Raw genomic sequence first — 57412 nt, 5'->3', positions numbered from 1 at the left:
CGCCATCTGCAGCAACGTCTCCGAGCGGGCGAACGCCGAGGTGCGCACCGACTCCGGCACGTCCCGCTGGATCAGCGCGTCCAGCGCCAGCTTGGCCAGCGCCTGCGCGAACCCGGCGACCGCCGCGAGACAGGCCACGAGGAAGGCCCCGAAGAACACCGCGGCCACGATCGCCGTGCCCAGCACCACCGCGACGACGGTCACGATGATGATCTCCGGGGCGCGTGATCTCAGCCATGCCCCCACCGCCGTGCCCAGCGCGTTGCCCGCACCGGCCGCGACCCCGACTATCCCCAGGGAGACCGCCGCGCTCTCGCCGGTCAGCGGGTGCTCGCGCAGCAGGAAGGCGAGGAAGAAGATCAGGAAGCCGGTCAGGCAGCGCAGCGCCGCGTTGGCGCCGAGCGCGTGCGTCACGGCCGGCCCCACCGTGCGCAGGCCCGGCCGCCTGGCCTGCTTGCGTTCCCGTCCGTGCAAGTGCCGGTCGTCGGCCGCGAGCAGTGCCACGTCCTCGCCCCTGGCCGAGTCCACCGTGGGCGGCAGCGAGAACGACAGCGCCGTACCCGCCACGAAGATCACGAAGGCGCCGTAGAGCGGCCAGGGGTCGCCGATCCGGTGCAGGCCCGCCGCCACGGGCGCGGCGACGCCGGTGGCCAGCAGCCCGGCCAGGGTCACCCGGGAGTTGGCCTTCACGAGCGAGAACCGGGGCGGCAGCAGCCGCGGCACGACCGCGCTGCGCACCACCCCGTACGCCTTGGACGCCACCAGCACGCCCAGCGCGGCCGGATACAGCTCCAGGCTCCCGCTCGCCACCGCGCCCGAGATCACCAGCGCGAGCAGCGCCCGGGCCAGCATGGCCCCCGCCATCGCGGCGCGCCGCCCGTGCGGCAGCCGGTCCAGGAGGGGGCCGATGACGGGGGCGAGAACGGTGAAGGGCGCCATGGTGATCGCGAGGTACAGCGCGACCCGCCCCCGCGCCTCGTCGGTGGGCACGGAGAAGAACACCGTGGACGCCAGCGCCACGGTGACCATCACGTCCCCCGCGCCGTTCACGGCGTGCAACTCGATCAGCTTGCCCAGCCCCGACTCGCCCGCGCCGTGCGCGTGCGTGGCCCTGCGGATGCCGCGCGCGGTACCGGTCACCGGAAAGTGCAGGGCACGCCCGACAGACCGGACGGCACCGCCGACCCGGCTCGCGCCGCCACCCCGAACCCCACGTTTGTCCGCGGTCGCCACGTGGTTCATAGTGCCCCGAGAAGGCCCCGGATAGTGCGGATCCGGCACGTATGGCGGCGAACCGTGCGATGATCCGGTGCCTTCCCGGCCGGTGGCGACGGGTGGGCGGGTCGGAAAGAATGCCGCGGAGGGGTAACGAATCCCGTTCGGTGTAGCGTGCGTATCTCAGCCATAACGCAGAATGGATGGCAGAGGTGCGCCCGAGCGCGCGGAAGCAGACGTCGATGCGGTCCCCAGGTCCGCTCCGTCGGCCAACCCGCCGGAGGCAGCCGCACTCGACGAGACGGCGTAGGAGAGAAGCGATACCTGTGAGCGCAGCGACCACGCGAAGCCGCACCCCCGACCGTCTGTGCGCCGAGGCGATCGACCTCGCCCGGGCCGCCGCAGAGGAGGCGGCCGCACCCGGCGTGGTCGGCGAGCACACCGGCCTCGTGTCGGAGGGCGACCGCGTCGTCACGCACTTCTTCGAGTGCAAGGAACTGGGCTACCGGGGCTGGCGCTGGGCGGTGACGGTGGCCCGGGCCTCCCGCGCCAAGGTCGTCACGCTGGACGAGGTGGTCCTGCTGCCCGGCCCGGACGCCCTGCTCGCCCCCGAGTGGGTGCCGTGGAGCGAGCGTCTGCGCCCCGGTGACCTCGGGCCCGGCGATCTGCTCCCCACCGACCAGGACGACCTGCGCCTGGAGCCGGGCTACACCGGGGAGGACCAGCCGGCACCCACCTCGGCGGTGTCCGAGGAGATGGCGGAACTCGCGGAGGCCGAGGACGCCGACGTCACCCCGGGCACCCCCGCCGCCCAGCCCACGACCCCCTCCCGCGGCTCGATCGCCTCGGTGGCGGAGGAACTGGGCATGCGCCGGGCCCGGGTGCTGTCCCGCTACGGCCTGCACAGCGCGGCGGACCGCTGGGAGGAGTCGTTCGGCCCGAAGACGGCCATGGCCCAGGCAGCCCCGGCCACCTGTGTGAGCTGCGGCTTCCTGAACCCCATCGGCGGCTCCCTCGGCCAGGCCTTCGGCGTGTGCGCGAACGAGTTCTCCCCGGCCGACGGCCGGATCGTCTCCCTCTCCTACGGCTGCGGCGGCCACTCGGAGGCGGCGGTCATGCCGAAGCCCCCGCAGCCGGCCCCGCCGGTCATCGACGAGACCCGGGTCGAGCCCTTCCCGCTCCGCCCGGCCCGCGACTCCGGCTCGGTCCCGGAGGCCGACGACGAGGCGAGCGCCGAACTCGGCCACTCGTAACTCCGGACGTCCTCACCGGCGGCCCCCCGGTCCACACCCGCGGGCCGGGGCCGCCGCCCCGCACGAAGAGCAGCAGCCCCCCTCCCGTGTCCGGGCTCGGCCGGCCGTCCCCGCGGCCTCGGCCGACCGGCTCGGGTGGGTCGTGCCCGCGCCTTTGGTCAACCGGGGCGGGTGGGGTGCACCCGGGTGTGGTCGGCGGGGCGACCCGGCCGGGTCCGTGCGGTGCCACCGGCGGGCCCCGGTGGGCCGGGCTCCGTGGTCGCTCCGTCGTCGGTCCGCTCCCCTTGCGCGCTGTACCGTCGTCCTCACGTCGTAGAGGAGAGTCAACGTGAGCAAGTTCGTGCGGCCGGCGGCCGAAGGGGCCGATCCGTTCGGAACGGCCCGTCTGCGCCGTGGTGTCCTCGACGCCTGGGCCACCAGCCCCGCCCGGTTCCGCGAGGACGCCAACGCCGAGGAGGACCTGGTCCTGGGCGGCTACCGGGACCGGCTGGTGGTCGAGCTGGCGCAGAACGCCGCCGACGCCGCCGCCCGCGCCAAGGCCCCCGGCCGGCTGCGCCTCACCCTCCGCGACGGCGTGCTGGTCGCGGCCAACACCGGTGCGCCCCTGGACGCGGCCGGCGTCGAGTCGCTCTCCACCCTGCGGGCCTCCGCCAAGCGGGACCCCGACGCCACCCACGGTGCCGTCGGCCGGTTCGGCGTCGGCTTCGCCGCCGTCCTCGCGGTGACGGACGAGCCCGCCGTCGTGGGCCGGCACGGCGGAGTGCGCTGGTCCCTCGCCGAGGCCCGCGAGCTGGCCGCCGGGACCGCCCGGCACAGCCCCGGCCTCGGTGACGAGATCCGCCGCCGGGACGGCCATGTGCCGCTGCTCCGGCTGCCGTTCGCCGCCGAGGGCTCCGCCCCGGACCCGTACGACACCGCGGTCATCCTGCCCCTGCGCGACGCCGCCGCCGCCGATCTCGCCGAGCGGCTGCTGAACGCCGTCGACGACGCGCTGCTCCTCGCCCTGCCGGGCCTGGAGGAGGTCGTCGTGGAGGTCGGCGGCGACACCCCCCGCACCCTGCGCCGCCGTACCGAGGGCGCCGTCACCGTCGTGGAGGACTCACGGGACGGCACCACCCGCTGGCGCACCGGATCCGCCCACGGACCGCTCACCCCGGACCTGCTCGCGGACCGGCCGGTGGAGGAACGGCTGCGCCCGCACTGGTCGGTGACCTGGGCCGTGCCGGAGGACGAGGCGGGACGCCCGGTGCGGCCCCGTACGACCCCCGTCGTGCACGCCCCCACCCCCAGCGACGAACCCCTCGGGGTCCCCGCGCTGCTCATCGCCTCCTTCCCGCTCGACACCACCCGGCGGCACGCCGCCCCCGGGCCGCTCACCGACTTCCTGGTGCAGCGCGCGGCCGACGGGTACACCGAACTGCTCGCCGGCTGGCGGCCCGTGACGGACGGGATCATCGACCTCGTGCCCGGCCCGCTGGGCAAGGGCGAGCTGGACGGCGCGCTGCGGCAGGCGATCCTGGAGCGGTTGCCGCGCACCGCCTTCCTGCCGCCCGCCGTCGCGGGCGAGGGCGGCGAGGACGAACTGCCCGAGGCCATCCGGCCCCGGGACGCGGAGGTCGTGGAGGGCGCCGGCGCCGACACCGTACGGGTGCTCGCCGAGGTGCTGCCCACCCTGCTGCCCGCCGGTCTGGAAAGGCGTGTCGAGCTGCGCACCCTCGGGGTCGCCCGGCTGCCGCTCGCCGACGCCGTCGACCGGCTCGCCGGCCTGGAGAAGGACCCCGACTGGTGGTGGCGGCTCTACGACAGCCTCGCCGGGACCGACCCCGACCGGCTGTCCGGACTGCCGGTGCCGCTCGCGGACGGCCGGACCACCATCGGCCCCCGCCAGGTGCTGCTGCCCACCCCGGACGGCGCCCGCGTCGACCCGGACGTGCTCGGCCGGCTCGGGCTGAAGGTCGCCCACGAGGACGCGGCGCACCCGCTCCTGGAGAAGCTGGGCGCGCTGCCCGCGAGCCCGCGCGCGGTGCTCACCACCCCGCAGGTCCGTGCGGCCGTGGCCGCCTCCCTGGACGAGGACGGCGGGATCGGCTGGGAGGAGGAGGCCCCGGACGCCGAGGAACTGGCCGACACCGTCCTCGCGCTCGTCCGGGACGCCGCGCTGGAACCCGGCGACGAGCCCTGGCTGGGCGCCCTCGCGCTGCCCGACGAGGACGGCGAGCTCGCCCCCGCCGGTGAACTGGTCTTCCCCGGCAGCCCCTTCGCCCGTGTGATCCGCGAGGGCGAACTGGCCGCCGTGGACCAGGACCTGGCCGAGAAGTGGGGAGAGCAGCCGCTGACCGCGTGCGGGGTGCTCGCCGGCTTCGCGCTGGTGCGCGCCACCGACGTCGTCCTCGACCCCGACGAACTGGAGCCCCGCGAGGGCGACTTCGCCGAACCGGACGACGCCGGGCTGCTGGACGCCGTCGACGTGTGGTGCGAGGACATCCTCGACCGCTTCCCCGACAGCCCCGTGCCGCCGGTCGCCACCGAACTCGTCGCCGTCCGCGACCTCGACCTGGTCGACGACGACCACTGGCCCGAGGCGCTCTCCCTGCTCGCCAGGCCCCCGCTGCGGGACGCCCTCACCCAGCCCGTGCGCATCCTGCTGCCCGACGGGACGCACGAGGTGGTCCGCCCGTACACGGCGTGGTGGCTGCGCGGGCACCCCGTGCTGGACGGCCGTCGCCCGGCGGGCCTGCTCGCGGCCGGCGGGGATCCGGTGCTGCGCGGTCTGTACGACGAGGCCGACGCCACCGGGTTCGAGGACGAGCAGGTGCTGCGGGCGCTGGGCGTGCGGACCTCCGTCGCCGCGCTGCTGGACGAGCCCGGCGGCGCCGCCGAACTCCTCGACCGGCTCGCCGATCCGGAGCGACGGGTCTCCCCGGCCCAACTGCACGCCCTGTACGGCGCCCTGGCGGAGCTGGACCCCGACCAGGTGACCCTGCCGGACGAGCTGCGGGCCGTGGCCGACGGGCGGGTGGAGGTGGTGGACGCCGCCGATGCCGTGGTGGTGGACTCGCCCGATCTGCTGCCGTTCACCTCCGGGGTGCCGCTGCTGCCCGTACGGCCCGCCCGGGCCGCCGAGCTGGCCGAGCTGTTCCAGGTGCGGCGGCTCAGCGAGTCCGTCACCGGCGAGGTGCACTCCGAGGGCACCGAGCACGACGTACCGGACCCGGTGCGGGTGCTGCTCGGACCGCGCACGCCCGCGACGTACGTCGAGCACGACGAACTGGTCGTGGACGGCGTCGAGATCGACTGGCGGCTGACCGACGACGGGCTGCTGCACGCCGCCACCCTGGAGGGCGTCGCCGCGGGGCTGGCGTGGGCGGCGGGACAGTGGCCGCGCCGCTTCGAGGTGGCGGCCCTGCTGGAGGACCCGTCCCGGACGCAGGAGCTGGCCCGGGACCGCTGGTTCGACTGAGGGTGACCTGGTCACGTACGGGTGTTCCACTCGTGAAGTTCATGGGAACACCCGTACAACCACCAGCCCCTGTCACCGGTCTGATCACGCGAGTCGACTGACTCCACGATCGATTGGACCCCGGGTCCACATTTCTCCGACAGGGGAACTCATGAAGCTTCGCGCCACCGTGGCCGCCGTCTCCGGCGCCCTGGCCCTTTCCGCCTTCGTCGTGCCGGCCGCGCACGCCGACGGCTCCGCGTCGCCGTCCAAGGCCGACGTCCTGAAGATCCTCAAGGCCGCTCACCCCGCCTCCTTTGGCCGGACCGCGTTCGCCGCCACGGGCGGGGACGACGCGCCGTACCCGATGGACGTCGCCTTCTCCAACGTCAAGCTCGCCGGCGCGGTCAAGGTCGGCACGACCAACCACGTGGCCACCACGGTCACCTACACGCTGACCCACGGCGCGGACGTCGACATCACCGCCGCGGACTTCCTCACGGGGCCCTACATCTACAAGGGCTCGTTCGCCACGCCGGACAACCTGCTCATGGGCGACTACCCCGCCACCTGCAAGGCCACCTCGTCGACCACCGCCAGCTGCAAGGGCGACATCGACGTCTACCCGGCCGAGGGCGACCTCCTGAACTCCGACGCCGGCACCTGGCACGGTGCGGCCCTCGCCATCGCGTACAACGGCCAGGACCCGACCAGCAAGGACTTCGACATCACCAAGGTCGGCCTCGCCGACCAGGGCGGCTTCGGCACCACCAACGTCCAGCGCTACTCCAAGCTGACGGTCAACGCCTCGCCGGAGCCGGTGCGGAAGGGCGCCACCGTCACCGTGACGGGCAAGCTCTCGCGCGCCAACTGGGAGGACAACAAGTACCACGGCTACACCGGCCAGGCGGTCAGGCTCCAGTTCCGCAAGAAGGGCTCCAGCACCTACACCACGCTGAAGACCATCACGTCGGACTCGACGGGCAACCTGAAGACGACGACCAAGGCCACGGTCGACGGCTACTTCCGCTACTCCTTCGCGGGCACCACGACCACCCCGGCGGTCAGCGCCGCGGGTGACTACGTCGACGTGAAGTAGTGGCACCGTTCCGGTCCCGGACGCGTACGCGCCCGGGGCCGGAACGTTTCCTCTCACTTGCGCCAAGGGGAAGCAATCCAGCCACAAAATCTGGCCGGAACATGTTCTCGCCGTACAACCAGCCCCGGGTGTCACGGATCTGATCGCGTGAGTCGACCGACTCCACGATCACTTCTCCCTCCAGGGGAACGCATGCGCATACGTGCCACCGTGGCCGCCGTCACCGGCGCCCTGGCCCTCACCGCCCTCGCAGTCCCGGCCGCGCAGGCCGCCGCCGACTCGGGCACGCCGTACACGCTGAACGTCAGCTTCTCGAAGGTCTCGATCGCCGGTGCGATCAAGGTCGGCACCACCAACGAGGTCAGCACCAAGTACACGTACACGCTGACGCACGGCGCCGACGTGGACATCACCGCGAAGGACTTCTACACCGACGCCTTCCTCTACAAGGGCTCCTACAGCGACTCGTCCCCCGAGCTGCTCGGCGACAACCCGGCGAGCTGCACCGCCACCTCCGCGACGACGGCCACCTGCACGGGCACGGTCGACATCTACCCGGCCGACGGCGACCTGAAGAACGCGATGTCCGGCGGCTGGAACGTGGCCGCCGAGGCCGTCGCCTTCAACGGCCAGAACCAGACCAGCCCCGACCTGAGCAAGGTGGGCTACAAGGACCAGTCCGGCCTCGGCACGAGCCTGGTGCAGCGCTACTCCAAGCTCACGGCCGACGCGGGCCCCGAGCCGATCGCCAAGGGCAAGACCCTGACGGTGACGGGCAAGCTGTCCCGGGCCAACTGGGAGGACCACCAGTACCACGGCTACACGGGCCAGCCGGTCGAGCTGCAGTTCCGCAAGGCGGGCAGCACCACGTACACCACCGTCAAGACGGTGGACACCGACTCGTCCGGCAACCTGAGGACCACGGTCACCGCCACCTCCGACGGCTACTGGCGCTTCAGCTTCGCGGGCACCTCGACCACCCCGGCCGTCAGCGCCACGGGCGACTACGTGGACGTGCGGTAGCCGTCCCCCGGTCGGTCATCCCCTAGTCGGGGAAGCTAGTCGGGGAAGCGGCGGTCGACCCACTTCCACAGGAACTCCAGGGCGGCCGCCGCCACCACCGCCACGCCGACGGCGGTCCACGGCATGGCGACGCCCACGAGCTTCAGCGCGAAGAAGCCCTGCAGGGTGGGTACGGCCAGCACGAGCAGGAACGCGACGCCCATCGCGGCCACCAGCGTCACCCGCCACCAGGTGTACGGGCGGGCGATGATCGCCAGGACCCACATGGAGACCAGGAACAGCGTCAGGGTGGCCGCGCTGGTCTCCGCGGCCAGCTCGCCGGGACCCGCGTAGTACCCGCGGGCCAGCAGATAGGTCACGAAGGTCGCCGCCCCGGCCACCACACCGCCCGGCACCGAGTAGCGCATGACCCTGCGGACGAAGTGCGGTTTCGCCCGCTCCTTGTTGGGGGCCAGGGCCAGGAAGAACGCCGGGACGCCGATGGTGAGGGTGGACAGCAGGGTCAGGTGCCGGGGCAGGAACGGGTACTCGACCTGCCAGCACACCACCAGCACCGCCAGCAGCACCGAGTAGACGGTCTTCACCAGGAACAGGGTCGCCACGCGCGTGATGTTGCCGATCACCCGGCGGCCCTCGCCGACCACGGACGGCAGGCTCGCGAAGCTGTTGTCCAGCAGCACGATCTGCGCCACCGCCCGCGTCGCCTCCGAGCCCGAGCCCATCGCCACCCCGATGTCGGCGTCCTTCAGGGCGAGCACGTCGTTCACCCCGTCACCGGTCATCGCCACGGTGTGCCCGTGCGACTGCAGCGCGCCCACCATGTCCCGCTTCTGCTGCGGGCTGACCCGGCCGAAGACCGTGCCCGCGTCCAGCGCGTCCGCCATGCCGGCCGGCTCGGCGGGCAGGTGCCGCGCGTCCACCGCCGTGCCTTCGAGGCCCAGCTTGGCGGCGACCGCGCCGACCGACACCGCGTTGTCACCGGAGATGACCTTGGCCCGTACGTTCTGCTCCGCGAAGTAGCGCAGGGTGTCGCCCGCGTCCGGCCGCAGCCGCTGCTCCAGGACGACCAGGGCGGTGGGGCGGGCGCCCTTGGCGGAGGCGGGGTCGTCCAGGTCGCGGCTCGCCCGGGCCAGCAGCAGGACCCGGAGTCCCTGCTCGTTGAGGCGCTCGGTTTCGGCCAGGACCGGATCGTCGGGGCCGAGCAGCACGTCGGGGGCGCCCAGCAGCCAGCTGCTGGTCTCGCCGTCGCCCTCGCTGAACGCGGCCCCGCTGTACTTGCGCGCCGAGGAGAACGGGAGCGACTCGACGCAGCGCCACTCCTCGTTGTCGGGGTAGGCGTCGATGATCGCCTGGAGGGAGGCGTTGGGCCGGGGGTCGGACTCGCCGAGCGCGCCCAGCACCTTGCGCACGTATGTCTCGTCGGCGCCGTCCAGCGGCCTGAGGGCGGTGACGTCCATACCGCCCTCGGTGAGCGTGCCGGTCTTGTCCAGGCAGACGGTGTCGACGCGGGCGAGGCCCTCGATGGCCGGGAGCTCCTGCACGAGGCACTGCTTGCGGCCCAGCCGGATGACCCCTATCGCGAAGGCGACGGAGGTGAGGAGCACCAGCCCCTCCGGGACCATCGGGACGATGCCGCCGACCGTGCGCGCCACGGCGTCCTTGAAGTCGTTGTTCTTGACCACGAGCTGGGTGACGACCAGGCCGATCGCGGCCGGGACCATCATCCAGGTGACGTACTTGAGGATCGTGGAGATGCCGCTGCGCAGCTCCGAGTGGACCAGCGTGAAGCGGGAGGCGTCCTCGGCGAGCTTGGCCGCGTAGGCGTCCCGGCCGACCCTGGCCGCCTTGAAGGCGCCCGCGCCGGCGACGACGAAGCTGCCGGACATGACCGGATCGCCGGGGCGTTTGACCACGGGGTCCGCCTCACCGGTGAGCAGCGACTCGTCGATCTCCAGCCCGTCGGCCTCGGCGCACACCCCGTCCACGACGACCTTGTCGCCGGGGCCGATCTCCATGAGGTCGTCCAGCACGATCTCGTTCGTGGGCACCTCGGTGGCGACGCCGTCCCGCCGCACCGTCGGCCGGACCTCCCCGATCACCGCCAGCGAGTCGAGGGTCTGCTTCGCCCGCCACTCCTGGACGATGCCGATGCCGGTGTTGGCGAGGATCACGAAGCCGAAGAGGCTGTCCTGGATCGGCGCGACGAACAGCATGATCAGCCAGAGCACGCCGATGATGGCGTTGAACCGGGTGAACACGTTGCCCCGGACGATCTCGCCCAGCGACCGGCTGCTGCGCACGGGTACGTCGTTGACCTGCCCACGCGCGATGCGGTCCGCGACCTCGGCACGGGTCAGCCCGGTCGCGGGGAGGGCAGGCAGGGCCACCGGATGCACAGGATCGAGTTCGGCACCCGCGTCGATGTGCGTCATGTATTCGACGGTACGTGGGGTTCGTCCACCCGCCCACCCGACTTCCGCCGGGGCCCGGCCCGCCCGCGGGGCCGTTCAGCTCTGTCCGGCCGACGCCGTTCTCGGCTCGGCCGCCGCCCGCTTGATAGCCGCGTCCCGCCTGCGCACGTACCAGATGCCGATCAGCCCGAGACCGCCCCCGGCCAGGCAGGTCCACAGCCACCACAGGTGGCCGTGGTCGTCGAACCAGCCGTAGAAGGGCAGCTGGACGAGGAAGAGCACGAACCACACGATCGTGCCGCCGGTGACGGTGGCGACCACGGGTCCCTCCAGGGGCTCGGGCGCCTCGTGCTCGGGGATCCACTTGGTCATGGAGGACAGCTTACGAGGCGATCAGGTCTACGCGCGGAGATAGCGATCTAGAACTCATACGTTCATACTGAAGCCGTTTGTCTTTGACCACTTCTGCTCGTATGAAACTCCAACGGGGCTCGGGGGACCCCCGTCGGTGATGAGGTCCTCCATGCCCACCTCGGCACCCGCCAAGGCGCCCACCCCCGAGAAGCCGGGCGGCTCGCCCGCCGGCGGCGCACTCGACCGCTACTTCAGGATCTCCGAGCGCGGCAGCTCCGTGCCCCGGGAGATCCGCGGTGGTCTCGCCACCTTCTTTGCGATGGCGTACATCATCGTGCTGAATCCGATCATTCTCGGCAGCGCGAAGGACATGTACGGGCACCACCTGAACAACGGCCAGTTGGTGACGGCGACCGCGCTGACGGCCGCCTTCACCACGCTCCTGATGGGCGTCATCGGCAACGTGCCGATCGCCCTCGCCGCCGGCCTCGGCGTGAACTCCGTCGTCGCCCTCCAGCTGGCGCCCCGCATGTCCTGGCCGGACGCCATGGGCATGGTCGTGCTGGCCGGCTTCGTGGTCATGCTGCTGGTGGCCACCGGTCTGCGTGAGCGTGTGATGAACGCGGTGCCGTTCGGTCTGCGCAAGGCGATCTCGATCGGTATCGGCCTGTTCATCATGCTGATCGGCCTGGTCGACGCGGGTTTCGTCACCCGTATGCCGGACGCCGCCCAGACCACCGTCCCGCTCCAGCTGGGCACGGGCGGTCACCTGGTCGGCTGGCCGGTGCTGATCTTCATCCTGGGCACGCTGCTGACCTTCGCGCTGCTCGTCCGCAAGGTGCCGGGCGCGATCCTGATCTCGATCGTCGGCATGACCGTCCTCGCGATGATCATCAACTCGGTCGCCAAGGTCACGACCTGGGGCCTGACCGTCCCGAAGTGGCCGGGCAACCCGGTCGCCACCCCCGACTTCGGCCTGGTCGGCAAGGTCAGCCTCTTCGGCGGCTTCTCCAAGGTCGGCGTGCTGACCGGCATCCTCTTCGTCTTCACGGTCCTGCTGTCGTGCTTCTTCGACGCGATGGGCACGATCATGGGCATCAGCGACGAGGCCAAGCTGACCGACGCGCAGGGCTACATGCCGGGCATCAACAAGGTCCTCTTCGTCGACGGCCTCGCGGTCGCGGCGGGCGGCGCCAGCTCCTCCTCGGCCACGACCGCGTTCGTGGAGTCCACCGCGGGTGTCGGTGAGGGCGCCCGTACGGGCCTCGCGAACGTCGTCACCGGCGCGCTGTTCGCGGTGGCGCTGTTCCTCACCCCGGTCGCGACGATGGTGCCGTCCCAGGCGGCCACCCCGGCGCTGGTCGTGGTCGGCTTCCTGATCCTCTCGAACTCCGTCAAGGAGATCGACTGGGCCGACTACACCATCGCGATCCCGGCCTTCGTGACGATGCTGATGATGCCGTTCACGTACTCGATCACCAACGGCATCGGCATGGGCTTCATCACCTTCACGATCATGCGCCTGGTCGCCGGCCGGGGCCGGGAGATCCCGGTGCCGATGTACGTCGTCTCGGCGGTCTTCGTCTTCTACTACCTGATGCCGGCCCTCGGCCTCACCTGAGCCCTCAGGTGACCCCGTAGAACCTCTCCGTCTCGTCGACCGCGGCCTGGAACCGTTCGTCGAAGTCGTCCCGAATGAGCGTGCGGACCACATAGTCCTGCACGCTCATTCCCCTTCTGGCCGCATGGTGCCGGAGCCTTTCGAGCAGCTCCCCGTCCATCCGCAGGCTGAGCACAGTGGTCCCCATGCCTACGAGGGTCGCCACATCCGGCCGTGCCGTGCGTCACTTTCCGGAATCGACTCACTCGTTCGGGTGATCGTCGGGCGCAGTGGCGGGTATCACGGGTAAAAAGGCGTGTCGTGGTGGTCTTTAGCGAGAGTAATGAGTTAAGCTAAAGAACATGCCGGACCTCACCCATGGCGACGACGCTGCCGCCGTGAACTCCCTCCGCTCCGCAGTGATGCGGTTGTCCCGTCGGCTGAAGCACCAGCGGGTCGACGAGTCGCTGAGCCCCACCGAGATGTCGGTGCTCGGCACCCTCGCCCGCTGCGGCTCCGCCACGCCGGGCGAACTGGCCCGCAAGGAGCACGTCCAGCCGCCGTCGATGACCCGCATCGTCGCGCTGCTCGAAGCCAAGGGCCTGGTCCGGCTGGAGCCGCATCCCGAGGACCGGCGCCAGAAGGTCGTCACCCAGACCGAGCAGGCCGAAGTGATGCTCGAGGAGAGCCGCCGCAAGCGCAACGCGTTCCTGGCGGGCCTCGTCGAGGGCCTCGACGAGGACGAGTGGGCCAAACTGCGCGCCGCCGCCCCCGTGCTGGAGAAGCTTGCACACCTGTAAGACCGCTATCGAGGAGGCGACCCTTTGAGTACGGGATCCGGAGCAGCTTCCGCCCCCGCACCGACCACCCCCACCACCCCCGTTTCCACCCGGTCCTCGATGTTCAGCTCGCTGAGGGTCAGGAACTACCGGCTCTTCTTCCTCGGCCAGGTCGTCTCGAACACCGGCACGTGGATGCAGCGCATAGCCCAGGACTGGCTCGTACTGAGCCTCACCGGCTCGTCCGCGGCCGTCGGTATCACCACGGCCCTGCAGTTCCTGCCGATGCTCCTGTTCGGCCTCTACGGCGGTGTGCTCGTCGACCGTCTGCCCAAGCGCCCGACGCTGCTGGTCACCCAGACGTCGATGGCCGCCACGGGTCTCGCGCTCGCCTTCCTGACCCTCTCCGGACACGTCCAGGTCTGGCACGTCTACGTCGCCGCCTTCGCCGTCGGACTGGCCACGGTGGTCGACAACCCGGCCCGGCAGTCCTTCGTCTCGGAGATGGTCGGACCCGAGCAGCTGCAGAACGCGGTCAGCCTGAACTCCGCGAACTTCCAGTCCGCCCGTCTGGTCGGCCCCGCCGTGGCCGGCATCATGATCACCGGGGTGGGCACCGGCTGGGCGTTCCTCGCCAACGGGCTGTCCTTCGCGGCGCCCGTCGCCGGTCTGCTCCTGATGCGCGCCCGCGAGCTGCACGTGGTCGAGCGCGCGCCGCGCGGCAAGGGGCAGCTGCGCGAGGGCCTGCGGTACGTGGCGGGGCGGCCGGAGCTGATCTGGCCGATCGTGCTCGTCGGCTTCATCGGCACCTTCGGGTTCAACTTCCCGGTGTGGCTGTCGGCCTTCGCGGGCGGCGTCTTCCACGCCGGTGCCGGGGCCTACAGCCTCTTCAACACCCTGATGGCCGTCGGCTCCCTGTGCGGGGCGCTGCTGGCCGCCCGGCGCGGCACGGCCCGGCAGCGCGTCCTGATCGCCGCCGCGCTGGCCTTCGGCACGCTGGAGGTGGTGGCCGCCCTGGTTCCGCAGTACTGGCTGTTCGCGCTGCTCATGGTCCCGATCGGGATCTGCGGCCTGACGGTGAACGTCACCGCGAACACCAGCGTGCAGATGGCCACCGACCCGGCCATGCGCGGCCGGGTGATGGCCCTGTTCATGATGGTGTTCACCGGCGGCACGCCGCTGGGCGCGCCGGTCATCGGCTGGATCACCGACACCTACGGCGCCCGGATCGGCTTCGCGCTCGGCGGCCTCGTCTCCGCCGCGGCGGCCGGCGCGATCGGCCTGGTCCTGGTCCGCATCGGCGGCCTGAGGCTGTCCCTGGGCTGGCACCACGGCCACCCGCAGGTCCGCTTCGTGACCCGGGAGCGCGAGGAGCTGGCGACGGCGGCGTGAGCGCCGCCGGCCGGAGGGTCCCTAGCGGACCCTCCGGGCCAGCACCTGCCCCGGCCACCGGTCCTCGCCGACGGTGAAGGCCTCCGCGCGGGTGAAGCCGTTGCGCTCGTAGTACTCGACCAGCTTGCCGTCCGAGCCCGCGTAGCAGTCCACGCGCAGCAGGGAGATCCCGGCCCGCCGGGTCTCCTCGGCCGCGTGCGCGAGCAGCGCGGCACCGGCACCCAGGCCCCGGAAGCGGCTGTCGGCGGCCAGGAGATGGATGTACCGCTCGGGCTCCCCGGCGGGCTCCAGATAGGGTCCGGGCCCCTCGGCGAGGGTGAGGGTGGCCGCGGGCGTGCCGTCCACCTCGGCGAAGAACGGTATGCCCTCGGTGGCGTACCGGCGCACCAGCTCCACGCCCCGTGCGTTCGCCGACCACGGCTCGGTGCCCCACTGCCCGGTGCGGCCCTGTGAGACCAGCCACTCCACGGCGCTGTCGAGCATGGCGAGGATCAGCGGTGCGTCCTGGGGGCCGCCTCGGCGGATGGTGATCGTCATGCGCTCATCATGGCGGCACCCGTCTGGGAAGGTGAAGGCATGAGACTCTTCGCCGCCGTGCTGCCGCCGGACGCGGTCGCCGGTGAACTCGCCGCCGAACTGGCCCTGTTGAGGCAGCTGCCGGGTGCCGACGGCCTGCGCTGGACCGGCCGCCCCGGCTGGCACTTCACCCTGGCCTTCTACGGCGAGGTCGCCGACGACCTCGTACCCGGCCTGTCGGACCGCCTGGCCCGCGCGGCCCACCGGTCGGCCCCCTTCGAGCTGGCCCTGAGCGGCGGCGGGCAGTTCGGCCGCGGCAAGGCGCTGTGGACCGGGGCGTCGGGCGACGTGGAGGCCCTGCGGCTGCTGGCCGACCGGGCGGAGTCGGCGGCCAGGAAGGCCGGCGTGCCGATGGGCGAGCACCGCCGCTACAAGGCCCATCTGACGGTGGCCCGCAGCCGGGACACGCTCGACGTGCGGCCGTACGTCGCCGGCCTCGGGGAGTTCACCAGCAGCACCTGGACGGTGAGCGAGCTGGCGCTGGTGCGCAGCAACCTGCCGAGGTCCGGGGTGCCGGGGGAGCAGCCCCGCTACGAGGCGGTGGGCCGCTGGCCGTTTGGCGGCGTTGGTTAGGCTCGTTGGTGTGGACCCGAAAACCCGGAACCGGATCATGGCCGGTGTGCTTGTGCTGATGTTCGTCGTGGTGGCCCTGGGAGCGGCCGTCAAGTAGCGGTCGCCCCGGCCGCCCCAGGGGCGGGGAAGCGCGCGCCGCCGGGCGGCCGTGGGCCGTCCCGCGGCCGGCCGCGCGGTTCCCCGCGCTCCTGGCGGCTGCCCTCGGAGGGCTACCAGGCGAAGGCCTCCGGCGACGGCCCGGGGCCGGGGAAGATCTCGTCCAGGCCGGTCAGCACGTCCTCGCCCAGCTCCAGCTCGACCGCCCTGATCGCCGACCCGAGCTGCTCGGCGGTGCGCGGGCCGACGATCGGTCCGGTCACGCCGGGCCGGGTCAGCAGCCAGGCGAGGGCCGCCTCGCCGGGCTCCAGACCGTGCTTGTCGAGCAGGTCCTCGTAGGCCTGGATCTGCGCGCGGGCGGCGGGGTCGGCCAGGGTGTCGGCGGCCCGGCCGGAGGCGCGGCGCCCGCCCTGGACCTCCTTCCTGATCACTCCGCCGAGCAGGCCGCCGTGCAGCGGCGACCAGGGGATGACCCCGAGGCCGTACTCCCGGGCGGCCGGGACGACCTCCATCTCCGCGCGGCGCTCGGCGAGGTTGTACAGGCACTGCTCGCTGACGAGCCCGATGGTGCCGCCGCGGCGGGCGGCGGTCTCGTTGGCCTGGGCGATCTTGTACCCGGGGAAGTTGGAGGAGCCGACGTACAGGATCTTGCCCTGCTGGACGAGTACGTCGACGGCCTGCCAGATCTCCTCGAAGGGAGTGTTCCGGTCGATGTGGTGGAACTGGTAGACGTCGATGTGGTCCGTCCGGAGCCGCTTCAGGCTGGCGTCCACCGCCCGCCGGATGTTGACGGCGGAGAGCTTGTCGTGGTTCGGCCAGGCGTCGCCGTCGGCGGCCATGTTGCCGTAGACCTTGGTGGCGAGGACGACCTTGTCGCGCCGGTCCGCGCCCTTGGCGAACCAGTTGCCGATGATGCTCTCGGTGCGGCCCTTGTTCTCGCCCCAGCCGTACACGTTGGCGGTGTCGAAGAAGTTGATGCCCGCGTCCAGCGCCGCGTCCATGATCGCGTGGCTGTCCGCCTCGTCGGTCTGCGGTCCGAAGTTCATGGTGCCGAGGACGAGCCGGCTTACCTTGAGTCCCGTGCGTCCGAGCTGCGTGTACCTCATGGTCCCCCAGCCAACGTCTTGGAGTGCGCTCCAGGCAAGGTCCTAGTCGCGGGGGAAGTCGTCGCTTCGGAGGGTGAGGCGCAAGGGGGTGGTGGTCATGTCGACGTCGGTTCCGTAGTCCACCCGCAGTTCGCATGTGCAGTCGCCCTTTTTGGGCTCGGTGTACACGTGGCATCGGCCCTGGTAGGGCCCGGGGAAGTCGATGCGGACGTCCGAGAGAACGAGGGCGGCCCGGCCGAGGCGGTCCTCGAGCGCCCAGAGGATGTGGCGGATGGTCTGCCAGTGGATGTCTCGCTGCGGCGTCATGCAGACGCTGCCCCCGACGATCTCGAGCTTGTATCCCTCGGGGACGGGCATGCGCTCGAGTCGCTCGAACCACTGGTCCAGGAACTCGGCGTTCTCGTCGGCCATCTTGATCTCGATCCTGTCCTCCAGGACGGTCATCGTGGCGCTGCTCCCCGGCTGCTCCGTCGACGAGTGCAGCCGCGCGGTACAACGATACGCACCGTGACCGGGGTGCGCCGGAAACCGGTCAGGCCGGTCCGGCCGCGTACGCGTGTCCGACTCCCCACGCCTCCCACATCGCCCCCGCGAAGGCCTCCGCGATCCGGTGCTCGCCGCTCGCGTTGGGATGCGTGCCGTCGTAGGTGTCGGCGTGGATGTCGTACGCCTTCGGCGGCGAGGCCAGCAGGATCGGCGAGCGGGGCTCGTCCAGGTCGGCGGCCGCCTTGGCGAGCAGGACGTTGAACCGGTCGACCTGCTCGGCGAAGGAAGGGTCCGCCGCGGCCCGGATGTTCGGGATCACCGGAAGCAGCACCATCCGGATCCGCGGGTGCGCCTCCCGGGCGGCCGCCACGAACGCCCGTACGTTGTCCGCCGTCTGCTCGGCGTTGGTGTAGAAGCCCAGGTCGATCAGGCCGAGGGAGACGAGCAGGACGTCAGCCCGGCTCTCCCGTACCGCGCCGCCGATCAGCGGGGCCATGTGCAGCCAGCCCTCGCCCCAGCCCGCCAGGTGGCCACGGGGGAAGCCCGGCTCGGCGTAGGCGGTCGACGTCGGCGCCTCGGCCCCCTGGTCGTACAGCTCCTCGCGCGGGCCGACGAAGGTGAACGGGGCGCCGTACGTGGCGCACAGGTGCCGCCACAGCCGGTAGCGCCACGTGTGCTCGCCCGCGCTCCCGATCGTCATGGAGTCGCCCACGGGCATGAACCTAAGCATCCGCTCATAATGGACGATCACGACCCCGGGTGGGGTGTGAGGCCCACCACGTGGCGTGCGCCCCGGTGGTCTCCCCGCTGAACGCCCGTGCGGGGTGGCAGTCTTGGGGACATGCGCCGATCGTTCGCCGTCCTGGCCTCCGTGCTGCTCGCCGGGGCCTGCGTGCTGCCCGCCTCCGCCGCCGACGGCGACGACGGAGGCGGCGACCAGGGGTTCACCATCAAGGACCCCCGGATCACCGAGTCCAGCGGGCTCGCCGCCTCCCACCTCCACCCCGGCGTCTACTGGACGCACAACGACAGCGGCGACGGGCCGTACATCTACGCCGTGGACGGCCGCACCGGGAAGACCGTCGCCACCGTGACCCTGCGGGGCGTCGGCTCCCCGCGCGACGTCGAGGCCATCTCCATCGGACCGCACGACGAGATCTACGTCGGCGACATCGGCGACAACTACGGCGGCAGGTGGCCGTACGTGTGGATCTACCGGCTGCCCGAGCCCAAGGTGCTCAGGAACCAGACGATCACGGCCCGGCAGTACGTGGTGAAGTACGCGAACGGGCCGCGCGACGCGGAGTCGCTGCTGGTCCATCCGAAGACCGGGCGCGTCTACATCATCGACAAGAAGGAGGACGGCGGGCACCTCTACGAGGGCCCGGCGACCCTCTCCACCTCCGGTACGAACGTCTTCCGGCCGATCGCCACCGTCGACCTGTGGGCCACCGACGCGGCCTTCTCGCCCGACGGCCGACAGCTCGCCGTGCGCGGCTACTTCGGGGGGATCTACTACGACTTCAACGGCGGCCGGATCCGGCGGAAGGGACGCCTCGACGTGCCCCTGCAGGGGCAGGGGGAGGGCGTCACGTACTCCCTCGACGGGACCAGGCTGCTGTACAGCAGCGAGGGCGCGGACAGCGCCGTGGAGGTGCGCGACACGCCCGGACAGGCCGGCAAGTCGCCCTCGCCCGGCGGGAGTTCCGACGGCATCCGGAGCAGCGGCGGTATGGGGCTCAAGGTGGGCGCGGCCGTCGTCGCCGTCGGGGCGGCCGCCCTGTTCGGGCTGAGCCGGCTGCGGCGCAAGGGCTGAACAGCCGGCGGACGCCCCCCCGTCGTCGTGCCCGGCGCTCAGCCGCGCACCGGCCTGAGGCCGTGCGTCCGGCGGGGTTTGGGGGCGTCGAGCAGGCTGACCCCGTTGTAGACGCGGCCCCGGAGGAAGAGCACGGGGGCGGCGACGAACGTGACGAAGACCGAGACGACGCTGACGGGGAACAGCACCGGCAGCGACTGGCCCTCGGGCAGCGTGCGGCCGCCCACGTGGACGGTGTAACCGAGGGCCACGCAGAAGACGACCACGCACAGGGCGGCCAGGGCCAGCAGGACGGTGCCGGTGGTCCGGGTCCGGGCCTCGGTGCGGACCTCGGCCAGCAGGGAGGCGTCGCACACGGGGCAGGTCAGTTCCACCGTCTGCTTGCCGGTGCCCGGCCGGCGCACCCGGAAGACGCTGTCCCGCCAGGTCATCCGGCGGGTCCGGACGAGGAAGCCGGTCGTCCGGTCGCTGAGGACGTGGCGCACCGCCACCTCGACCGTGCCGGGTATCGGTCTGTTCATACCCCGTTGTTCCCCTTCGTTCGCATGGCCCGTACCGAGCGCATGGGGCTCACAGTCTCGGGTGGGCCACGAAGGGGACTCAACGGCTTGCGGAAGGCTTTGCCTCGGCCATGCCTTCCGCGCGAACCGACGGCGTCCGTACCGGAGTTGCTAGAGCTTCTCGATCACGTGGTCGATGCACTTGGTCAGCGCCTCGACGTCCGCCGGGTCGATCGCCGGGAACATCGCGACGCGCAGCTGGTTGCGGCCGAGCTTGCGGTACGGCTCGGTGTCCACGATGCCGTTGGCGCGCAGCACCTTGGCGACGGCGGCGGCGTCGACGTCGTCGGAGAAGTCGATCGTGCCGATGACCTGGGAGCGCTTGGCCGGGTCGGTGACGAAGGGGCTGGCGAACTTCACGTCCTCCGCCCAGTTGTACAGCGTTCGCGAGGAGGCGGCCGTACGGCCCACCGCCCAGTCCAGGCCGCCCTGGCCGTTGAGCCACTCCAGCTGCTGGTTCAGCAGGAACAGGGTGGACAGGGCAGGGGTGTTGTACGTCTGGTTCTTGCGCGAGTTGTCGATCGCGGTCGGCAGCGAGAAGAACTCGGGGACGTGCCGGCCGCTCGCGTGGATCCGCTCGGCGCGCTCGATCGCGGCCGGTGAGAAGACCGCGAGCCACAGGCCGCCGTCGGAGGCGAAGGACTTCTGCGGGGCGAAGTAGTAGACGTCGGTCTCGGCGACGTCGACCGGGAGGCCGCCCGCGCCGGAGGTGGCGTCCACGAGGACGAGCGCGCCCTCGTCGGCACCGGCCACGCGCCGGATCGGCATGGCGACACCGGTGGAGGTCTCGTTGTGGGTGAAGGCGTAGACGTCGACGCCCGCCTCGGCCCGCGGCTCGGGGTGGGTGCCGGGGTCGGCGGCGACGACCGTGGGCTCGGCCAGCCAGGGGGCGAGCTTGGCGGCCTTGGCGAACTTCGAGGAGAACTCGCCGAAGCTGAGGTGCTGGGACTTGTTCTCGATCAGTCCGTGGGTGGCGATGTCCCAGAAGGCGGTGGAGCCGCCGTTACCGAGGATCACCTCGTAGCCCTCGGGCAGGGAGAACAGCTCGGAGATCCCCTCGCGGACCTTGCCCACCAGGTTCTTGACGGGAGCCTGGCGGTGGGAGGTGCCGAGCAGGGAGCTTCCGGTGGCGGCGAGGGCGTCCAGCGCCTCGGTCCGCACCTTGGAGGGGCCCGCGCCGAAACGTCCGTCGGCGGGCTTGATGTCAGCGGGAATCTGGATGTCGGCCACGGGTCCGAGGCTAGCCGCTGGGCGAAACGGGACGGAACCGTGTCCGTCGGATGAGACGAGATCGCAAAGAGATGATGTTGTCGGGTCGTACGACGATCATGGCCGACTTGTGGACAACCCACGGTGACTGTCGGTGAGCGGATGCATCCTGGACGCATGACGGATCACTCGGGTCTCGAAGCGGAACTGCGCGGGTCCGTCCGGGGGGAGGTCGGCTTCGGCGCCACCGCCCGGGCGCTCGTGACCATGGACGCGTCCAACTACCGCCGCGTCCCCCTGGGAGTCGTGGCCCCGCGGGACGCCGACGACGTGGCGGCGGCGCTGGAGGTGTGCCGGGCGCGCGGGGTGCCGGTGGTGGCGCGTGGCGGGGGCACGTCGATCGCCGGGCAGGCGACCGGCACCGGCGTGGTGCTGGACTTCACCCGGCACATGAACGGCCTGCTGGAGCTGGACCCGGACACCCGCACGGCCGTCGTGCAGCCGGGGCTCGTCCTGGACCGGCTCCAGGAGGCCGCCGCGCCGCACGGCCTGCGGTTCGGACCGGACCCCTCGACCCACGGCCGGTGCACGCTCGGCGGGATGATCGGCAACAACTCCTGCGGCTCCCACTCGGTGGCCTGGGGCACCACCGCGGACAGCGTGCGGGAACTGTCCGTCCTGACCGCGCGCGGTGAGAGGCTGCGGCTCGGCCGGGACTGGGCGGGTGCGCCCGAGGGGCTGCGGGAGCTGGCCGGGAGCGACCTGGCCCGGCTGCGCACCGGCTTCCCGGACCTGCCCCGCCGCATCTCGGGATACGCGCTGGACGCCCTGCTGCCCGAGAGGGGCGCGGACGTCGCCCGCTCCTTCTGCGGCTCCGAGGGCACCCTCGGCATCCTCACCGAGGCGGTCGTACGGCTGGTGGAGGCGCCCCGCGCCCGCGCCCTGGCGGTGCTGGGGTACGGCGACGAGGGCGCCGCCGCCAAGGCCGCCGCCGGACTCCTCCCGTACGGCCCGCTGACCGTCGAGGGCATGGCGGCCGACCTGGTGCCGCCCGGGGCCGGGCTGCCCAGGGGCGCCGCCTGGCTGTTCGTGGAGACGGGCGGGGAGACCACGGCCGAGGCACGCGCGCGGGCGGAGGAGATCGCCCGCGCGGCCGACGTGGCCGGCTCGCTCGTGGTGACCGACCCCGCCGCCCAGCGGACCCTGTGGCGCATCCGCGAGGACGCGAGCGGTACGGCGACCCGGATGCCCGACGGCAGCGAGGCCTGGCCCGGCTGGGAGGACTGCGCGGTGCCCCCCGCCCGGCTCGGCGCCTACCTGCGGGACTTCCGTGCCCTGCTCGCCGCGCACGGGCTGCGCGGCACGCCGTACGGCCACTTCGGCGACGGCTGCATCCACGTCCGCATCGACTTCGACCTGCTCACGGCGTCCGGCGTCGGCCGCTTCCGGCGCTTCTCCCAGGAGCTGGCCGACCTGGTCGTGGCGCACGGCGGCTCGCTGTCCGGGGAGCACGGCGACGGCCAGGCCCGCGCCGAACTGCTGCCACGCATGTACGGGGAGGAGACCGTCCGGCTCTTCGAGCGCGCCAAGGCCGTCTGGGACCCCGACGACCTGCTCAACCCCGGGATGCTGGTCCGCCCCGCCCCGCTCGACGCGAACCTCCGCTTCGCGGTGCTGCCCCGCCGGCCCGTCGACGTGGCCTTCGGCTACCCCGCCGACGGCGGCGACTTCCGCGCGGCCGTCCGCCGCTGCGTCGGCGTCGCCAAGTGCCGTACGGCCACGGCGGACGGCCCCGCCGTGATGTGCCCCTCCTTCCGCGCGACCGGCGAGGAGGAGCACTCCACCCGCGGCCGGGCCCGCCTGCTGCACGAGATGCTCGCGGGCGAGGTGGTCACCGACGGCTGGCGCGCCACCGAGGTGCGGGACGCCCTCGACCTGTGCCTGTCCTGCAAGGGCTGCCGCTCGGACTGCCCGGTGGGCGTCGACATGGCCACCTACAAGGCGGAGTTCCTGCACCACCACTACGCGGGCCGCCGGCGCCCCGCCGCCCACCTCAGCATGGGCCGGCTGCCCGAGTGGCTGCGCCTGGCCGCCCGGACGGGCACCGCGCCCCTGCTCAACGCGCTCGCCTCGGTGCGGCCGCTCGCCTACGCGGCGAAACGCCTGGGCGGGATCGCGCCGGAGCGCGAGATCCCCCGGCTCGCCACGCGGACGTTCAGCGGCTGGTGGCGGCGCAGGGGACCCGGCCCGGACACCGGGGACCTCGTGGTGCTGTGGCCGGACACCTTCACCGAGCACCTGTCCCCGTCGGTGGGCCGGGCCGCCGTCCGGGTCCTGGAGGCGGCCGGGCTGCGGGTCGCCCTGCCGCCGACGCTGCTGACGCGCCGGGGAGCGATCGGCGACGGCCGGACCCGGTCCGCGACCGCACTGCTCAGGGCCCGGCGGGCCCGGGTCTGCTGCGGCCTGACCTATGTCTCCACCGGCCAACTCGACCGCGCCCGCGCGGTCATGCGCCGCACCCTGGACCTGATGGAGCCGGTGCTCCGGGCCGGGGTCCCGGTCGTCGTCCTGGAACCGAGCTGCGCGGCGGCCCTGCGCACCGACCTCCCGGAACTGCTGCACGACGACCCGCGCGCCGCCCGGCTGGCCGCCGCGGTCCGCACCTTCGCCGAGACCCTGGAGCGGCACGCCCTGCACTGGACCCCGCCCGCCGTCGACCGCCCGGCCGCCGGCCAGACCCACTGCCACCAGCACGCGGTCCTCGGCGACACCGCCGACCGCGGGCTGCGCACGGCGGCCGGCCTGACCGGCGAGCTCTCCGGCGGCTGCTGCGGCCTCGCGGGCAACTTCGGCTTCGAGAAGGGTCACTTCGAGGTGTCCCGCGCCTGCGCGGAGGACCAGCTCCTGCCCTCGGTGCGCCGGGCCCCCGAGGACGCGGTCGTCCTCGCGGACGGCTTCTCCTGCCGGACCCAACTGGCACAGCTGGCCGGTGTACGGGGCCGCCACCTGGCGGAGGTACTGGCGGAGGCGTTGGACAGGAAGACGGGGTGAGTGCTTCGTAGGGTGAGGTGATCCGCGATCCGTAAGGAGCCACGCGCATGACCCTCGCCGTCCGCCCGATCACCCGCGCCGAGCATCTCGCCTTCGTGGCGGCGCGCGACTCGGTCAGCCATCTGCAGGTGCCGTCGTGGGGGGACGTGAAGCCGGACTGGCGGGCGGAGAGCCTCGGCTGGTTCGAGGGGGACGGCCGGCTGGTCGGGGTGGGGCTGGTGCTGCTGCGGCCGCTGCCCAGGGTGAAGAGGTATCTGGCGTACCTGCCGGAGGGGCCGGTCATCGACTGGGCCGCGCCGGACCTGGAGCGCCTGCTGGAGCCGATGCTGGCCCACCTCAGGAGCCGGGGCGCCTTCTCCGTGAAGATGGGTCCGCCCGTCGTCGCACGGCGGTGGAGCCCCGACGCGGTCAAGGCCGCCATCGCCGACCCCGGCGCGCACCGGCTGCGGGACGTGCCCGCGACCTCGGAGGAACCGGGCGCGCTCGCTCTCGCCGACCGGCTGCGGCGCATGGGCTGGCGGCAGAGCGAGCCCGGCGGGGAGGACGGATTCGCCGTGGGGCAGCCCCGTTACGTCTGCCAGGTGCCGTACGCCGGACGGTCGCTCGAGGACATCCACCGGGGGCTGAACCAGCAGTGGCGGCGCAACATCAAGAAGGCGGAGAAGGCGGGGGTGAAGGTCGTACGGGGCGGCTACGAGGACCTGCCCGCCTTCTACGGCCTCTACACGGAGACCGCCGGGCGCGACCGGTTCCTGCCGCGTCCGCTGCCGTACTTCCAGCGCATGTGGACCGCGCTCACCGCCGAGGACCCGGACCGCATGCGGCTGTACCTCGCCCACCACGACGGAGAGGTGCTCGCCGCGGCCACCATGCTGGTCGTCGGCGGCCACGTCTGGTACTCCTACGGCGCCTCCACGGGCCGCAGGCGCGAGGTGCAGCCCAACAACGCGATGCAGTGGCGCATGATGTGCGACGCCCATGAACTCGGCGCGCACGTCTACGACTTCCGGGGCATCACCGACACCCTGGAGGAGTCGAACCACCTGCTCGGCCTGCTCCGCTTCAAGGTGGGCGCGGGCGGGGAGGCCGTCGAGTACGTGGGGGAGTGGGACTTCCCGCTGAACCGGCTGCTGCACAAGGCGTTCGACGTCTACATGGCCCGGCGCTGAGCGTTTTCTCAGGTTCGTAAAGCAACTCCCAGCTTTTCCCAGGGGATTCACAGCGGTCCTTTGCTGTTTTTGCCTTTCGGGCGCCCGGGGGGCGTGTAGGTTCGTTGCTGTCGAGAGCCGGACGCGGAATTCTCGGAAAACAGAACTGCGAACACAGGAGTCGGAATGAGCTTCAAGAAGCTTGCCCCGCTGCCCCCCAAGCCCAAGTCGAAGCAGCTGCCCCCGCCGCCCCCGCCGAAGCACAAGAAGCACGCCCACAAGCCGCTTCCGAAGCCGCTGCCCGGCCAGAACCACTGATCCGGCGGTGAACCGAAAGGGGTCGACGGTGCACCGTCGGCCCCTTTTCCTTTTGCCGTGCCGAGTGGGGCGTCCGGGACATCCGACGGAAAGCGAGGGGAATGCGAATGGAATTCGAAGAGGACGGCGGGGCCGAATGCGAGGATGCCCCGACCATTTCGGCCCGCACCGCCTTCCGCCGTTTCTGGCCACTGACGGCGGGACTGCGCCACCGGCTGCTGCTGGTGTGGCTGTGCGCGGTGCTCGCCGCGCTCGCCGAGACCGGGGCCATCCTGCTGTTCGGCGACCTCACCGACAACGCCCTGCGCAGGGGCTCGCTCGCCGCGTTCTGGAGCCCGGCCGCGCAGTGGCTGGGGGTCGCGGTGGCCGGTGCCGTCATCGCCTACGCGGGCAACTCCCTCGCCGCCTGGGTGACCGAACGGTTCGTGATGCGGCTGCGCGAGCACGTGTTCGACCACGTCCAGCAGCTGCCCCCGCACTTCTTCCAGCGCCATCGGCAGGGCGATCTGCTCTCCCGGCTGACCGGTGACGTCGAGGCGATCGAGACGATGGTCGTGTCCGGCCTGGTCGGCGCCGCCTCCGCGGCCTTCTCCGCCCTCTTCTACGCGGCCGCCGCGTTCTGGCTGCGCTGGGACCTGGCCGCCGCCACCTTCGTGCTGGCACCCCTGTTCTGGCTGGCCGCCCGCCGCTTCTCCGGTTCCCTCAAGGACGTCTCCCGTGCGGGCCGGGTCGCCGACGGCGCGATCACCTCGGTGGTGGAGGAGTCCCTCGGCAACATCGTGCTCACCCAGGCCTACGACCGCCGGGACGCCGAACGCCGCCGGCTGCACGGGGAGGCCACCGCGTGGTTCCGCGCCTCGGTCCGCTCCACCCGCCTGAACGAGGCCTACGAGCAGCTCGTCCAGGTCATCGAGACGGTGTGCGTGCTGGCCGTGATCGGCATCGGCGCCTGGGAGATCTCCACCGGCCGGATGACCCTCGGCCAGTTGCTCGCCTTCGCCGCCTTCCTCGGCTACCTGTACCCGCCCGTGCGGGGCCTCGCCCAGCTGGGCCTCACCGTCACCGCGGCCACCGCGGGCGCCGAGCGGCTCATCGAGATCCTGGACGCCGGCCCTTCGGTCACCGATCCGCGCCGGCCCGCGGACACCGGCCGCCCGGACGGCAGGGTCGAGGTCCGGGACGTGTCCTTCCGCTACCCGGGGGCCGAGCGGACGACCCTGGAGGGCCTGTCCTTCACGGCCGCGCCCGGCGAACTCGTGATCGTCACGGGCCCGAGCGGCGCCGGCAAGTCCACGGTCTCCAAGCTGCTCCTGCGCTTCTACGACCCCGACCGCGGGCACCTCCTGCTGGACGGCGTCCCCCTGCGCGACTTCCCGCTCGCCCGCCTGCGCGAGTACGTCACCCTGCTCCCGCAGGAGACGCTCGTGCTGCGCGACACGGTCCGCGCCAACATCGCCTGCGGCCGGCCCGGCGCCAGCGACCGGGCGATCGAGGACGCGGCGAGGGCGGCCGACGCCCATGAGTTCGTCGTGCGGCTGCCCGAGGGCTACGACACCGAGGTCGACCCCCACTCGGCCAGGCTGTCCGGAGGCCAGCTCCAGCGCCTAGCCGTCGCCCGCGCGATCCTGCGCGACGCGCCGGTCCTGGTGCTGGACGAGCCCACGGCCGGCCTGGACGCGATGGCCGCCCGCCGCGTCGTCAGGCCGTTGCGCCGGCTGATGGCCGGCCGCACGACGATCATGATCACGCACGACCTCAACCTCGCCCCCGACGCCGACCGCATCCTCGTCGTCGACCGGGGCCGCGTCGTGGAGACCGGCCGCCACGAGGAACTCCTCGCCCGGGGCGGGGCGTACGCCAGGCTGCACCGCTCCCAGAACAACGCGGTCATGGACACGGGCGAGCTGCGGCTGCCGCTGTGGGAGGAGTGGCCGGCGCAGGAGCGCGTCCCGGGGCGGCGGCAGCCGTACGGCCACGGGTACGGCAACGACCCGTACGCCGCCCACGCCACGGCCTCGCCCCCGCCCGCGCGGCAGGGCCCCTGGCCCGGCATCTGAGAGGGCCGCGTCTCACCATCCAGGACAGTTCCGTCAGGGGTTCACACTCCTGACGGAGTCCATTACCCTGGACCGTGCAGTACATGGAGATGTACATGATCTGATCCGAGCACCAGGACCGCCGTGAACCCCGTCGAAACCCCCAGCAGCACCACCCCCTCGACGTCCGCGACGACGCCGGTGGGGGCCCCTACCTCCGGCCGCCTGGGCTCACTCGGCCTGGTGTTCGCCGGCGGCATCTCGGTGCAGTTCGGCGGCGCCCTCGCGGTGACCCTGATGCCCCGGGCGGGGGCGCCCGGCGTCGTCACCCTGCGCCTGCTCGCCGCGGCGGTCGTCCTGCTGGTGGTGTGCCGCCCCCGGCTGCGCGGCCACTCGCGCGCCGACTGGGGCACGGTGATCGTGTTCGGCATCGCCATGGGCGGCATGAACGGCCTCTTCTACGAGGCGGTGTCCCGCATCCCGCTCGGCCCCGCCGTCACCCTGGAGGTCCTCGGCCCGCTGACCCTCTCGGTCCTGACCTCCCGGCGCGCGATCAACCTGCTGTGGGCGGGTCTCGCCGTCGGGGGCGTGTTCCTGCTCGGCGGCGGGGGCTTCACCGGACTCGATCCGGTGGGTGTGGCCTTCGCCCTGGGCGCGGGCGCCATGTGGGCCGCGTACATCCTCTTCAGCGCCCGTACGGGCCGCCGCTTCCCGCAGGCGGACGGGCTGGCGCTGGCCATGGCGGTCGCGGCCCTGCTCTTCCTGCCGATCGGCGTCGCCGCGGCCGGCACCCGCCTCCTGGACCCCGTCACCGTGGGCCTCGGCTCGGCGGTGGCCCTGCTCTCCTCGGTGCTGCCCTACACCCTGGAACTCCTGGCGCTGCGCCGCCTGCCCGCGTCCACGTTCGCCATCCTGATGAGCCTGGAGCCGGCCATCGCGGCGACGGCCGGGTTCCTGATCCTCGGCCAGTCCCTCTCCCCGACCGAGGCCGTCGCGATCACCCTGGTGATCGCGGCGAGCATCGGGGCGGTGCGGACACAGGTGGGACGGGGCAAGATGCCGCCGCTCCCGGCCGAGGGCCAGTAGCCGCGGGGGCCCGCGCGCGGTCAGCGGGCGGGCTTCTCCCACACCGACACGTGCTGCCGGCTGTCACCGGTGAACGGCTCCCGGGTCCAGCCGTCCCAGCGCTCCCGCGGCCGCAGCCCGGCGAGGCGGGCCATCAGGTCCAGCTCGGCCGGCCACACGTACCGGAACGGGACGGCGCGGTAGGTGCCGCGGCCGTCCACGACCGACACGTGGTGCGAGCTGACGGACTGCGTCGCCACGTCGTAGAGGTCGAAGCCCAGCCGCTGTCCGTCCACCCGGAACGGCACCGTGTCCTGCCCCGGCGGCAGCCGCCGCAGATCGGGCACCCCCACCTCGACCACGAAACAGCCGCCGGGCGCCAGGTGCTCCGCGACGTTGCGGAAGCACTCCACCTGGGCGTCCTGCGAGGTCAGGTTCATGATCGTGTTGAAGACCAGGTAGGCGAGGGAGAAGCCGCCGTCGACCCTCGTGGTCGCGAAGTCCCCGATCGTCACCCCGATCGCGTCCCCGCCCGGCTTGGCCCGCAACCGCTCCACCATCGCCCGGGACAGATCGACACCGTGCACCTCGACCCCGCGCCGCGCCAGCGGCAACGCGATCCGTCCGGTACCGATCCCCAGCTCCAGCGCCCGGCCGTCGCGCCCGGCCAGTTCCGCCAGGAACTCCACGGCGGGCTCCACGACCCCCGCCTCGAACATCTCCGCGGCGGACTCGTCGTACCCCGCCGCCACCGACTCCCCGAAGTAACCGTCGTCATCGACCACGGACCGACGCTACTGCGCCACCCCTCGAAGACGCCCCCGCTTTTCGTCAGCCCTTGACGGACTTCGCCGCCGGTGTCGCCGCTGTACGAGGACTTACGTCACATTGCGCCCGTCAGGTTCCGGCTCGTCTCCGTAACGCTCCTCCAGCACGCGGGCGACCAGTGCCGCCGAGTCGTCCACGGAGAGCGCGGCGGCCTGCAAATGATCGTAAGGACCGAACCCTCCCTGGCGGCTTCGGGATCGGCCGCCACACGGGCGTCGACGTCGCCGTCGTCCCGCAGGCCGAGCACCGCGCGTGCGTAGGCGTCCGTCTGGAGCAGCCCGCCTCCAGTGACCCAGAGTAGTGACATGCGTGCGCAGGGGAGTCATGGTCGGTGCAAGACGGTCCGCGTGCGGGGCCGGGCGGGTAGGTGGGTGCCATGGACGACGTCGCGGGCACGCCCCGCCCCCTGAAGGTCACCGCGCGCGGCCGAGCCGTGCTCGCGGACCCCCGGACCAACCGCGGTACGGCGTTCACCGACGGGGAGCGCCGGGCCCTGGACCTCGTGGGGCTCGTCCCGTCCCGGGTGCTCAGCCAGGACCAGCAGGCGGAACGCGCCTACGCCCAGTTCCGCGACCAGCCGAACGACCTGGCCAAGAGCGTCAACCTGACCAATCTGCACGACCGCAACGAGGTGCTGTTCTACCGGCTCGTCCGCGACCACCTCGAAGAGATGCTGCCGATCGTCTACACGCCCACCGTGGGAACGGCCATCCAGCGCTACAGCTACGAGTACCGGCGCCCCCGGGGCGTCTACCTCTCCGTCGACGCCCCCGACGACATCGAGCGCTCCCTGCGCGCGAGCGGCCACGGCGCCGACGACGTCGACCTGATCGTCGCCACCGACGGCGAGGGCATCCTCGGCATCGGCGACTGGGGCGTCGGCGGCATCGACATCGCCGTCGGCAAGCTCGCCGTCTACACGGCCGCCGCCGGCATCGACCCGCGCCGCACCCTGCCGGTGATGCTGGACGTCGGCACCAACCGCCGGGAACTCCTCGACAACCCCCTCTATCCCGGCAACCGCCACGCGCGCGCCGACCCCGGGACCTACGACGCCTTCGTCGACGCGTACGTCACCACCGCCTCGCGGCTCTTCCCGAACGCCCTGCTGCACTGGGAGGACTTCGGCACCGCCAACGCCCGCCGGATCCTGGAGCGTTACCGCGACCGCGTGTGCACCTTCAACGACGACATCCAGGGCACGGGCGCCGTGAACCTCGCCGCCGTCCTGTCCGGTGTACGGGCCGCCGGTGTGCCCCTGCCCGAGCACCGGATCGTCATCTTCGGCGCGGGCACGGCCGGTATCGGCGTCGCCGACCAGCTGAGGGACGCGCTCGTCGCCGAGGGGCTGTCCGCCGCCGAGGCCACCGCGCGGTTCTGGTGCGTCGACCGGTACGGCCTGCTCACCGCCGGGCAGGGCGAGAGACTGCGCGACTTCCAGGAGCCGTACGCCCGCCCGGCGGACGAGGTCGCCGGCTGGCGGCGCGACGAGGACGTGCACGGCATCCCCCTCGACGAGGTGGTCCGGCGGGTCCGGCCGACCGTCCTCATCGGTACCTCCGGCCAGGGCGGCGCCTTCACCGAGGACATCGTCCGGGAGATGGCCCGGCACACCGGGCGGCCGATCGTCCTGCCCATGTCCAACCCGACCGACCTCGCCGAGGCCACCCCCGCCGACCTGCTCGACTGGACGGACGGGAAGGCCCTGGTCGCCACGGGCAGCCCCTTCGCGCCGGTGGAGCGGGACGGGACGACGTACGAGACCGGGCAGGCCAACAACGCCCTGATCTTCCCCGGGCTCGGCCTCGGCGTGATCGTGGCGCGGGCCGCCCGGGTGACCGACCGCATGCTGCGTGCCGCGGCGGACGCGGTGGCCCGCCGGACCGACGACACGGACGTCGCCCGGCTGAACGCGCCGGTCCTCCCGCCGATCCGCGACCTGCGCGCCACCTCGGAGGCGGTCGCCGCGGCCGTGGTCCGCGCGGCGGCGGAGGAGGGCGTGGCCAGGGCCCGCCCGGACGACGTCGAGGCGGCGGTGCGGGCGGCGCGATGGGAGCCGGTGTACCCGCCGGTGGAGGCGGTCTGAGCGACCGGATCAAGCCATGCTTCCCGGGTGGCCCGCGACGGCCGCCCCGCGCCGGGCGCCGCTGTGTACGTTGGCGTGGAGGGTCCGCGCCACCCGCCGCGGCGCCGGCAACACCTGGGGGAATCACCAGCACATGGCACGCGTCGCCGTCATCACCGCGCCCAACATCGGCTACCGCAACACGGGAATGCTCACCGTCGACCTGGCCTTCGAGTCCCTGCGACGGCGCATGGGCGGGGGGATCGACCCGACCTGGTTCACCCTGCACCCGCCGGAGACCGTGCCCCTGCGCACAGCCGCGCGGGGTGCCGAATTACCTTTCCGGTTCCGCCCGTTGGCCGACCACCTCGACACCCTCCGTGACCACGACGCGGTCGTGTTCTGGGGCGACTTCCTGCACGCCCGGCACTATCTGACGCAGGACGCGACCAACCGGCTGCTCGACTTCGGCCTCGCCGGGGACCGCGACGCGGCCCGGACCCTGCTCCACCGCTGTCTGCTCCTGGCCGACCAGCCGGACGAACTCCTCACCCGCACCCTCAGCTACGGCGGGACGATCCTGCACAACACGCAGTCCGACTACTCCGACCGCGAGGACAAGGAGTACGGGCCCCTGTTCGCGCGGCTGATGAGGCGCAGCCGCCGGGTCTGGGTGCGCGATCCGCTGTCGGCGGCGAAGCTCACGCACCTGCGCGGGGACCGGATGACCGACCACTTCGGTTCGGACGCCGCGCTGCTGTCCCGCCCGGGCGATCTCGACCACCTTCCGGACACCCTGTGGTCCCGGGAGGTCCCGCGGTCGGGCGCGATCGGCGTCTTCCTCGGCGCCCGCACTCCGGTCCCCGGATGGCTGCCCGCGTTCTGCCGGACCCTCTCCGACCGCTTCGGCGCCCCGCTCGAATGGCTGCCCTGGTTCGACCGGGACGTCCCGGCCGAGGTCGCCGGCATCCCGGTGCGCCCGGGCGAGCCCACCGTCGGCGACCTGGTGAAGGTCCTGCCCCGCTATCGGCTGGTCATCACCGACACCTACCACCTGGCCGTCAACTCCTGGGGCGGCGGCACCCCGGTGGTCTGCGTCGGCGCGCCCGAGCCGAGGCCCACGACCGACCGGGACTACCTGACGCTGAGCGACGTGAAGAAGCACGTGTTCCACATGGCGTACGACGCGACGGACTTCTACCTGTCCACGCTGCCGGACACCCCGGAGGCCCTCGACCGCCGCGCCGACCTGCTGGTCCGCCTGGTGGAGGGCGGCGGGGCCGGCGCCGTCGCGGCACGCATACGCGATCACGCCGACCACTCGGCCGCCGCCTTCACCGAGACCCTGACCTCGCTGCTCCACAACCCCTGACCGACCGGGAGCCGTGAGCAGGCGGGGGGGCGTGAGCAGGCCGCCGGGGGTGTGAGCCGGTCGCCGCAGGTGTGAGCCGGTCGGGGGGCATGAGCCCGCCGGGGGCGTATAGGGCGGAGCATGAACCGGCCCGGAGCCGTGAACCGGCCGCACGCCGAGGGTGGATCGCGGCCGGATCGCGGGTCGGCGAATTCATGCAAGCACGCTTGATTGTTTCTGGCCGCGCTGCCATGCTCCACCTCATGGCCGACCCGACGCCCGTCATCGACGACCTGCGTGCCGAGAGCGACGAACTGGACTCACTCGTAGCCGAGTTGACTCCTCAGCGGTGGGTGCTCACCACGCCCGCCCCCGGCTGGACCGTCGCCCACCAGATCGCCCACCTCGCCTGGACCGACCGCTCGGCGCTGCTCGCCGTCACCGACGTGGACGCCTTCCACGCGCTGGTCGAGAAGGCGCTCGCCCGCCCCGACTCGTTCGTGGACGAGGGCGCGGAGGAGGGCGCCCGGCTCCCGGCCGCCGACCTCCTCGCGGCGTGGCGCGAAGGCCGCGCCGCCCTCGACCGGGCCCTGCGGGCGGCACCGCCCGGCGCGCGTTTCCCCTGGTACGGGCCGCCCATGTCGGCCGCGTCCATGGCCACCGCCCGCCTCATGGAGACCTGGGCCCACGGCCTGGACGTGGCGGAGGCGCTCGGCGTCACCCGCACCCCCACCGACCGGATCCGGCACATCGCCCGCCTCGGCATCCGCACCAGGGACTTCGCCTTCGGCGTCCACGGCCTCACCCCGCCCGCCGAGGAGTTCCGCGTCGAACTGACCGCCGCCTCGGGCGAGGTGTGGGCGTACGGCCCGGAGGGCGCCCCGCAGCGCGTCACCGGGACCGCCCTCGACTTCTGTCTGCTCGTCACCCAGCGCGCCCACCGTGACGACCTGGCGCTGAGCGCCGTGGGCGCGGACGCGGACCGCTGGCTGGACATCGCCCAGGCCTTCGCGGGGCCGCCCGGCACCGGCCGCCCGGCACGGGAGGCCGGCCGGTGAACCCGTTGCGCGTCGGCAACTTCTCCGGCTTCTACGGCGACCGCTTCGACGCCCTGCGCGAGATGCTCTCCGGCGGCGAACTCGACGTCCTCACCGGCGACTACCTGGCCGAGCTGACCATGCTGATCCTCGGCCGGGACCGGCTGAAGGACCCCTCCGCCGGATACGCCCGCACCTTCCTGCGCCAGCTGGAGGACTGCCTCGGCCTCGCCCACGAGCGCGGGGTACGGATCGTCACCAACGCCGGCGGCCTCGCCCCGGCCCGACTCGCCGAGAACATCCGGGAGTTGGCGGACCGGCTCGGCCTCCCGGTCAGGGTCGCGCACGTCGAGGGCGACGACCTCACGGCCCGGCACCCGGGCACCCTCGCCGCCCACGCCTACCTCGGGGGCTTCGGCATCGCCGAGTGCCTGCGGGCCGGCGCCGACGTCGTGATCACCGGGCGGGTGACGGACGCGGCCCTCGTCACCGGTCCCGCCGCCGCCCACTTCGGCTGGGGACCGGACGCGTACGACCGCCTCGCGGGCGCCGTCGTCGCCGGGCACGTCCTGGAGTGCGGGACGCAGGCCACCGGCGGCAACTACGCGTTCTTCCAGAAGGGGGACGTGCGCCGGCCCGGCTTCCCGCTCGCCGAGATCCACGCCGACGGCAGCAGCGTCGTCACCAAGCACCCCGGCACAGGCGGCTTCGTCGACGTCGGCACGGTCACGGCCCAGCTGCTGTACGAGACCGCGGGCGCCCGGTACGCGGGCCCCGACGTCACCGCCCGGCTGGACACCGTGAGGCTGAGCCAGGAGGGGCCCGACCGGGTGCGGATCGAGGGGGTGCGCGGAGAGGCCCCGCCGCCCACCCTGAAGACCGGGCTCAACCGGCTCGGCGGCTTCCGCAACGAGGTCGTGTTCGTCCTCACCGGGCTGGACATCGAGGCGAAGGCGGCCCTGGTGCGCGAGCAGCTGTCCGACGCGCTCGCCAAGTCGCCGCCCGCCGAGGTGCGCTGGGACCTGGCCCGCACCGACCGGCCGGACGCCGACACCGAGGAGACGGCGAGCGCCCTGCTGCGGCTCGTCGTACGGGATCCGGACGAGCGGCTGGTGGGGCGGGCGCTGAGCGGGGCCGCCATCGAGCTGGCACTGGCCGGCTACCCGGGGTTCCATGTGGCGGCACCACCCGGGAAGGGCGCTCCCTACGGTGTCTTCGAGGACGTGTACGTGCCGCACGACGCCGTCGACCACGTGGCCGTCCTCCACGACGGGCGCCGCGTGCCGGTGCCCGCGCCCCGGGACGCACGGCCCCTGGCGGGCGTGAACCCGCCGCCCCTGCCCGAGCTCCTTCCGCCCGGCCCGGTGCGGCGTGCCCCGCTCGGCCTGGTCGCCGGGGCCCGCAGCGGGGACAAGGGCGGCGACGCCAACGTGGGCGTCTGGGCCCGAACCGACGAGGCCTGGCGGTGGCTCGCGCACGAGCTGACCGCCGACAGGTTCCGGCAGCTGATCCCCGAGAGCCGGGACCTGCCCGTCACCCGGCACGTGCTGCCGAACCTGCGCGCCCTGAACTTCGTCGTGGAGGGCATCCTCGGCGCGGGCGTGGCCGCCCAGCATCGCTTCGACCCGCAGGCCAAGGCACTCGGCGAATGGCTGCGCTCCCGACACCTGGACATCCCGGAGACCCTGCTGTGACGGTTCTGCAGACCGCCCTGGACCCCGCCGGCCCCGACTACCGCGCCCACCGCGAGGCCATGCTCGACAAGCTCGCCGGGCTGGAGGGCGAGCACGCCAAGGCGCTCGCGGGCGGCGGCGAGAAGTACGTGAAGCGCCACCGCGAGCGCGGCAAGCTGCTCGCCCGCGAACGCATCGAGCTGCTGCTCGACCCGGACACCCCGTTCCTGGAGCTGTCCCCGCTCGCCGCCTGGGGCAGCGACCACGCCGTGGGCGCCTCCCTGGTCACCGGCATCGGGGTGGTCGAGGGCGTGGAGTGCCTGATCACCGCCAACGACCCGACCGTGCGCGGCGGCGCCAGCAACCCCTGGAGCCTGAAGAAGGCCCTGCGGGCCAACGACATCGCCCTCGCCAACCGGCTGCCCTGCATCAGCCTGGTGGAGTCCGGCGGCGCCGACCTACCCTCGCAGAAGGAGATCTTCATCCCCGGGGGCGCCATCTTCCGGGACCTCACCCGGCTGTCGGCCGCCGGCATCCCGACGATCGCGGTCGTCTTCGGCAACTCCACCGCCGGCGGCGCCTACGTCCCGGGCATGTCCGACCACGTCATCATGGTCAAGGAGCGGGCCAAGGTGTTCCTCGGCGGCCCGCCCCTGGTGAAGATGGCGACCGGCGAGGAGAGCGACGACGAGTCCCTCGGCGGCGCGGAGATGCACGCGCGCGTGTCCGGCCTCGCGGACTACTTCGCCGTGGACGAGCCGGACGCGCTGCGCCAGGCCCGGCGGGTGGTCGCGCGGCTCAACCACCGCAAGGCGTACCCGGATCCGGGCCCCGCCGCCCCGCCCAGGCACGACCCGGAGGAGCTCCTGGGCATCGTCCCCGGCGACCTGAAGACCCCCTTCGACCCGCGCGAGGTCATCGCCCGCGTCGTCGACGCCTCCGACTTCGACGAGTTCAAGCCGCTGTACGGCACGAGCCTGGTCACCGGCTGGGCGGCCCTGCACGGCTACCCCGTCGGCATCCTGGCCAACGCCCAGGGCGTCCTGTTCAGCGCCGAGTCGCAGAAGGCCGCCCAGTTCATCCAGCTCGCCAACCAGCGCGACATCCCGCTGCTCTTCCTGCACAACACCACCGGCTACATGGTCGGCAGGGAGTACGAGCAGGGCGGGATCATCAAACACGGCGCGATGATGATCAACGCGGTCAGCAACAGCCGGGTCCCGCACCTGTCGGTGCTCATGGGCGCCTCGTACGGCGCCGGGCACTACGGCATGTGCGGGCGCGCGTACGACCCGCGCTTCCTGTTCGCCTGGCCCAGCGCCAAGTCGGCCGTCATGGGCCCCCAGCAGCTCGCCGGCGTGCTGTCGATCGTCGCCCGGCAGTCGGCCGCGGCGAAGGGGCAGCCCTACGACGAGGACGCGGACGCGGCCCTGCGCGCCATGGTGGAGCAGCAGATCGAGTCCGAGTCGCTGCCGATGTTCCTGTCCGGGCGGCTGTACGACGACGGCGTCATCGACCCGCGCGACACCCGCACCGTCCTCGGCCTGTGCCTGTCCGCGATCCACACCGCCCCCTACGAGGGCGCGCGCGGCGGCTTCGGCGTCTTCCGGATGTGAGGGACCACATGATCACGACTGTGCTCGTCGCCAACCGCGGCGAGATCGCCTGCCGGATCTTCCGCACCTGCGCCGAGCTGGGCATCCGCACGGTGGCCGTGCACTCGGACGCCGACGCGAACGCGCTGCACACGCGGCTGGCCGACACCTCGGTACGTCTGCCGGGAGCGGCGCCCGCCGAGACGTACCTGCGCGGCGACCTGATCGTGAAGGCCGCCCTGTCCGCCGGCGCGGACGCCGTCCACCCCGGCTACGGCTTCCTGTCCGAGAACCCCGGCTTCGCCCGCGCCGTCCTCGACGCGGGACTGACCTGGATCGGCCCTCCCTCGGAGGCCATCGAGGCCATGGCGTCCAAGACCCGCGCCAAGGAACTGATGGGCCTCGCGCCCCTCGCCGAGGTGACGGACGCCGACCTGCCGGTCCTGGTGAAGGCGGCCGCGGGCGGCGGAGGGCGCGGCATGCGGATCGTGCGCCGCCTGGAAGAGCTGGACGCCGCGCTGGAGGGCGCGCGCGCCGAGGCCGCGAGCGCCTTCGGCGACGGCGAGGTCTTCGTGGAGCCGTACATCGAGCACGGCCGCCACGTCGAGGTGCAGATCCTCGCCGACACCCACGGCACCGTCTGGCCGCTCGGCACCCGCGACTGCTCCCTCCAGCGCCGCCACCAGAAGGTCGTCGAGGAGGCCCCGGCCCCCGGGCTCCCCGAGCGGCTCACCGAGGAGCTGTACGGCCTCGCCGTCCGCGCCGCCCGCTCCGTCTCCTACACCGGCGCCGGCACCGTCGAGTTCCTGGTCGCCGACGGTCGCGCGCACTTCCTGGAGATGAACACCCGGCTCCAGGTCGAACACCCCGTCACCGAGGCGGTGTTCGGCATCGACCTGGTGGCCGGGCAGATCCGCGTCGCCGAGGGTCACGCCCTGCCCGTCGAGCCGCCGCGCCCGCAGGGGCACGCGATCGAGGCCCGTCTCTACGCCGAGGACCCGGCCCGCGACTGGGCCCCGCAGACCGGCACCCTGCACCGCCTCACCGTGCCGGGCGGCGTCCGCCTGGACACCGGATACACCGACGGCGACACCATCGGCGTCCACTACGACCCGATGCTCGCCAAGGTCGTCGCCCACGCCCCCACCCGCACGGAGGCGCTGCGCAGGCTCGCGGGCGCCCTGGAGCGGGCCGAACTCCATGGCCCGGTCACCAACCGCGACCTGCTGGTGCGCTCCCTGCGCCACCCCGAGTTCGCCGCGTCCCGCATGGACACCGGCTTCTACGACCGTCACCTCGCCGAGCTGACCGGGTCCGCGCCCGACGCCCACGCCCCCCTGGCCGCGGCCCTCGCCGACGCCCACGGCCGCTCCCGCCTCGGCGGCTGGCGCAATCTCCCCTCGCAGCCGCAGGTCAAGCGGTACGAGATGGCGGGGCGGGAGCACGAGGTCCGCTACCGGCACACCCGGCAGGGCCTTGCGGCCGACGGCGTCCGCGTCGTGCACGCCGACGCGCGCACGGTCGTACTCGAAGTGGACGGCGTGCAACGGAGGTTCGAGGTCGCACGGTACGGCGACCAGGTGTACGTGGGCGCCGCCCGCCTCACCGCCCTGCCCCGCTTCCCCGACGCCGCGGCCCAGCTCGTCCCGGGCTCCCTGCTCGCGCCGATGCCGGGCACGGTCGTACGCATCGCCGACGGACTCACCGAGGGAGCCGCCGTGACGGCCGGCCAGCCCCTGATCTGGCTCGAGGCGATGAAGATGCAGCACCGGATCACCGCACCCGCCACAGGCACGCTCACCGCCCTGCACGCCGCGCCGGGACAGCAGGTCGAGCCGGGCCTGCTGCTGGCGGTGGTGCAGCCGACGTAAGGACGTGAGGGGCGCGGGGCCGTATGCACATGCGGCCCCCGCCCCGCGAGCGCGCCCAGCCACGGACCACCCGCACCCGGAGGACCGCATGACGACTCTCGTCGAACCCGAAGAGCACAAGGCACTGCGAGCCGCGGTCGCCGCCCTCGGCAAGCGCTACGGCCGCGACTACATCACCCGCACCGTCGCCGAGGGCCGCCACCCCACCGAACTCTGGGCCGAGGCCGGGAAACTCGGCTACCTCGGCGTCAGCCTGCCCGAGGAGTACGGGGGCGGCGGCGGTGGCATAGCCGAACTGTCCATCGTCCTCGAAGAACTGGGCGCGGCCGGCTCGCCCCTGCTCATGCTCGTCGTCTCCCCGGCCATCTGCGGCACGGTCATCGCCCGCTTCGGCACCGAGGAGCAGAAACGCGCCTGGCTCCCCGGCATCGCCGACGGATCCCGGCTGATGGCCTTCGGCATCACCGAACCCGACGCCGGGTCCAACAGCCACCGCATCACCACCACGGCCCGCCGGGACGGCACCGACTGGCTCCTGACCGGCCGCAAGGTCTTCATCTCCGGGGTGGACATGGCCGACGCCGTGCTCATCGTCGGCCGCACCGAGGACGCCCGCACCGGCCGGCTCAAGCCGTGCCTGTTCATCGTCCCGACGGACGCCCCCGGCTTCCACAAGCGGCCCATCGACATGGAGCTCAAGGCCGCCGAGAAGCAGTTCGAGCTGACCCTGGACGACGTACGGCTGCCCGCCGCGGCGCTCGTCGGCGACGAGGACGCGGGCCTGCTCCAGCTGTTCGCCGGGCTCAACCCCGAACGCGTCATGACCGCCGCCTTCGCCATCGGCATGGGCCGGTACGCACTCGCCCGGGCCGTCGAGTACGCCCGCGACCGCAGCGTCTGGAAGACCCCCATCGGCGCCCACCAGGCCATCGCGCACCCCCTCGCACAGGCGCACATCGACCTGGAACTGGCCCGCCTGATGACGCAGAAGGCGGCCCACCTCTACGACGCGGGCGACGACGTCGGCGCGGGCGAGGCCGCCAACATGGCCAAGTACGCGGCCGGGGAGGCCTGTGTGAAGGCCGTCGACCAGGCCGTGCACACCCTCGGCGGCAACGGCCTCACGCGCGAGTTCGGACTCGCCTCGTTGATAACAGCCGCACGTGTGGCTCGTATTGCTCCGGTGAGCCGGGAGATGATTCTCAACTACGTCTCCCACCAGACCCTGGGCCTGCCCAAGTCGTACTAGGCGACCGTCACTGGAGGAACCGTGTTCCACAGCGAGTACGCAGACGTTCCGTTCGTCGAACTCCCCATCCACGAAGCCGTCCTCGGGCGTGCCGCGAGCTTCGGCGAGCTGCCCGCCCTGATCGACGGCACCGACGGGACCACCCTCACGTACGAGCAGGTGGACCGGTTCCACCGGCGCATCGCCGCCGCGCTCGCCGACACCGGCGTCCGCAAGGGCGACGTCCTCGCCCTGCACAGCCCCAACACGATCGCCTTCCCGACCGCCTTCTACGCGGCCACGCGCGCGGGCGCCGCCGTCACCACCGTGCACCCGCTCGCCACCCCCGAGGAGTTCGCCAAGCAGCTGCGCGACAGCGAGGCCCGCTGGATCGTCACCGTCTCCCCGCTGCTGGAGACCGCCCGCCGGGCGGCCGAACTCGCGGGCGGTGTACGGGAGATATTCGTGTGCGACAGCGCGCCCGGACACCGCTCACTCATCGACATGCTCGGCTCGGCCGCTCCCGAACCGCGCGTCGACCTCGACCCGGCCGAGGACATCGCCGCGCTGCCCTACTCCTCCGGCACCACCGGCGTCCCCAAGGGCGTCATGCTCACCCACCGGCAGATCGCCACCAACCTCGCCCAGCTGGAACCCGCGGTCCCGGCCGGACCGGGCGACCGCGTCCTCGCCGTCCTGCCCTTCTTCCACATCTACGGCCTGACCGCCCTCATGAACGCGCCCCTGCGCAGGGGCGCCACGGTCGTCGTCCTGCCCCGCTTCGACCTGGAGACGTTCCTCGCGGCGATCGAGACCCACCGCATCACCGACCTCTACGTCGCCCCGCCGATCGTCCTCGCCCTCGCCAAACACCCCGCGGTCACCCGCTACGACCTGTCGTCCCTGAAACACGTCATCAGCGCGGCCGCCCCCCTGGACGCGAGCCTCGCCGCGGCCTGCTCCGCCCGCCTCGGCCTGCCCCCGATCGGCCAGGCCTACGGCATGACGGAACTGTCCCCCGGCACCCACGTCGTCCCCCTGGACCGGCTCCACGACGCACCCGCCGGCACCGTCGGCAAGCTCATCGCCGGCACCGAGATGCGCATCGTCTCCCTGGACGACCCCGGCAAGGACCTCGGCGCGGGAGAGGCGGGCGAGATCCTGATCCGCGGCCCCCAGGTGATGAAGGGCTACCTCGGACGCCCCGACGCCACCGCCGCCATGATCGACACGGACGGCTGGCTGCACACCGGAGACGTCGGCCAGGTGGACACCGACGGCTGGCTCTTCGTCGTCGACCGGGTGAAGGAACTCATCAAGTACAAGGGCTTCCAGGTGGCCCCCGCCGAACTGGAGGCCCTGCTGCTCACCCACCCCGGCATCGCCGACGCCGCCGTCGTCGGCGCCTACAACGACGACGGCAACGAGGTCCCGCACGCCTTCGTCGTCCGCCAGACCACCGCCGACGACCTGAACGAGAACGAGGTCATGCTGTACGTCGCCGAACACGTCGCCCCCTACAAGCGCGTCCGCCGGGTCACCTTCATCGACGCCGTACCCCGCGCGGCCTCCGGGAAGATCCTGCGCCGCGAACTCAGGGAGCTCGCATGACCGCACCGATCGGCCGCACGCGCGCACGCGGCGTCCAGACCCTCAGCCTGGACGCCGTCGACACCCGCAACGCGCTCTCCGCGGCCCTCGTCCACGAACTCACCGCCGCCCTCACCGACTGCGCCGAGGACGACGACGTACGCGCCGTCGTCCTCACCCACACCGGCAACACCTTCTGCGCGGGCGCCGACCTGCGCGACCCGCCCCACCCGGACGCGCTCGTCGGCCTGCTCCGGACGATCGTCGAACTGCCCAGACCCGTCGTCGCCCGGGTCACCGGACACGTCCGGGCCGGCGGCCTGGGCCTGCTCGCCGCCTGCGACCTGGCCGCCGCCTCGAACACCGCCACCTTCGCCTTCACCGAGGTCCGCATCGGCGTCGCCCCCGCGGTGATCTCCCTGCCGCTGCTGCCCCGCGCCGACCCCCGCGCCCTCGCCCGCTACTACCTCACCGGCGAACGCTTCGGACCCGGGGAAGCCGTGCGCCTCGGGCTGCTCTCGGTCACGGCCGACGACGCCGACGAGGCGCTCGCCCCGCTCCTCGACGGCCTGCGCCGCTCCGCACCAGAGGCCCTCGCCGAGACGAAACGGCTGCTCACGGCTAGGGTGCTGGAGACATTCGACCGGGACGCGGCCGAGCTGACCGCGCTCTCGGCCCGGCTGTTCGCCTCCGACCAGGCCCGGGAGGGGATGACGGCCTTCCTCGAACGGCGCGACGCGGCATGGGTGGTGTGACCACATGAGCACGACGGCGGAACGCGACCGCCTGCCCAAACAGGACCGCAGCCGGGCCACCCGGCAGCGGCTCCTGGAGGCCGCCGTCGCCTGCCTCGCCGAGCACGGCTGGGCGGGCTCCACCGTCTCCGTCGTCGCCGAACGCGCCGGCGTCTCCCGGGGCGCCGCCCAGCATCACTTCCCCACCCGCGAGGACCTCTTCACCGCCGCCGTCGAGTACGTCGCCGAGGAACGCTCCACCGCCCTCAGGGACCTCTTCCCCGACGGCACCGCCGACCGCCGCGCCGTCGTCACCGCCGTCGTCGACCTCTACACGGGCCCCCTCTTCCGCGCCGCCCTCCACCTGTGGGTCGCCGCCTCCAACGAGGAACAACTGCGCTCCCGCGTGACCGAGCTGGAAGCCCGCGTGGGCCGCGAGACCCACCGCATCGCCGTCGACCTCCTCGGCGCCGACGAGGCCCGCCCCGGCGTCCGCGAAACCGTCCAGGGCTTCCTCGACATGGCCCGCGGCCTCGGCCTCGCCAACCTCCTCACCGACGACACCGCGCGCCGCGACCGCGTCGTCGCCCAGTGGGCCGACCTGCTGACCCGGACCCTGAGCTGAACCGGCGCCCGCCCGTCCCGCCGCCACCGACCGGCACGGCCCGCACGGCCGGGACCCGCGCGGCGTGATCCGGGCCACATCCGTATCGCGCGGCGCGCAGTACCCTTGCCGCATGCCTCCGATGCTTGTTCGACGCCGACACGTGGACTACGTGCGCGTCACGAGCATGGGCTGTCGGCCTTCGGCCTGAATCAGCCCCTTTCTTCCTTCCGTTCTTACGGCATCCTGGGCGCCGCCCCCTACCCCCGGCGGCCTGCCCGTGGCCCACACACCCCTGTGGACGCACTCATGACGACGCACCCCGCGACGACCCCGTCGTACGACCAGCTGCCCATCATCGACCTGTCGGCCGCCGACCGCGGACCCCAGGCCCGGGCCCTCCTCCACGCCCAGCTGCACAGCGCCGCCCACGACGTCGGCTTCTTCCAGCTCGTCGGACACGGCGTCACCCCGGCCGAGACCCGCGCCCTGCTCACCGCCATGCGCGCCTTCTTCGACCTCCCCGAGGCCGACCGGCTCGCCCTCGACAACGTCAACTCCCCGCACTTCCGCGGCTACACCCGCACCGGCGACGAACGCACCGGCGGCGCCCGCGACTGGCGCGACCAGCTCGACATAGGCGCCGAACGCCCCGCCCACGCCCCCGGCCCCGGCGAACCCCCCTACTGGTGGCTGCAGGGCCCCAACCAGTGGCCGTCCGCCCTCCCCGAACTGCGCACCGCGGCCCTCACCTGGATCGACCGGCTGAGCGCCGTCGCCCAGCGCCTCCTGCACGAGCTGCTGACGGCCATCGGCGCCCCCGCCGGCTTCTACGACCCGATCTTCGGCGGGCACGCCCACCCGCACCTCAAGCTGGTCCGCTACCCCGGCAGCGCCGGCGACGGCACCGACCAGGGCGTCGGCGCCCACAAGGACTACGGCTTCCTGACCCTGCTGCTGCAGGACACCGTCGGCGGCCTCCAGGTCCTGCGCGAGGACGGCCGCTTCCACGAGGTCCCGCCCATCGAGGACGCCTTCGTCGTCAACCTCGGCGAACTGCTGGAAGTCGCCACCGACGGCTACCTGCTGGCCACCAACCACCGGGTGGTCAGCCCGCCCGGCGCCACCGAGCGGTTCTCGGTCCCCTTCTTCTACAACCCGCGCCTCGACGCCAGGGTCGAACCGCTGCCCTTCCCGCACGCCTCCCAGGCCCCCGGCATCACCACCGACCCGACCAACCCGCTCTACGCCGAGTACGGCTACAACGAACTGAAGGGCAAGCTGCGGGCACACCCGCTGGTGGCGGAGAGGCACCACGGAAACCTGCTGACGGCCGTATGAGCCCAGGAGCGCGGCCGGCCCGGCGGGACGCCCGAGGGCACCCGCGCCGCCCACGCTCCCGGACCACCCCGCTCAGCGGGCGATGTCCGCGTACCCGGCGATGTCCTCGGGCCGCCGGGGCCCGGGCCCCACGTACCGGGCGGAGGGCCGCACCAGCCGGCCCGTCCGCTTCTGCTCCAGAACGTGCGCCGACCACCCCGCAGTCCGCGCGCACGTGAACATCGACGTGAACATGTGCGCCGGAACCTCCGCGAAGTCCAGCATGATCGCCGCCCAGAACTCCACGTTCGTCGCCAGCACCCGGTCCGGCCTGCGGCTGTGCAGCTCCTCCAGCGCCGCCTTCTCCAGCGCCTCCGCGATCTCGTACCGCGGCGCGCCCAGCTCCCGCGCCGTACGCCGCAGCACCCGCGCCCGCGGGTCCTCCGCCCGGTACACCCGGTGCCCGAACCCCATCAGCCGCTCACCCCGGTCCAGGGCCTTCTTCACATAGGCCTCCGCGTCGCCGGTGCGCTCGATCTCCTCGATCATCCCCAGCACTCGCGACGGCGCACCACCGTGCAGCGGCCCCGACATCGCACCCACCGCACCCGACAGCGCCGCGGCGACGTCCGCACCCGTGGAGGCGATGACCCGCGCCGTGAACGTCGACGCGTTCATCCCGTGCTCCGCCGCGGAGGTCCAGTACGCGTCCACCGCCGCCACGTGCTTCGGATCCGGCTCACCCCGCCAGCGGATCATGAACCGCTCGACCACCGACTTCGCCTTGTCGATCTCCCGCTGCGGCACCATCGGCAGCCCCTGCCCCCGCGCCGACTGGGCGACGTACGACAACGCCATGACCGCGGCCCGCGCCAGGTCCTCCCGGGCCTGCCGCTCGTCGATGTCGAGCAGCGGCCGCAGCCCCCACACCGGCGCGAGCATGGCCAGCGCCGACTGCACGTCCACCCGGATGTCCCCGGAGTGCACCGGGATGGGGAACGGCTCGGCGGGCGGCAGACCGGGGTTGAAGGCGCCGTCGACCAGCAGCCCCCACACGTTCCCGAACGAGACGTGACCGACCAGGTCCTCGATGTCGACGCCCCGGTACCGCAGGGCGCCGCCCTCCTTGTCCGGTTCGGCGATCTCCGTCTCGAACGCTACGACTCCCTCGAGCCCGGGTACGAAATCGGACATCAGGCGGCTCCTCGTGATGTGTCGGAGGCGGCGGCGGACACCCCGGTGATGCCCCGATCGTCCAGTGGTCATCCGGTGGTCACCCAAACCGCGGGGGAACCTGCACCATAACCCCGAGTGCCAGGATTGGGGAGACGCTACGACACTGAGTGCCACGCGCATTCGATACGGCAAGATGACCGCGTGACCGACCGCGACCCCATCCTGGACCCCGTGCTCGACCCCGCCGCCATGCGCAAGCAGTACCGGGCCGAAGGACTCGCAGAACAGGACCTCGCCACGCACCCCATGGACCAGTTCGCCCGCTGGTTCGAGGACGCGGCCCGGGCGGCCCTCCACGGCACGATCTACGAACCCAACGCCATGATCGTCTCCACCGCGGACGCCACCGGGCGCCCCAGTTCGCGCACGGTCCTGATGAAGCAGTTCGACACCGACGGATTCGTCTTCTACACCAACTACGACTCCCGCAAGGGCCGCGACCTCGCGGCCAACCCGCACGTCTGCCTGCTCTTCCCCTGGCACCCGCTGGCCCGCCAGGTCATCGTCACCGGCACCGCCCGCCGCACCGGCCGCGACGAGACCGCCGCGTACTTCCGCAGCCGCCCGCACGGCTCCCGGCTGGGCGCCTGGGCCAGCGCCCAGTCCTCGGTCATCGCCTCCCGCACCGAGCTGGACACCGCCTACGCCGAACTGGAGGAGCGCTACCCCGAGGACGAGCAGGTCCCGGTGCCCCCGCACTGGGGCGGCTTCCGCGTCGCCCCCGCCACCATCGAGTTCTGGCAGGGCCGCGAGAACCGCCTCCACGACCGCCTGCGCTACGCCACCCGGCCCAACGGCACCTGGCAGGTCGAACGCCTCAGCCCCTGAGCACGCAGACGACCCGCGGGCTGGGTTCCTCGAAGAGGAGCCGGCCGGACGAAACCGGCAGCCCGCGGGTCGGGTGACTGCTTGGGATTGGGCCGGCTACGCGTCTTTCACGCGCTGGTCCGGCACCGCACTGGTGTGGTGGCGGGCCGCTAGCCCGCAGTCACCTCACGCGTCCGGTTCTCATACATCTGCCGAACCACCTCCCTTCTTGTGTACTCCACACCCTAGGAAGGCGGCCGGAGGGTCTCAACCGTTTTTTCGGTAGCGTCGCAGGCATGACGGATCTTCGGACAGCACTCGTCACGGGCGACGGCATGCTCGAGCAGTGGCGGTTCGTGCACAACACGGTGGTGCCGGCCGCCGCGATGTCGGTCGCGGACGCCCGGGTGCGGCTCGGGCGGTACCGGCTGGAGAACGCGTACCTGGGGGACGTGCTCGTGGGGTGCTCCACGGTGCGCCCGCCGGTGGGGGAGGAGGCCGTGTCGACCGTCATCGCGCGCGTGCTGCCCGAGTTCCGGCGGCGGGGCTTCGGGACGGCCGTCTACGAGAGCGCGCTGGGGCAGGCGCGTGCGCTGGGCGCGGGAGTGGTGGAGACATGTGTGCTGGCGGCGAACGAGGACGGACTGCGGTTCGCGGTGCGCCGGGGGTTCGTGGAGATCGACCGGTACGTGCTGGACGGGGAGCACGACGAGTGGGTCGACCTGCGGCTGCGGGCGGAGGGGGCGGCGGATTGATTCCCCCGAACTTGCGGGAACAGGATGTGTGCTCCGTCACGTTCCAGTTGAATGAAGCCCAGTGAGCGAACCGAGCGCCGTACGTGAGTGCGCCGACGCAGCCTCCAGGGGGTCCAGGTGAGTGCTTCCCGGCGGAGTGGGACCACTGATGAGCTGGGGCCGGACGAGCCCGGTGAGTCCGGCGGCTCCGATCTGCTCGCCGCGCTGCTGGACGGCATGGACGCGGCGCTGTGCGCCTTCGACGCGGACGGTGTCGTCACGCACTGGAACCGGGAGGCCGAGCGGATCCTAGGCTGGACCGCCGCCGAGGCGGTGGGGCGGCACGGGTTCGCCGGCTGGGCGGTGCGCAGCGCGGACGCCGAGGAGGTCCAGGCGCGGCTGATGTCCGCGATGGAGGCGCCCGGTCGGCAGGTGCACGAGTTCGCCCTGGTGACCAAGGACGGCGGGCGGGTCCTGGTGCGGACACAGTCGGCCGCCGTGCGGGGCCCGGAAGGGAAGCCGGCGGGTGTGTACTGCGCGTTCAGCGAGGTGCACGCGCAGATCGACCTGGAGCGGTCGATCGCGCTGAGCGAGGCGCTGTTCGAGGACGCGGCCTGGGGGGTCGTGCTCGTGGACGCCGATCTGCGGCCCGCCGTGATGAACGCGCACGCGGCACGCGCGCTCGGGATCGGGCGGACCTCGGCGCTGGGCCGGCCGCTCGGTGAACTGCTCGCGCAGGGTGTGGAGGAGCTGGAGGCCGCTCTCACGCACGTCCTGGCCGAGGGTGCGCCGCCGGCGCCCGCGGAGATGTGGGTGGGCGTGCGGACCGCGGAGGGCGAGCGGCGGCGGTGCTGGCGCAGCGGGTTCCTGCGGCTGGCGTCGCCGCTGGCGGAGGAGCCGGTGCCGCTCGGGGTGGGCTGGCTGTTCCAGGACGTCACCGAGGCCAAGCAGGGCGAGCAGGAGGCGGCTCTGCTGCGGTTCCGTTCGAACCAGTCGCATCGTGCGGCGCGTGCCGCCGCCGAGTGCGAGGACCCCGTGGAGGCGGCCACCGTCCACCTCGACTTCGCGCTGGCCGGTTTCGCCGATCACGCGCTCCTTGACCGGGTGGCGGGCGGTGCGCGCGCGGAGGGCGAGGGTACGGAGGGTCCGGTGCGGCTGGTACGGCTCGCCGCGACGCCCGCCGGTGCGCCGGGGCCGAGCCTGGTCACGGGTGCGGCGGGGCTGCCGGTGCGCTACGAGGAGGGGCACCCGGCGCTGAGCTGCGTGGAGCGGGCCGGGAGTGTGCGCGCGGACGCGGGGGCGGTGCCGGCGGAGCGGGCGCGCGAGTGGGCGCTGGAGCGGCAGTGGCCGGGTGAGGTGGTGCACGCCTTGTGCGCGGTGCTGCGCAGCCGGGGGCGGACGCTGGGTGTGGTGACGTTTCTGCGCGGGGCCGGCCGGAACCGCTTCGAGCGGTCCGACGCGGCGTACGCGGAGGACGTGGCGCTGCGGATCGCCGTGGTGCTGGACCTGGCGGACGCGGTCCGGGAGCGGTAGCGCCCGCCCGGCGCCTCAGTGCCGGTAGAAGATCCGGTCGCCGTAGCTCTCCATGACCCGGCGGTTCCAGTCGTGGCCGCCGTCCACGTTGCCGGAGCGCAGGAGCGGGGGTTCGATGCCCCGGTCGGCGAGGGCGGCGGCGGTGGTGGCCAGCACGGCCTGCATCAGCGCGGTGGTGACGACGGTGGAGGCGGGGGCGAAGGGCGCGGGGATGGTGTCGAGGGTGAGCTCCGCGTCGCCGACGGCGATCTTGGAGTCGAGTACGACGTCGCAGTGGTCCTTCAGGAAGGTGCCGGAGGTGTGCCGTGAGGTGGTCTCCTCGGCGTAGGCCACGGAGGTCACGCCGATGACCTTCACGCCGAGGGCGCGGGCGGCGAGGGCCATCTCGACGGGGAGGGCGTTGCGGCCGGAGAGGGAGATGACGACGAGGGCGTCGCCGGCGCGCAGCGGGGAGGTGTCGAGGACGGCGCTGGCGAGTCCGTCGACGCGTTCGAGGGCGGAGCCGAGGGTGGCGGGGGTGACGTCGACGCCGACGACGCCGGGGACGGCGAGCAGGTTCATCAGGGCGAGGCCGCCGGCGCGGTAGACCACGTCCTGGGCGGCCAGGGAGGAGTGCCCGGCGCCGAAGGCGAACAGGCGGCCGCCGGATGCGACGGTGTCGGCGAGCAGGGTGCCGGCCGCGGTGATGGCGGCGGCCTCCTCCTCGCGGACGCGTTGCAGCAGGTTGATGGCGGCGTCGAAGAACAGGTCGGCCGGCGTGCCGTCGCTCATGCGGTGCCCCTTCGCAGTCTGTGTCGCGGATCACCGTGCGGTCTGGACCAGTGCGGTGTCAATACGGCCGTGCCGGACCACCCCCGCCCGGCGGGCCCGCGGCTCTCCCACGCGAACGGAACCGCACGCCCGGCCCACCGCGACCCGCGCGCGTCGGCGGGCCCGGGACCGGTGCGGCGGTCGTGTCACCGGCCCGGAAACAGGGGGTGGGCGGCGGCCCCGGACCTCCGCGGGGGGCGCCCGCACGGGCCCGGACCGGCGCGCGGCGGCAGGGCCGGGAACCTCCGCGACGGCGGCCCGTGTCGGCCCGTTCTGCCGGAGGCCCCCGCTTGTCAGTGGGATCCGGCAGAATTGGTGACAGGGCCAGCGCACGCGCCGGGCTGCCGGCAGAGGTAATCGAGGGGCACGTATGTCCGGACTGATCGACACCACGGAGATGTATCTCCGCACCATCCTCGAGCTGGAGGAGGAAGGCGTCGTCCCCATGCGCGCCCGCATCGCGGAGCGGCTGGACCAGAGTGGGCCGACGGTGAGCCAGACGGTGGCGCGGATGGAGCGCGACGGCCTGGTGTCCGTGGCCAGCGACCGGCATCTGGAGCTGACGGACGAGGGCAGAAGGCTCGCCACGCGCGTGATGCGCAAGCACCGTCTCGCGGAGTGTCTCCTGGTCGACGTGATCGGCCTGGAGTGGGAGCAGGTGCACGCGGAGGCGTGCCGCTGGGAGCACGTGATGAGCGAGGCCGTGGAGCGCAGGGTCCTGGAACTGCTGCGGCACCCGACCGAGTCGCCGTACGGCAACCCGATCCCGGGCCTGGAGGAGCTGGGCGAGAAGGACGGGGCCGATCCGTTCCTGGACGAGGGCATGGTGTCGCTGGCCGACCTGGACGCGGGTACGGACGGCAAGACGGTCGTGGTGCGCCGGATCGGGGAGCCGATCCAGACGGACGCGCAGTTGATGTACACGCTGCGGCGGGCGGGTGTGCAGCCCGGTTCGGTGGTGAGCGTGACGGAGTCGGCCGGCGGGGTGCTGGTGGGCAGCGGCGGTGAGGCGGCCGAGCTGGAGGCGGATGTGGCCTCGCATGTGTTCGTCGCCAAGCGCTGAGCGTGGGAGGGCCCCGGCGCCGTGTGGCGCCGGGGCCCGTCCTCCCCTGTGCTGACCCGGAGCCCCGAGCTCTCAGGGTCATCCCCTCGGACCGTTTTTCCCCGAGCGGTCCGCCTCCCGCCAGAAAGATCCCCCTGGCGGCGGCGATCATTCCTCACGGGGTGTCACTCGAATGAGGGGTGTTGTCCGCAGGGACAGCATTTTCGAATACCTATTCGATAGTCTGCGACGGCAAGCGGAACCGTACGAGTCAGCGGAGCTGGGGGGTACCAGGCTCATGGCACGGCGTATCGACGTGACGGGAGCGGGCGGGGTGCGCCTGGCCGCGTGGGAGTTCGCGGACCCTCCGAAGGGGGATCCGGAGGATGCGGAAGCCGACCGGGCGGACCCGGGATCCGGCGGCCCGGGCGTGCTGTTACTCCACGGCCTGATGGGCCGTGCCTCCCACTGGGCGTCCACCGCCCGCTGGCTCGCCGAGCGGCACCGCGCCGTCGCGCTCGACCAGCGGGGACACGGCCAGAGCGACAAGCCCCCGCAGGCCGCCTACACCCGCGAGGCGTACGTCGACGACGCCGAGGCCGCCCTCGAACAGCTCGGCCTCGCGCCCGCCCTGCTCATCGGTCACGCCATGGGCGCCCTGACCGCCTGGCAGCTCGCCGCCAGACGCCCCGACCTGGTGAGCGGTCTGGTCATCTGCGACATGCGGGCCTCCGCGCTCGGCGCGGCCTCGCAGCGGGAGTGGGCCGAGTGGTTCCGCTCCTGGCCCGTCCCCTTCGCCACCCTCGCCGACGTCCGCAAGTGGTTCGGCGAGGACGACCCCTGGGTGGAGCGCCCCTGCCCCGCGCGCGGCGCGTTCTACGCCGAGGTGATGCACGAGTGCGCGGACGGCTGGCGCCCCGTGTTCGAGCCCGGGCAGATGCTGAGGTCCCGGGAGACCTGGGTGTACGACGCGCACTGGGAGGAGCTGGCCCAGGTGCGCTGCCCGGCGCTGGTCGTGCGCGGCCTGGACGGGGAGCTGGGGCGGGCGGAGGCGCAGGAGATGGTGCGGGTGCTGCCGCGCGGCGAGTACGCCGAGGTGGTGGACGCCGGCCATCTCGCCCACTACGACCGCCCGGTGGCCTGGCGGGAGGCGGTCTCGCCGTTCCTCGCGGAGGTCCTCGACGACTGAGCCCCACCCGGCCCGGCGCCCCGGCCCGAGCAGCCCCCCGCAGCGGGCCTCGCGGCCCTGAGCCCTGTCCGACCGCCGCGCACGGGCCTCGTCGGCCCCGTCCCCCGCCGAGCGCCGCAAGGCGCACGCTGTTCGGCCCTCGCCTGGTGCCGCGAGGTGCGCGTGGTGTTCAGCCCTTGCTGACCGCCGTGAGGATCTCCGGCAGCCGGGACGCCGTGCGGGGTGCCGCCAGCCGCAGCCCCAGCACGGTGAGCGCCGCCCCGTACCCGGCCCCGGCCGGCAGCAGCAGCCAGGTCCAGGCGCCCCCGCTCGCGCTCACGTGGAGCCAGACGGCGAGGGCGATCACCGGGGAGCAGAGCAGGCCGGCGGAGACCATGCCGCCGAAGATGGAGATCCAGGCGAGGCCCGCCTGCCCCGGGGCGACGTTCTTGTGGCCCTCCTGGGGGATGGAGTAGGGGAACCGCGCCGAGGTCCAGGCCCCGGTCGCCAGCATCGCGCCGAGCAGCGCGAGGGACAGCCCCAGCACCTCCGGGAGCCGGGTCCAGGCACCCAGCAGGGCGGTCGTGACCACCGTGACGAGCGCCGCGTAGGGGACGGTGATCAGCAGCAGGGCCAGGGCCCGGCCGCGCAGCTCCTCGTAGGCGTCCCGCGGGGCGGAGACGGTCGTGGCCACCATCCAGAAGGCGGAGGTGTCCTGCCCGAACTGGTTGTACATCTGGATGCCGAGCATCCCGGCGGCGAAGCAGGCGAAGTAGACAGAGCCGGTGCCCTGCAGCGCGTTGAACACCGGCACGATCAGCCCGATCGCCAGCGACGTCACCCAGGCGGCCTTGGTCTTCGGGTCGCGCCAGACGTAGCGCAGACTGCGCTCCATGACCGTGCCCGTGCGCCCGCCGGGGAGCAGCCGGGCGAGTCTGCCGGAGGAGGCGCGCTCCGGTGTCCCGGCGTCCAGGGCCTGGAGCGTGGACCCGTCGGGCGCGGTCATCAGCCGGGTCAGGCTCCGCGCCCAGGCGACGACCAGCACCGCCAGACCGGCGGCCGACACGGCCAGTTGGGCGGCGGCGATGCCGTACGACCCCTCGCTCGCCGCGCGCACCGCCGCCACCGCGGAGCCCGGCGGCAGCCAGGACAGCCCGTCGGCGACCGGCCGGAGCTGTCCCAGCCCGCCGGTGCCGAGCCGCCGCGCGCCGAAGTTGACCAGCTGCACCCCGACCGCGATCACCAGCCCGCTCAGCACGGCGAGATCGCGGCCCTTCCTGCTGGTCAGCAGTCGTACGTTGGCGGTGGCGACGGCCCGCGCGAGCGCCACGCAGACCAGCAGCGCGAGGACGGCGGCGACGGCCGCGACGGCGTACCCCGCCGCGCCGTGCGCCGGGGCCAGGGCGCAGCCCGTCAGCATCAGCAGGGTGACCAGTGGGCCGACGCCGACCAGGGAGGCCGCGAGCAGGGCCCGCACCAGCGGGACGGGCCGCAGCGGCAGCATCACCAGCCGGGTCGGGTCGAGCGTCTCGTCGCCGGTGGGGAAGAACAGGGGCAGCACGGCCCAGCCGAGGGCGAGCACGGCGGTGCCGATCACGGCCACGACGTCGGCGCCCGCTCGCCCGCGCAGCAGGACGAGGCCGAGCAACTGTGCCAGTGCGAACAGCACGGCGGCGACGGCGGAGACGGCGAACGCGGCCCGGCGGCCGCCGGACTGCCGCAGCCCGTTGCGGAGCAGGGACAGCTTCAGTCGTACGAGGGTGGTGGTGAGGCCGGTCATCGGGCCGCACCGCCGCCCAGCCAGTCCAGGTCCGAGCCGGCGCTGCGGCCGCTCGCCCCGACCAGTTCCAGGAACGCCCCCTGCAGCGTGGGGTGCGCCCCGCGCACCTCGGCGAGCGGGCCGGTGGCGCGGATGCGCCCCGCCGCCAGGACCGCGACCCAGTCGCACAGCGACTCGACCAGCTCCATGACGTGCGAGGAGAAGACGACGGTGGCGCCGGAGGCGGTGTAGCGCTCCAGGACGCCTCGGATGGTCTGCGCGGACACCGGGTCGACGCCCTCGAACGGCTCGTCCAGGAACAGCACTTCGGGGTTGTGCAGGAGGGCCGCCGCGAGTCCGATCTTCTTGCGCATACCGGTCGAGTAGTCGACGACGAGCTTGTGCTGGGAGCCGGCCAGGTCGAGCACGTCCAGCAGCTGGGTGGCCCGCTTGTCCACCTCGGCCCCGGGCAGCCCGCGCAGCCGCCCGGAGTACCCGAGCAGTTCCCGCCCCGACAGCCGCTCGAACAGCCTGAGCCCCTCGGGCAGGACGCCGATGCGCGCCTTGACGGCCACCGGGTCCCGCCACACGTCGTGCCCGACGACCTGCACGGTGCCGTCGTCGGGCCGCAGCAGCCCCGTCACCATGGACAGGGTGGTCGTCTTACCGGCGCCGTTGGGCCCGACGAGTCCGATGAACTTCCCCGCGGGCAGGTCGAGATCGATTCCGCCGACAGCAACCTGCTGTCCGAACCGCTTCCAGAGGCCTCGCACCCGCACCGCAGCTTCGGTCATGCATGAACAGTACGTCCAGGGGGATTCTCAGCGGTCCCGTCCACAGGCATAGGCGAGCGGGGAGATCAACTCCTCGGCGTCCGGCAGCCATCGGTTCGCCGGGGTCGGCCGGCAGGCCCACTGCACGGCACCGCGGGAGCCGAACCGGGTGGGCGGCGCGGCCACGTAGGAGCCCTCGCCCAGGGCGACCAGGTCCAGGGACGGCATCGACCAGCCCAGCGTCCGCACCAGCTCCGGCACCTTCGCCGAACCGCCCGGCAGCACGAGGAAGTGCATCCGCCGGTCCGGGGTCAGCGTGACCGGGCCGAGGGTCAGCTCCATCCGCTCCATGCGCGCGAGGGCCAGGAACCCCGCACTCTCCGCGACGGACAGCGCGTCGAAGGTGCGGCCCGTGGGCAGCAGGATCGACGCCGTGGGCTGCTTCTGCCACATTCGGCGGGCGACGGTCGCGCTTCCGGTCGCCTGGCTCGCCCAGTCGGGGCGCGTGGGGTGCGCACCCGGCGCAGGGCAGGAGGCGTCGCCGCACGAGCAGCGCTGCACCCCGTCGACGGCTTCCAGCCAGGTGCCCGGGAACACGTCCCAGTGCCGCTCCTCGGCGTAGCGCACGGCGGTTTCCAGCAGCGATTCCCCGCGCTGCTGCGGAATCTGGGCGGCCTCGGGGCCCGCGATCGTCTCTTCCACGTTCCACTCAACTCCCGTACCCACCTCGGGTTACGGCTCGGGCACGTGCGCGGGAGGAGCATCGATTCCGCAGTCGGGGCGCACGGGTGCACGGCCGGGGGCGCGCGGGAGGAAGCGGGGCGTGCGATGGGTAGCCAGGGAGGGGGGTGGCATCTGCCTTTACCCCGGCAAACCGCACATGTCACGCATTGACGGTATGTCAGCTGGGCAGTGATCTTCCCGAAACGGTCACGCTCCAGGGGTTCGCAGGGGGTAGCACATGGCCGCAAGGCCTCTCGTGGCGAGGCAGCCGAACGAACGGCTGCAGGCACTCATCCAGGAAGCGGGGTGCTCGAACGCCGGGCTGGCCCGGCGGGTCAACATGTGCGGCGCCGAGCACGGTCTCGACCTGCGCTACGACAAGACGTCCGTGGCCCGCTGGCTGCGCGGCCAGCAGCCACGGGGCCGGGCGCCGGCGATCATCGCGGAGGCGCTCGGGCGCAAGCTCGGCCGTACGGTCACGATCGACGAGATCGGCATGGCCAACGGCAAGAACCTCGCCTCGGGGGTCGGTCTCCAGTTCTCGCCGACGGTACTGGGGGCCATCGAGCAGGTCTGCGAGCTGTGGCGCAGCGACGTGGGGCGCCGGGACTTCCTGTCCGGCTCCTCCGTCGCCGCCTCCGCGCTGGTCGAGCCCAGCCGTGACTGGCTGATCTCGGCGCCGGACGCCCAGGTGGCCCGGCAGGCGGGTCCGCGCGTGGGCCTGTCCGATGTGGCGGCCGTACGGTCGATGACCCAGGCGCTGAGCGATCTCGACCACCAGTTCGGGAGCGGGCATGTGCGCCCGGTCGTGGTGCACTACCTGAACAGCGTGGTGTCCGGGCTGCTCGCGGGGTCCTACCGGGAGGCGGTCGGGCGGGAACTCTTCGCCGCGGTGGCCCGGTTGACCGAGCTAGCCGGGTACATGGCGGTGGACACCGGCCAACCGGGCCTGGCCCAGCGGTACTACATCCAGTCGCTGCGCCTCGCGCAGGCCGCCGGGGACCGCGGCTACGGCGGTTACGTGCTCGCCGCGTCCATGAGCCACCTCGCCGCACAGCTCGGGAACCCGCGCGAGATCGCCCAGTTGGCGCGGGCGGCGCAGGAGGGGGCGCGCGGGCAGGTGACCCCGCGGGTGGACGCGATGTTCCACGCGGCCGAGGCGCGCGGGCACGCCCTGCTCGGCGACGCGCGCGCGGCGCAGGCCGCGGGCGGACGGGCCGCCACGGCGATGGAGCGGGCCGACCCGGCCTCCGGGGACGACCCGGTGTGGATCGCGCACTTCGACCAGGCCTATCTGGCCGACGAGTTGGCGCACTGCCACCGCGACCTCGGACAGGCCGAGGCGGCCGCGCGCTGTGCCGAGCAGTCGCTGGCCGGGCACCCCGAGTCCCGGGCCCGCCGGCGCGCGATCGGCTATGTGCTGCTCGCCACGGCCCAGGTGCAGCAGCGCGAGATCGAACAGGCCTGCGCCACCGGCCTGAAGGCGGTGGAACTGCTGGAGGGGCTGCGTTCCAACCGGGGCGCGGAGTACCTGGAGGACCTGCAGCAGCGCCTCGAACCCTTCCGGGACGAGTCGGTGGTGAGGGAGTTCGGGGCCCGCCTCGACCTCCAGCAGGCCGCGTGAACACCGGCCCCGCGCGCGCGTGAACGTGTGGCGAACGACACGTGTGTGTGCCGTAGGCCCCATGAACAGCGCCGCGCGGGGCGGTTGTGTTACTGCCGTCACAGGTGAGGAGGTCTGGTCCTGAGCTGCGTGGCACCCGGCTCGGGGGACCCGGTAGCGTGACCCGACGATTCACAAGGTCCCCCATTAGTAGGAGTCCCGGTGACGCAGAGCGGACAGGGCGAGAACCCCTCGGCGCAGCCCGCGCGCGAAGGCATCGTGCTGCCCTCCGACGGAGGCGAGCCCGTGCTTCCGGGCATGAGCGCCGCGCCCGCGCCCGCACCCGCGGCACCGTCCGGCGGGCAGGCCTGGGGCGGTTCCTGGGGCCCGGAGCAGCAGGCACCCCAGCAGAGCCAGGGCTGGGCCCCCGCGCCCGCCCAGGAGTGGGGCACCCCCGGCGCTCCGCAGCAGTCCCCGTCCGCGAGCGGCCCCGGCCCGCTGCCCCCCGAGGGCGCCCCGGCCCCGTCGTACGGCGGTCCGGCAGCCTCCTACGGCGACCAGGCACCCTCCTACGGCGCCGGCGGTCAGGGCGGCGCGTACGGCGCGGGCCCGCAGCCGGGTTACGGCACCCCGGACCCGTACCAGCAGCACCAGCAGCAGTACCCGGCCGCAGGCGCCGGTCCGCTGCCGCCGGCCGTGCCGGACGGCTACCCGGGCGCGGGT

The 57412-nt window shown here is 73.0% G+C and carries 48 protein-coding genes and 1 pseudogene (2 of these 49 only partly in view); 32 read left to right on the top strand and 17 right to left on the bottom strand.

Features of this window, described 5'->3' with window-relative positions; translation table 11 throughout:
• On the bottom strand, positions 1–1242 hold the 5' portion of the coding sequence (locus tag ACZ7FF_RS27730; protein WP_470815252.1) for an MFS transporter. Its footprint begins 159 nt before the window's first position; the window shows 1242 of its 1401 coding nt (coding positions 1–1242); its start codon is at positions 1240–1242; the stop codon falls past the left edge of the window.
• Between the two features lie 299 nt (positions 1243–1541).
• Here ACZ7FF_RS27730 and ACZ7FF_RS27725 point away from each other — a divergent pair, with 299 nt between their 5' ends.
• From ACZ7FF_RS27725 to ACZ7FF_RS27710, 4 genes are all read left to right on the top strand, one after another.
• A complete protein-coding gene (locus tag ACZ7FF_RS27725; RefSeq protein ID WP_470815250.1) occupies positions 1542–2468 on the top strand; it encodes a DUF3027 domain-containing protein in 927 nt (308 codons plus the stop codon).
• Positions 2469–2796: 328 nt separating this feature from the next.
• On the top strand, positions 2797–5928 hold the full coding sequence (locus tag ACZ7FF_RS27720; RefSeq protein WP_470815248.1) for a sacsin N-terminal ATP-binding-like domain-containing protein: 3132 nt from the start codon (positions 2797–2799) through the stop codon (positions 5926–5928).
• Positions 5929–6079: 151 nt separating this feature from the next.
• The gene (locus tag ACZ7FF_RS27715) at positions 6080–7006 is read left to right on the top strand and encodes a hypothetical protein (protein ID WP_470815246.1); all 927 of its coding nucleotides are present in this window, start codon (positions 6080–6082) and stop codon (positions 7004–7006) included.
• Positions 7007–7198: 192 nt separating this feature from the next.
• On the top strand, positions 7199–8029 hold the full coding sequence (locus ACZ7FF_RS27710) for a hypothetical protein (protein ID WP_470815244.1): 831 nt from the start codon (positions 7199–7201) through the stop codon (positions 8027–8029).
• Between the two features lie 35 nt (positions 8030–8064).
• On the opposite strand, the gene ACZ7FF_RS27705 is transcribed toward ACZ7FF_RS27710, so the two are convergent.
• Both ACZ7FF_RS27705 and ACZ7FF_RS27700 read right to left on the bottom strand, forming a co-directional pair.
• Positions 8065–10461, bottom strand: a complete 2397-nt coding sequence (locus ACZ7FF_RS27705) for an HAD-IC family P-type ATPase (protein WP_470815242.1) — start codon at positions 10459–10461, stop codon at positions 8065–8067.
• A 75-nt stretch (positions 10462–10536) separates the two neighbouring features.
• Positions 10537–10812 (bottom strand): DUF2530 domain-containing protein, encoded by a 276-nt coding sequence (locus ACZ7FF_RS27700; RefSeq protein WP_470815240.1) that lies wholly within the window; start codon positions 10810–10812, stop codon positions 10537–10539.
• Between the two features lie 151 nt (positions 10813–10963).
• On the opposite strand from ACZ7FF_RS27700, the gene ACZ7FF_RS27695 reads away from it, so the two are divergent.
• Positions 10964–12415, top strand: coding sequence for an NCS2 family permease (locus ACZ7FF_RS27695; protein ID WP_470815238.1), 1452 nt, complete (start codon positions 10964–10966; stop codon positions 12413–12415).
• A gap of 4 nt (positions 12416–12419) precedes the next feature.
• Here the strand turns inward: ACZ7FF_RS27695 and ACZ7FF_RS27690 are convergent, their stop codons facing one another.
• Positions 12420–12602 (bottom strand): ribbon-helix-helix protein, CopG family, encoded by a 183-nt coding sequence (locus ACZ7FF_RS27690; protein WP_470815236.1) that lies wholly within the window; start codon positions 12600–12602, stop codon positions 12420–12422.
• Between the two features lie 154 nt (positions 12603–12756).
• On the opposite strand from ACZ7FF_RS27690, the gene ACZ7FF_RS27685 reads away from it, so the two are divergent.
• The gene (locus ACZ7FF_RS27685) at positions 12757–13194 is read left to right on the top strand and encodes a MarR family winged helix-turn-helix transcriptional regulator (RefSeq protein ID WP_470815234.1); all 438 of its coding nucleotides are present in this window, start codon (positions 12757–12759) and stop codon (positions 13192–13194) included.
• A gap of 24 nt (positions 13195–13218) precedes the next feature.
• Positions 13219–14565, top strand: coding sequence for an MFS transporter (locus ACZ7FF_RS27680; protein ID WP_470815232.1), 1347 nt, complete (start codon positions 13219–13221; stop codon positions 14563–14565).
• 21 nt (positions 14566–14586) lie between these two features.
• Here the strand turns inward: ACZ7FF_RS27680 and ACZ7FF_RS27675 are convergent, their stop codons facing one another.
• The gene (locus tag ACZ7FF_RS27675; RefSeq protein WP_470815230.1) at positions 14587–15102 is read right to left on the bottom strand and encodes a GNAT family N-acetyltransferase; all 516 of its coding nucleotides are present in this window, start codon (positions 15100–15102) and stop codon (positions 14587–14589) included.
• Positions 15103–15141: 39 nt separating this feature from the next.
• Here ACZ7FF_RS27675 and thpR point away from each other — a divergent pair, with 39 nt between their 5' ends.
• Complete coding sequence (gene thpR / locus ACZ7FF_RS27670) at positions 15142–15714, top strand: RNA 2',3'-cyclic phosphodiesterase (protein ID WP_470815228.1); 573 nt, start codon at positions 15142–15144, stop codon at positions 15712–15714.
• Between the two features lie 209 nt (positions 15715–15923).
• Here the strand turns inward: thpR and ACZ7FF_RS27665 are convergent, their stop codons facing one another.
• The 3 genes from ACZ7FF_RS27665 to ACZ7FF_RS27655 form a co-directional block, all read right to left on the bottom strand.
• Positions 15924–16916, bottom strand: coding sequence for an aldo/keto reductase (locus ACZ7FF_RS27665; protein WP_470815226.1), 993 nt, complete (start codon positions 16914–16916; stop codon positions 15924–15926).
• 42 nt (positions 16917–16958) lie between these two features.
• Entirely contained in the window at positions 16959–17360 is a 402-nt protein-coding gene (locus tag ACZ7FF_RS27660; protein ID WP_470815224.1) for a hypothetical protein, read from the bottom strand.
• Between the two features lie 88 nt (positions 17361–17448).
• The gene (locus ACZ7FF_RS27655) at positions 17449–18132 is read right to left on the bottom strand and encodes a GDSL-type esterase/lipase family protein (protein ID WP_470815222.1); all 684 of its coding nucleotides are present in this window, start codon (positions 18130–18132) and stop codon (positions 17449–17451) included.
• Positions 18133–18243: 111 nt separating this feature from the next.
• Between ACZ7FF_RS27655 and ACZ7FF_RS27650 the strand changes: the two genes are divergently transcribed.
• A complete protein-coding gene (locus ACZ7FF_RS27650; RefSeq protein ID WP_470815221.1) occupies positions 18244–19218 on the top strand; it encodes a TolB-like translocation protein in 975 nt (324 codons plus the stop codon).
• 38 nt (positions 19219–19256) lie between these two features.
• Here ACZ7FF_RS27650 and ACZ7FF_RS27645 read toward each other — a convergent pair whose 3' ends face one another.
• Together ACZ7FF_RS27645 and serC are read right to left on the bottom strand one after the other, a co-directional pair.
• Positions 19257–19739 (bottom strand): hypothetical protein, encoded by a 483-nt coding sequence (locus tag ACZ7FF_RS27645; RefSeq protein WP_470815219.1) that lies wholly within the window; start codon positions 19737–19739, stop codon positions 19257–19259.
• Between the two features lie 150 nt (positions 19740–19889).
• Positions 19890–21008, bottom strand: coding sequence for a phosphoserine transaminase (gene serC, locus ACZ7FF_RS27640; RefSeq protein ID WP_470815217.1), 1119 nt, complete (start codon positions 21006–21008; stop codon positions 19890–19892).
• Positions 21009–21164: 156 nt separating this feature from the next.
• Here serC and ACZ7FF_RS27635 point away from each other — a divergent pair, with 156 nt between their 5' ends.
• From ACZ7FF_RS27635 to ACZ7FF_RS27615, 5 genes are all read left to right on the top strand, one after another.
• Positions 21165–24038 carry an FAD-binding and (Fe-S)-binding domain-containing protein gene (locus tag ACZ7FF_RS27635; RefSeq protein ID WP_470815216.1) on the top strand — a complete coding sequence of 958 codons (2874 nt, stop codon included), beginning with the start codon at positions 21165–21167 and terminating at the stop codon, positions 24036–24038.
• 47 nt (positions 24039–24085) lie between these two features.
• On the top strand, positions 24086–25207 hold the full coding sequence (locus tag ACZ7FF_RS27630) for a lipid II:glycine glycyltransferase FemX (RefSeq protein ID WP_470815214.1): 1122 nt from the start codon (positions 24086–24088) through the stop codon (positions 25205–25207).
• A 165-nt stretch (positions 25208–25372) separates the two neighbouring features.
• Positions 25373–25504 carry a hypothetical protein gene (locus ACZ7FF_RS27625; protein ID WP_470815213.1) on the top strand — a complete coding sequence of 44 codons (132 nt, stop codon included), beginning with the start codon at positions 25373–25375 and terminating at the stop codon, positions 25502–25504.
• Positions 25505–25611: 107 nt separating this feature from the next.
• The gene (locus ACZ7FF_RS27620) at positions 25612–27561 is read left to right on the top strand and encodes an ABC transporter ATP-binding protein (RefSeq protein WP_470815211.1); all 1950 of its coding nucleotides are present in this window, start codon (positions 25612–25614) and stop codon (positions 27559–27561) included.
• A 123-nt stretch (positions 27562–27684) separates the two neighbouring features.
• Positions 27685–28626 carry an EamA family transporter gene (locus ACZ7FF_RS27615; RefSeq protein WP_470815210.1) on the top strand — a complete coding sequence of 314 codons (942 nt, stop codon included), beginning with the start codon at positions 27685–27687 and terminating at the stop codon, positions 28624–28626.
• A 20-nt stretch (positions 28627–28646) separates the two neighbouring features.
• On the opposite strand, the gene ACZ7FF_RS27610 is transcribed toward ACZ7FF_RS27615, so the two are convergent.
• Positions 28647–29390: a class I SAM-dependent DNA methyltransferase gene (locus tag ACZ7FF_RS27610; RefSeq protein WP_470815208.1), complete on the bottom strand. Its 744-nt coding sequence runs from the start codon at positions 29388–29390 to the stop codon at positions 28647–28649.
• Positions 29391–29483: 93 nt separating this feature from the next.
• A pseudogene (locus tag ACZ7FF_RS27605) lies at positions 29484–29635 on the bottom strand (XRE family transcriptional regulator); the annotation flags it as partial.
• A 174-nt stretch (positions 29636–29809) separates the two neighbouring features.
• On the opposite strand from ACZ7FF_RS27605, the gene ACZ7FF_RS27600 reads away from it, so the two are divergent.
• From ACZ7FF_RS27600 to ACZ7FF_RS27550, 11 genes are all read left to right on the top strand, one after another.
• The gene (locus tag ACZ7FF_RS27600; RefSeq protein WP_470815207.1) at positions 29810–31519 is read left to right on the top strand and encodes an NAD-dependent malic enzyme; all 1710 of its coding nucleotides are present in this window, start codon (positions 29810–29812) and stop codon (positions 31517–31519) included.
• A gap of 133 nt (positions 31520–31652) precedes the next feature.
• A complete protein-coding gene (locus ACZ7FF_RS27595; protein ID WP_470815205.1) occupies positions 31653–32870 on the top strand; it encodes a hypothetical protein in 1218 nt (405 codons plus the stop codon).
• 242 nt (positions 32871–33112) lie between these two features.
• Entirely contained in the window at positions 33113–33907 is a 795-nt protein-coding gene (locus ACZ7FF_RS27590) for a TIGR03084 family metal-binding protein (protein ID WP_470815203.1), read from the top strand.
• The gene (locus tag ACZ7FF_RS27585; RefSeq protein ID WP_470815202.1) at positions 33904–35580 is read left to right on the top strand and encodes an acyclic terpene utilization AtuA family protein; all 1677 of its coding nucleotides are present in this window, start codon (positions 33904–33906) and stop codon (positions 35578–35580) included. The genes ACZ7FF_RS27590 and ACZ7FF_RS27585 overlap by 4 nt, the downstream gene beginning before the upstream one ends.
• On the top strand, positions 35577–37175 hold the full coding sequence (locus ACZ7FF_RS27580) for an acyl-CoA carboxylase subunit beta (RefSeq protein WP_470815200.1): 1599 nt from the start codon (positions 35577–35579) through the stop codon (positions 37173–37175). Before ACZ7FF_RS27585 ends, ACZ7FF_RS27580 begins: the two co-directional genes overlap by 4 nt.
• A gap of 8 nt (positions 37176–37183) precedes the next feature.
• Positions 37184–39025: an acetyl/propionyl/methylcrotonyl-CoA carboxylase subunit alpha gene (locus tag ACZ7FF_RS27575; RefSeq protein ID WP_470815198.1), complete on the top strand. Its 1842-nt coding sequence runs from the start codon at positions 37184–37186 to the stop codon at positions 39023–39025.
• A gap of 88 nt (positions 39026–39113) precedes the next feature.
• Entirely contained in the window at positions 39114–40274 is a 1161-nt protein-coding gene (locus tag ACZ7FF_RS27570; protein WP_470815196.1) for an acyl-CoA dehydrogenase family protein, read from the top strand.
• Positions 40275–40295: 21 nt separating this feature from the next.
• Entirely contained in the window at positions 40296–41864 is a 1569-nt protein-coding gene (locus ACZ7FF_RS27565; RefSeq protein WP_470815194.1) for a 4-coumarate--CoA ligase family protein, read from the top strand.
• Positions 41861–42598: an enoyl-CoA hydratase family protein gene (locus tag ACZ7FF_RS27560; protein ID WP_470815193.1), complete on the top strand. Its 738-nt coding sequence runs from the start codon at positions 41861–41863 to the stop codon at positions 42596–42598. Before ACZ7FF_RS27565 ends, ACZ7FF_RS27560 begins: the two co-directional genes overlap by 4 nt.
• A gap of 4 nt (positions 42599–42602) precedes the next feature.
• A complete protein-coding gene (locus ACZ7FF_RS27555) occupies positions 42603–43202 on the top strand; it encodes a TetR/AcrR family transcriptional regulator (protein ID WP_470815191.1) in 600 nt (199 codons plus the stop codon).
• 288 nt (positions 43203–43490) lie between these two features.
• Positions 43491–44522, top strand: coding sequence for an isopenicillin N synthase family dioxygenase (locus tag ACZ7FF_RS27550; RefSeq protein WP_470815189.1), 1032 nt, complete (start codon positions 43491–43493; stop codon positions 44520–44522).
• Positions 44523–44594: 72 nt separating this feature from the next.
• On the opposite strand, the gene ACZ7FF_RS27545 is transcribed toward ACZ7FF_RS27550, so the two are convergent.
• The gene (locus ACZ7FF_RS27545) at positions 44595–45695 is read right to left on the bottom strand and encodes a citrate synthase 2 (RefSeq protein ID WP_470815187.1); all 1101 of its coding nucleotides are present in this window, start codon (positions 45693–45695) and stop codon (positions 44595–44597) included.
• Positions 45696–45878: 183 nt separating this feature from the next.
• On the opposite strand from ACZ7FF_RS27545, the gene pdxH reads away from it, so the two are divergent.
• The 3 genes from pdxH to ACZ7FF_RS27530 all read left to right on the top strand — a co-directional run bounded on the left by pdxH (position 45879) and on the right by ACZ7FF_RS27530 (position 48811).
• A complete protein-coding gene (gene pdxH, locus ACZ7FF_RS27540; protein ID WP_470815185.1) occupies positions 45879–46565 on the top strand; it encodes a pyridoxamine 5'-phosphate oxidase in 687 nt (228 codons plus the stop codon).
• 275 nt (positions 46566–46840) lie between these two features.
• The gene (locus tag ACZ7FF_RS27535; RefSeq protein WP_470815183.1) at positions 46841–47299 is read left to right on the top strand and encodes a GNAT family N-acetyltransferase; all 459 of its coding nucleotides are present in this window, start codon (positions 46841–46843) and stop codon (positions 47297–47299) included.
• Positions 47300–47416: 117 nt separating this feature from the next.
• On the top strand, positions 47417–48811 hold the full coding sequence (locus tag ACZ7FF_RS27530; RefSeq protein ID WP_470815181.1) for a PAS domain-containing protein: 1395 nt from the start codon (positions 47417–47419) through the stop codon (positions 48809–48811).
• Positions 48812–48826: 15 nt separating this feature from the next.
• Here the strand turns inward: ACZ7FF_RS27530 and ACZ7FF_RS27525 are convergent, their stop codons facing one another.
• The gene (locus ACZ7FF_RS27525; RefSeq protein ID WP_470815179.1) at positions 48827–49582 is read right to left on the bottom strand and encodes an SIS domain-containing protein; all 756 of its coding nucleotides are present in this window, start codon (positions 49580–49582) and stop codon (positions 48827–48829) included.
• 409 nt (positions 49583–49991) lie between these two features.
• Here ACZ7FF_RS27525 and ACZ7FF_RS27520 point away from each other — a divergent pair, with 409 nt between their 5' ends.
• Together ACZ7FF_RS27520 and ACZ7FF_RS27515 are read left to right on the top strand one after the other, a co-directional pair.
• Complete coding sequence (locus tag ACZ7FF_RS27520) at positions 49992–50684, top strand: metal-dependent transcriptional regulator (protein ID WP_020940714.1); 693 nt, start codon at positions 49992–49994, stop codon at positions 50682–50684.
• Positions 50685–50961: 277 nt separating this feature from the next.
• Positions 50962–51852: an alpha/beta fold hydrolase gene (locus tag ACZ7FF_RS27515; protein WP_470815177.1), complete on the top strand. Its 891-nt coding sequence runs from the start codon at positions 50962–50964 to the stop codon at positions 51850–51852.
• Between the two features lie 169 nt (positions 51853–52021).
• Here ACZ7FF_RS27515 and ACZ7FF_RS27510 read toward each other — a convergent pair whose 3' ends face one another.
• From ACZ7FF_RS27510 to ACZ7FF_RS27500, 3 genes are read right to left on the bottom strand one after another with little or no spacing between them, the layout of a single operon-like run.
• Positions 52022–53611 carry a transporter gene (locus tag ACZ7FF_RS27510; protein WP_470815175.1) on the bottom strand — a complete coding sequence of 530 codons (1590 nt, stop codon included), beginning with the start codon at positions 53609–53611 and terminating at the stop codon, positions 52022–52024.
• On the bottom strand, positions 53608–54384 hold the full coding sequence (locus ACZ7FF_RS27505; protein ID WP_470815173.1) for an ABC transporter ATP-binding protein: 777 nt from the start codon (positions 54382–54384) through the stop codon (positions 53608–53610). Before ACZ7FF_RS27505 ends, ACZ7FF_RS27510 begins: the two co-directional genes overlap by 4 nt.
• 27 nt (positions 54385–54411) lie before the next feature.
• Positions 54412–55065: a bifunctional DNA primase/polymerase gene (locus tag ACZ7FF_RS27500; protein ID WP_470815171.1), complete on the bottom strand. Its 654-nt coding sequence runs from the start codon at positions 55063–55065 to the stop codon at positions 54412–54414.
• Positions 55066–55324: 259 nt separating this feature from the next.
• Between ACZ7FF_RS27500 and ACZ7FF_RS27495 the strand changes: the two genes are divergently transcribed.
• Both ACZ7FF_RS27495 and ACZ7FF_RS27490 read left to right on the top strand, forming a co-directional pair.
• Entirely contained in the window at positions 55325–56710 is a 1386-nt protein-coding gene (locus tag ACZ7FF_RS27495; protein WP_470815169.1) for a transcriptional regulator, read from the top strand.
• Between the two features lie 201 nt (positions 56711–56911).
• Positions 56912–57412: the start of a hypothetical protein gene (locus ACZ7FF_RS27490; protein WP_470815167.1), read on the top strand. Its footprint extends 1098 nt past the window's final position; the window shows 501 of its 1599 coding nt (coding positions 1–501); the start codon lies at positions 56912–56914; its stop codon lies off the right edge, out of view.

The organism is Streptomyces sp. NPDC037126 (genome assembly GCF_055605965.1).
The sequence above is the reverse complement of the archived record's forward strand: the minus strand, read 5'-3'. Positions and strand labels throughout refer to the sequence as shown.

Excerpts from the sequence above, each read along its gene's own strand:
- ACZ7FF_RS27635 (WP_470815216.1), top strand. The coding sequence starts at position 21,165 with ATGACGGATCACTCGGGTCTCGAAGCGGAACTGCGCGGGTCCGTCCGG.
- ACZ7FF_RS27510 (WP_470815175.1), bottom strand. The coding sequence starts at position 53,611 with ATGACCGGCCTCACCACCACCCTCGTACGACTGAAGCTGTCCCTGCTC.
- ACZ7FF_RS27550 (WP_470815189.1), top strand. The coding sequence starts at position 43,491 with ATGACGACGCACCCCGCGACGACCCCGTCGTACGACCAGCTGCCCATC.
- ACZ7FF_RS27625 (WP_470815213.1), top strand. The coding sequence starts at position 25,373 with ATGAGCTTCAAGAAGCTTGCCCCGCTGCCCCCCAAGCCCAAGTCGAAG.
- ACZ7FF_RS27545 (WP_470815187.1), bottom strand. The coding sequence starts at position 45,695 with ATGTCCGATTTCGTACCCGGGCTCGAGGGAGTCGTAGCGTTCGAGACG.
- ACZ7FF_RS27505 (WP_470815173.1), bottom strand. The coding sequence starts at position 54,384 with ATGACCGAAGCTGCGGTGCGGGTGCGAGGCCTCTGGAAGCGGTTCGGA.
- ACZ7FF_RS27525 (WP_470815179.1), bottom strand. The coding sequence starts at position 49,582 with ATGAGCGACGGCACGCCGGCCGACCTGTTCTTCGACGCCGCCATCAAC.
- ACZ7FF_RS27535 (WP_470815183.1), top strand. The coding sequence starts at position 46,841 with ATGACGGATCTTCGGACAGCACTCGTCACGGGCGACGGCATGCTCGAG.
- ACZ7FF_RS27560 (WP_470815193.1), top strand. The coding sequence starts at position 41,861 with ATGACCGCACCGATCGGCCGCACGCGCGCACGCGGCGTCCAGACCCTC.
- ACZ7FF_RS27695 (WP_470815238.1), top strand. The coding sequence starts at position 10,964 with ATGCCCACCTCGGCACCCGCCAAGGCGCCCACCCCCGAGAAGCCGGGC.
- ACZ7FF_RS27675 (WP_470815230.1), bottom strand. The coding sequence starts at position 15,102 with ATGACGATCACCATCCGCCGAGGCGGCCCCCAGGACGCACCGCTGATC.
- ACZ7FF_RS27700 (WP_470815240.1), bottom strand. The coding sequence starts at position 10,812 with ATGACCAAGTGGATCCCCGAGCACGAGGCGCCCGAGCCCCTGGAGGGA.
- ACZ7FF_RS27515 (WP_470815177.1), top strand. The coding sequence starts at position 50,962 with ATGGCACGGCGTATCGACGTGACGGGAGCGGGCGGGGTGCGCCTGGCC.
- ACZ7FF_RS27630 (WP_470815214.1), top strand. The coding sequence starts at position 24,086 with ATGACCCTCGCCGTCCGCCCGATCACCCGCGCCGAGCATCTCGCCTTC.
- thpR (WP_470815228.1), top strand. The coding sequence starts at position 15,142 with ATGAGACTCTTCGCCGCCGTGCTGCCGCCGGACGCGGTCGCCGGTGAA.
- ACZ7FF_RS27715 (WP_470815246.1), top strand. The coding sequence starts at position 6,080 with ATGAAGCTTCGCGCCACCGTGGCCGCCGTCTCCGGCGCCCTGGCCCTT.
- ACZ7FF_RS27685 (WP_470815234.1), top strand. The coding sequence starts at position 12,757 with ATGCCGGACCTCACCCATGGCGACGACGCTGCCGCCGTGAACTCCCTC.
- ACZ7FF_RS27570 (WP_470815196.1), top strand. The coding sequence starts at position 39,114 with ATGACGACTCTCGTCGAACCCGAAGAGCACAAGGCACTGCGAGCCGCG.
- ACZ7FF_RS27520 (WP_020940714.1), top strand. The coding sequence starts at position 49,992 with ATGTCCGGACTGATCGACACCACGGAGATGTATCTCCGCACCATCCTC.
- ACZ7FF_RS27575 (WP_470815198.1), top strand. The coding sequence starts at position 37,184 with ATGATCACGACTGTGCTCGTCGCCAACCGCGGCGAGATCGCCTGCCGG.
- ACZ7FF_RS27595 (WP_470815205.1), top strand. The coding sequence starts at position 31,653 with ATGGCACGCGTCGCCGTCATCACCGCGCCCAACATCGGCTACCGCAAC.
- ACZ7FF_RS27660 (WP_470815224.1), bottom strand. The coding sequence starts at position 17,360 with ATGACCGTCCTGGAGGACAGGATCGAGATCAAGATGGCCGACGAGAAC.
- ACZ7FF_RS27710 (WP_470815244.1), top strand. The coding sequence starts at position 7,199 with ATGCGCATACGTGCCACCGTGGCCGCCGTCACCGGCGCCCTGGCCCTC.
- ACZ7FF_RS27620 (WP_470815211.1), top strand. The coding sequence starts at position 25,612 with ATGGAATTCGAAGAGGACGGCGGGGCCGAATGCGAGGATGCCCCGACC.
- ACZ7FF_RS27705 (WP_470815242.1), bottom strand. The coding sequence starts at position 10,461 with ATGACGCACATCGACGCGGGTGCCGAACTCGATCCTGTGCATCCGGTG.
- ACZ7FF_RS27600 (WP_470815207.1), top strand. The coding sequence starts at position 29,810 with ATGGACGACGTCGCGGGCACGCCCCGCCCCCTGAAGGTCACCGCGCGC.
- ACZ7FF_RS27650 (WP_470815221.1), top strand. The coding sequence starts at position 18,244 with ATGCGCCGATCGTTCGCCGTCCTGGCCTCCGTGCTGCTCGCCGGGGCC.
- ACZ7FF_RS27645 (WP_470815219.1), bottom strand. The coding sequence starts at position 19,739 with ATGAACAGACCGATACCCGGCACGGTCGAGGTGGCGGTGCGCCACGTC.
- ACZ7FF_RS27665 (WP_470815226.1), bottom strand. The coding sequence starts at position 16,916 with ATGAGGTACACGCAGCTCGGACGCACGGGACTCAAGGTAAGCCGGCTC.
- ACZ7FF_RS27590 (WP_470815203.1), top strand. The coding sequence starts at position 33,113 with ATGGCCGACCCGACGCCCGTCATCGACGACCTGCGTGCCGAGAGCGAC.
- ACZ7FF_RS27555 (WP_470815191.1), top strand. The coding sequence starts at position 42,603 with ATGAGCACGACGGCGGAACGCGACCGCCTGCCCAAACAGGACCGCAGC.
- ACZ7FF_RS27690 (WP_470815236.1), bottom strand. The coding sequence starts at position 12,602 with ATGGGGACCACTGTGCTCAGCCTGCGGATGGACGGGGAGCTGCTCGAA.
- ACZ7FF_RS27495 (WP_470815169.1), top strand. The coding sequence starts at position 55,325 with ATGGCCGCAAGGCCTCTCGTGGCGAGGCAGCCGAACGAACGGCTGCAG.
- ACZ7FF_RS27655 (WP_470815222.1), bottom strand. The coding sequence starts at position 18,132 with ATGCTTAGGTTCATGCCCGTGGGCGACTCCATGACGATCGGGAGCGCG.